Annotated in this window: 44 protein-coding genes, 1 pseudogene and 1 riboswitch (1 of these 46 running past the window's edge); of the genes and pseudogenes, 19 read left to right on the top strand and 26 right to left on the bottom strand. The window is 55.2% G+C overall.

The features are described from left to right. Positions 1-17 precede the first annotated feature (17 nt). Entirely contained in the window at positions 18-1109 is a 1092-nt protein-coding gene (locus tag RE6C_RS24425; RefSeq protein ID WP_008660928.1) for a serine/threonine-protein phosphatase CPPED1, read from the bottom strand. Positions 1110-1509: 400 nt separating this feature from the next. Between RE6C_RS24425 and RE6C_RS24430 the strand changes: the two genes are divergently transcribed. Further along, positions 1510-4254 (top strand): DEAD/DEAH box helicase, encoded by a 2745-nt coding sequence (locus RE6C_RS24430; protein WP_008660929.1) that lies wholly within the window; start codon positions 1510-1512, stop codon positions 4252-4254. Positions 4255-4486: 232 nt separating this feature from the next. Here the strand turns inward: RE6C_RS24430 and RE6C_RS24435 are convergent, their stop codons facing one another. Beyond that, the gene (locus RE6C_RS24435; RefSeq protein ID WP_008660931.1) at positions 4487-6019 is read right to left on the bottom strand and encodes a glycoside hydrolase family 5 protein; all 1533 of its coding nucleotides are present in this window, start codon (positions 6017-6019) and stop codon (positions 4487-4489) included. A gap of 234 nt (positions 6020-6253) precedes the next feature. On the opposite strand from RE6C_RS24435, the gene RE6C_RS24440 reads away from it, so the two are divergent. The 4 genes from RE6C_RS24440 to RE6C_RS24455 all read left to right on the top strand — a co-directional run bounded on the left by RE6C_RS24440 (position 6254) and on the right by RE6C_RS24455 (position 14018). Beyond that, entirely contained in the window at positions 6254-7630 is a 1377-nt protein-coding gene (locus tag RE6C_RS24440) for a DUF1501 domain-containing protein (protein ID WP_039963311.1), read from the top strand. Next, positions 7627-10131: a DUF1553 domain-containing protein gene (locus RE6C_RS24445; protein WP_039963314.1), complete on the top strand. Its 2505-nt coding sequence runs from the start codon at positions 7627-7629 to the stop codon at positions 10129-10131. The genes RE6C_RS24440 and RE6C_RS24445 overlap by 4 nt, the downstream gene beginning before the upstream one ends. 11 nt (positions 10132-10142) lie before the next feature. Continuing rightward, positions 10143-12920 carry a c-type cytochrome domain-containing protein gene (locus tag RE6C_RS24450; RefSeq protein ID WP_008660934.1) on the top strand — a complete coding sequence of 926 codons (2778 nt, stop codon included), beginning with the start codon at positions 10143-10145 and terminating at the stop codon, positions 12918-12920. A 111-nt stretch (positions 12921-13031) separates the two neighbouring features. Continuing rightward, positions 13032-14018 (top strand): PEP-CTERM sorting domain-containing protein, encoded by a 987-nt coding sequence (locus tag RE6C_RS24455; protein ID WP_008660941.1) that lies wholly within the window; start codon positions 13032-13034, stop codon positions 14016-14018. Here the strand turns inward: RE6C_RS24455 and trhA are convergent. The 4 genes and pseudogenes from trhA to RE6C_RS24470 form a co-directional block, all read right to left on the bottom strand. Continuing rightward, positions 13984-14550 (bottom strand): annotated as a pseudogene (gene trhA, locus RE6C_RS33090) (PAQR family membrane homeostasis protein TrhA); the annotation flags it as partial. The gene RE6C_RS24455 and the pseudogene trhA sit on opposite strands and share 35 nt — an antisense overlap. A 3-nt stretch (positions 14551-14553) precedes the next feature. Next, positions 14554-15495, bottom strand: coding sequence for an alpha/beta hydrolase (locus RE6C_RS24460; RefSeq protein ID WP_008660943.1), 942 nt, complete (start codon positions 15493-15495; stop codon positions 14554-14556). Positions 15496-15559: 64 nt separating this feature from the next. Continuing rightward, positions 15560-16090: a cell division protein FtsH gene (locus tag RE6C_RS24465; RefSeq protein WP_008660948.1), complete on the bottom strand. Its 531-nt coding sequence runs from the start codon at positions 16088-16090 to the stop codon at positions 15560-15562. A 347-nt stretch (positions 16091-16437) separates the two neighbouring features. Further along, complete coding sequence (locus RE6C_RS24470) at positions 16438-16992, bottom strand: hypothetical protein (protein ID WP_008660949.1); 555 nt, start codon at positions 16990-16992, stop codon at positions 16438-16440. Between the two features lie 324 nt (positions 16993-17316). Between RE6C_RS24470 and RE6C_RS32325 the strand changes: the two genes are divergently transcribed. Beyond that, positions 17317-17715, top strand: coding sequence for a hypothetical protein (locus RE6C_RS32325; RefSeq protein WP_081605747.1), 399 nt, complete (start codon positions 17317-17319; stop codon positions 17713-17715). A 108-nt stretch (positions 17716-17823) separates the two neighbouring features. After that, the gene (locus RE6C_RS24480) at positions 17824-18159 is read left to right on the top strand and encodes a DUF952 domain-containing protein (RefSeq protein WP_236618490.1); all 336 of its coding nucleotides are present in this window, start codon (positions 17824-17826) and stop codon (positions 18157-18159) included. Here RE6C_RS24480 and RE6C_RS24485 read toward each other — a convergent pair. The 5 genes from RE6C_RS24485 to RE6C_RS24505 form a co-directional block, all read right to left on the bottom strand. Then, on the bottom strand, positions 18105-19184 hold the full coding sequence (locus RE6C_RS24485; protein ID WP_039963316.1) for a hypothetical protein: 1080 nt from the start codon (positions 19182-19184) through the stop codon (positions 18105-18107). The two genes, RE6C_RS24480 and RE6C_RS24485, sit on opposite strands and share 55 nt — an antisense overlap. Next, positions 19181-19438, bottom strand: a complete 258-nt coding sequence (locus RE6C_RS33095; RefSeq protein WP_008660955.1) for a hypothetical protein — start codon at positions 19436-19438, stop codon at positions 19181-19183. Before RE6C_RS33095 ends, RE6C_RS24485 begins: the two co-directional genes overlap by 4 nt. 22 nt (positions 19439-19460) lie before the next feature. Further along, positions 19461-20171, bottom strand: coding sequence for a hypothetical protein (locus RE6C_RS31910; protein WP_008660956.1), 711 nt, complete (start codon positions 20169-20171; stop codon positions 19461-19463). Between the two features lie 47 nt (positions 20172-20218). Then, positions 20219-20815: a DNA-3-methyladenine glycosylase I gene (locus RE6C_RS24495; protein ID WP_008660957.1), complete on the bottom strand. Its 597-nt coding sequence runs from the start codon at positions 20813-20815 to the stop codon at positions 20219-20221. A 370-nt stretch (positions 20816-21185) separates the two neighbouring features. After that, on the bottom strand, positions 21186-22427 hold the full coding sequence (locus tag RE6C_RS24505; RefSeq protein ID WP_008660959.1) for a hypothetical protein: 1242 nt from the start codon (positions 22425-22427) through the stop codon (positions 21186-21188). Positions 22428-22859: 432 nt separating this feature from the next. Here RE6C_RS24505 and RE6C_RS24510 point away from each other — a divergent pair, with 432 nt between their 5' ends. The 3 genes from RE6C_RS24510 (at position 22860) to RE6C_RS24520 (ending at position 25542) form a co-directional block, all read left to right on the top strand. Then, a complete protein-coding gene (locus tag RE6C_RS24510; protein ID WP_008660961.1) occupies positions 22860-23276 on the top strand; it encodes a DUF6384 family protein in 417 nt (138 codons plus the stop codon). Positions 23277-23354: 78 nt separating this feature from the next. Further along, entirely contained in the window at positions 23355-24773 is a 1419-nt protein-coding gene (locus tag RE6C_RS24515) for a coiled-coil domain-containing protein (protein WP_008660963.1), read from the top strand. A gap of 82 nt (positions 24774-24855) precedes the next feature. Then, positions 24856-25542: a YqjF family protein gene (locus tag RE6C_RS24520; RefSeq protein ID WP_008660964.1), complete on the top strand. Its 687-nt coding sequence runs from the start codon at positions 24856-24858 to the stop codon at positions 25540-25542. A 5-nt stretch (positions 25543-25547) separates the two neighbouring features. On the opposite strand, the gene RE6C_RS24525 is transcribed toward RE6C_RS24520, so the two are convergent. From RE6C_RS24525 to RE6C_RS24535, 3 genes are read right to left on the bottom strand one after another with little or no spacing between them, the layout of a single operon-like run. Then, the gene (locus RE6C_RS24525; protein WP_039963318.1) at positions 25548-25745 is read right to left on the bottom strand and encodes a hypothetical protein; all 198 of its coding nucleotides are present in this window, start codon (positions 25743-25745) and stop codon (positions 25548-25550) included. Positions 25746-25760: 15 nt separating this feature from the next. Continuing rightward, positions 25761-26255: a DUF1801 domain-containing protein gene (locus tag RE6C_RS24530; RefSeq protein ID WP_236618491.1), complete on the bottom strand. Its 495-nt coding sequence runs from the start codon at positions 26253-26255 to the stop codon at positions 25761-25763. Then, positions 26203-27474 (bottom strand): hypothetical protein, encoded by a 1272-nt coding sequence (locus RE6C_RS24535; RefSeq protein ID WP_008660967.1) that lies wholly within the window; start codon positions 27472-27474, stop codon positions 26203-26205. Before RE6C_RS24535 ends, RE6C_RS24530 begins: the two co-directional genes overlap by 53 nt. 98 nt (positions 27475-27572) lie before the next feature. On the opposite strand from RE6C_RS24535, the gene RE6C_RS24540 reads away from it, so the two are divergent. Next, positions 27573-28583: a BPL-N domain-containing protein gene (locus tag RE6C_RS24540; RefSeq protein ID WP_236618492.1), complete on the top strand. Its 1011-nt coding sequence runs from the start codon at positions 27573-27575 to the stop codon at positions 28581-28583. Between the two features lie 159 nt (positions 28584-28742). Here the strand turns inward: RE6C_RS24540 and RE6C_RS24545 are convergent, their stop codons facing one another. Then, complete coding sequence (locus tag RE6C_RS24545) at positions 28743-30542, bottom strand: peptidylprolyl isomerase (RefSeq protein ID WP_008660969.1); 1800 nt, start codon at positions 30540-30542, stop codon at positions 28743-28745. A 188-nt stretch (positions 30543-30730) separates the two neighbouring features. Beyond that, positions 30731-33547, bottom strand: a complete 2817-nt coding sequence (locus tag RE6C_RS24550) for an HAD-IIB family hydrolase (RefSeq protein ID WP_008660971.1) — start codon at positions 33545-33547, stop codon at positions 30731-30733. A 78-nt stretch (positions 33548-33625) separates the two neighbouring features. Here RE6C_RS24550 and RE6C_RS24555 point away from each other — a divergent pair, with 78 nt between their 5' ends. Genes RE6C_RS24555 through RE6C_RS24565 form a run of 3 tightly spaced genes read left to right on the top strand, consistent with a single transcriptional unit; the run spans position 33626 to position 39019 of the window. Further along, entirely contained in the window at positions 33626-34654 is a 1029-nt protein-coding gene (locus tag RE6C_RS24555; protein ID WP_039963347.1) for a carbohydrate kinase family protein, read from the top strand. A 41-nt stretch (positions 34655-34695) separates the two neighbouring features. Beyond that, the gene (locus RE6C_RS24560) at positions 34696-37011 is read left to right on the top strand and encodes an HAD family hydrolase (RefSeq protein ID WP_008660974.1); all 2316 of its coding nucleotides are present in this window, start codon (positions 34696-34698) and stop codon (positions 37009-37011) included. Between the two features lie 25 nt (positions 37012-37036). Next, on the top strand, positions 37037-39019 hold the full coding sequence (locus RE6C_RS24565; protein WP_008660975.1) for an alpha-amylase family glycosyl hydrolase: 1983 nt from the start codon (positions 37037-37039) through the stop codon (positions 39017-39019). Between the two features lie 23 nt (positions 39020-39042). On the opposite strand, the gene RE6C_RS24570 is transcribed toward RE6C_RS24565, so the two are convergent. Further along, the gene (locus tag RE6C_RS24570) at positions 39043-40560 is read right to left on the bottom strand and encodes a sulfatase family protein (RefSeq protein WP_052035038.1); all 1518 of its coding nucleotides are present in this window, start codon (positions 40558-40560) and stop codon (positions 39043-39045) included. 106 nt (positions 40561-40666) lie between these two features. Beyond that, complete coding sequence (queA, locus tag RE6C_RS24575) at positions 40667-41776, bottom strand: tRNA preQ1(34) S-adenosylmethionine ribosyltransferase-isomerase QueA (RefSeq protein WP_039963320.1); 1110 nt, start codon at positions 41774-41776, stop codon at positions 40667-40669. Between the two features lie 455 nt (positions 41777-42231). Between queA and ychF the strand changes: the two genes are divergently transcribed. The 5 genes from ychF to proS all read left to right on the top strand — a co-directional run bounded on the left by ychF (position 42232) and on the right by proS (position 47319). Then, entirely contained in the window at positions 42232-43323 is a 1092-nt protein-coding gene (gene ychF / locus RE6C_RS24580) for a redox-regulated ATPase YchF (RefSeq protein WP_039963350.1), read from the top strand. A gap of 102 nt (positions 43324-43425) precedes the next feature. Further along, the gene (locus RE6C_RS24585; RefSeq protein WP_008660982.1) at positions 43426-44007 is read left to right on the top strand and encodes a hypothetical protein; all 582 of its coding nucleotides are present in this window, start codon (positions 43426-43428) and stop codon (positions 44005-44007) included. Between the two features lie 26 nt (positions 44008-44033). Continuing rightward, the gene (locus tag RE6C_RS24590) at positions 44034-44393 is read left to right on the top strand and encodes a hypothetical protein (RefSeq protein WP_008660984.1); all 360 of its coding nucleotides are present in this window, start codon (positions 44034-44036) and stop codon (positions 44391-44393) included. A 257-nt stretch (positions 44394-44650) separates the two neighbouring features. Further along, entirely contained in the window at positions 44651-45817 is a 1167-nt protein-coding gene (gene carA, locus RE6C_RS24595) for a glutamine-hydrolyzing carbamoyl-phosphate synthase small subunit (RefSeq protein WP_008660987.1), read from the top strand. After that, positions 45814-47319, top strand: a complete 1506-nt coding sequence (gene proS / locus RE6C_RS24600) for a proline--tRNA ligase (protein WP_008660989.1) — start codon at positions 45814-45816, stop codon at positions 47317-47319. The genes carA and proS overlap by 4 nt, the downstream gene beginning before the upstream one ends. 25 nt (positions 47320-47344) lie before the next feature. Here proS and lnt read toward each other — a convergent pair whose 3' ends face one another. The 8 genes from lnt to RE6C_RS24650 form a co-directional block, all read right to left on the bottom strand. After that, entirely contained in the window at positions 47345-49156 is a 1812-nt protein-coding gene (gene lnt, locus RE6C_RS24605; protein WP_008660990.1) for an apolipoprotein N-acyltransferase, read from the bottom strand. Positions 49157-49249: 93 nt separating this feature from the next. Further along, positions 49250-50479: an AAA family ATPase gene (locus RE6C_RS24610; RefSeq protein WP_039963322.1), complete on the bottom strand. Its 1230-nt coding sequence runs from the start codon at positions 50477-50479 to the stop codon at positions 49250-49252. A gap of 96 nt (positions 50480-50575) precedes the next feature. Next, complete coding sequence (locus RE6C_RS24615; RefSeq protein WP_236618495.1) at positions 50576-52336, bottom strand: type II and III secretion system protein family protein; 1761 nt, start codon at positions 52334-52336, stop codon at positions 50576-50578. Between the two features lie 168 nt (positions 52337-52504). After that, on the bottom strand, positions 52505-53629 hold the full coding sequence (cpaB, locus tag RE6C_RS24625) for a Flp pilus assembly protein CpaB (RefSeq protein WP_008660995.1): 1125 nt from the start codon (positions 53627-53629) through the stop codon (positions 52505-52507). 279 nt (positions 53630-53908) lie between these two features. Then, positions 53909-54466 (bottom strand): A24 family peptidase, encoded by a 558-nt coding sequence (locus RE6C_RS24630; RefSeq protein WP_008660996.1) that lies wholly within the window; start codon positions 54464-54466, stop codon positions 53909-53911. Positions 54467-54913: 447 nt separating this feature from the next. Next, a complete protein-coding gene (locus RE6C_RS24635) occupies positions 54914-55093 on the bottom strand; it encodes a Flp family type IVb pilin (protein ID WP_008660999.1) in 180 nt (59 codons plus the stop codon). Positions 55094-55272: 179 nt separating this feature from the next. Beyond that, positions 55273-55384: riboswitch (cyclic di-GMP riboswitch) on the bottom strand. A gap of 299 nt (positions 55385-55683) precedes the next feature. Beyond that, complete coding sequence (locus tag RE6C_RS24645; protein ID WP_008661002.1) at positions 55684-56859, bottom strand: DinB family protein; 1176 nt, start codon at positions 56857-56859, stop codon at positions 55684-55686. 69 nt (positions 56860-56928) lie between these two features. Next, positions 56929-57671 carry the 3' portion of a hypothetical protein gene (locus RE6C_RS24650; protein ID WP_008661004.1) on the bottom strand. The gene runs 574 nt beyond the window's last position, so the window shows 743 of its 1317 coding nt (coding positions 575-1317); the start codon falls outside the window, past its right edge; its stop codon occupies positions 56929-56931.

Consider the following 57671-nt stretch of genomic DNA (forward strand, 5'->3'; position numbering starts at 1 on the left):
CTGCACAACCTACCTGCTTAGGGGATGGCGACGGCATCAGGTACGGTTTCCAGCGAATGGTAGGCGTGTTGTATCTGAGTTTCTTGAACTCGAACGACACGTAGACCGGAAGGGTCTTTTCCGAGTGGTCGACCGACTGCGCCTGTGGTGATCATTTCCATCTCACCGGTTCGTCCGTAAGCGTTGCGGTGGTAGTGTCCGGCGAAGATGGCTCGCACCTTGGCTTGTTTCAGCAGGGCCAACAACGGCGTACGTCGTTCCAAGGGGATGTTGAAGTACTGGTCTGGCTCGTCTTCTCGTTCCAAGAACAACGGGTGATGCAGAAACACGAAGATGTGTTTGGCGTCTTTCACTCTCAGGTGTTGGAGTTGCTGCTTCAGCCAGCTCTGCTGTTGTTGCAGTCGCTCGAGAGCACCGCTGGGATCCTTTAGCAAACTTGAATTGAGCACGACGTTGAAAACACCACCGACCCAAAATGAAAAGTAGTCGTCGCCGAAATGTTCGTTGTAGCGAGCAATGGACTCCGCGGTGGGGCGATTTCCGATGTCATGGTTTCCGCACACGCAAACCAGTGGGATCTCGGGATCGATCTTTGAAAAGTCTTGCTGGTACTGGCTGACCTGAGCTTCGTAGCGGGCTTGGTCGGGGGTGGCATTGGTGAGGTCGCCGCAAACGATCACGAACTTTGGTTGTAGACGATTGATATGTTCGACCGCTTGTTCGACGAGAGCCTTTTCTTGGTCCAGCCCTTCGTTGCCGGTGAACATGCCGTATTGCGGGTCGGCAAGCTGCATGAAAAAGAACGGCTTGTCCCATGTTTGTTCTGTTTGCGGGGCAAACGCTTTGAAAGTCCGCTCGCTGGCCTGTTGAAACCGATTCGAATCGATTTCTGCAGGTTCATCTGCCGACAGAAACGGCGTTCCAAGCAAACACAAAATGCCCAGCAAGACGTTGGTGGATTGATTCATCAGACTTCCGATGGTGAAGGGAGTGCAGTTTTTAAGTGCTGTATTCGTGACGTCTTGCGAACCTCGCCCGTTGGCAACGGGCGAGTCAATTTTGCTGTCGGTTGGCCACTCTTGGCCGACATCCGCAACTTGGACGGGCAAGAGTGGCCATCCTACATGCGTTGAAACCTCGGTGACGACTCAATCGACAAGCCGCAGTGGGAGGCAAGCAGTATCGTTGCCCCCTACCGAGTTGAGAAGTCGTCCACTGAACCGTTGTCGGGGCGGAGACGCGTCTGGAGCATCTGAATCGCTCCGGATTGTTTGCCTCGGAAACGGAGCCTTCACATCGTGCCTCGTGGGGAAGCAGGTAGGAGTCTTCGGCACCGTACCGGTTTGGATCAGTGCCGCCGGCACCCCGGCGCACTCCCGGGTAAAGCCCAAACGGCTCGCATGTTGTCGTCCAATCATTTTTGCCTACCTGCTCAAGCATCCCGGATCCGCTCTAATGCGTGTCTGGATCGGTTCGAAATCGTGGCTTGGAAAGCAGGAGCGTTGACAGATGGCGACGGAAACCAAAACGGCTGGCAAACGAAAGACGAAGACGGAGCGTCGCCCGAATGTTTTTCACCAGCGATTGGGGACGTTGACGTATCACCAAGCGGTCAATCTGTTGGGAGAGGAAGGCTCGCAGTTGATTCGAGCTGGCGGGCAAAACTTTGAGATCCAATCCGACCGAGACGTTTACCTGGGTGGGGATTTGTTTCGAGTTCGGGTGGAGGATGCCGAGATCGAAGGTGGCTTTGCGATCGCGACGATCACGCTGAATTCGGACCGCAAGAAACAGCTCCAATTGAACTGCGATCAATGCGAGGTTCCTTGCGTACACCTGGGCGCCGCGCTGGATTATTTGCTCGATGCGAAATCGGTCTTGGGGTTGGCGATGCCGCCGGATGAATCCGTGCCGCTCGAAAATTTGACCGCCAAAGAACTTCGAGAGCGAGCGATCGCGGAGCGAACCAAGCGTGCAGATGAAGAACGCATGCGAGTTCGATCGATGAAGACAGAAACACCCTGGACGGATTATGTTGTCACCAGTGAACGTTCCGGACGCACTTACCGAGTTGCGATGCGTGGATTTGACGATGGCGAATCGTATTGCACTTGCCCCGACTTTCGCACGAATCGGCTGGGGACGTGCAAGCACATTTTGCACGTTCAGAAGAAACTCAAAACTCGTTTTTCCGATGCAAAGCTTCGTCAGCCCTACCAACGCAAACAGATCTCTCTGGCCGTCCATTATGGATCGTTCGACGGCGGCACCCCAAAAGGGTTGATGTTTCATCTGCCGGCCAAGTTGGACGAATCCGTCGTCGAAATTATCGGCGACGGGGCGACGAAACCGATGCTCGCGGCTGACGAGGTGATGAACCGCTTGAACGCGATCGAAACGGTTGGGCATGACGTGAAAATCTACCCCGATGCGGAAGCGTTTCTGCAACGCGAATTGATGCAGAAACACATTCGGCATGAATGCGATCAGATTCGGGCATCCATCAGTGATCACCCGCTGCGAACGAAGTTGCTGAACGCTGAGTTGTTGCCGTATCAGCTTGATGGGATCGCTTTCGCCGCTGGAGCGGGACGCGCGATTCTTGCCGATGACATGGGATTGGGCAAAACGATCCAGGGCATTGGCGTCGCGGAATTGCTCGCCAACCTTTCCGATATTTCTCGCGTGTTGGTCGTCTGCCCCGCTTCGCTGAAAAGCCAATGGAGAGACGAAATCAATCGGTTCAGCGGCCGTTCTTCGCAGATCATTCTTGGGAAGGGCGACGAACGAATCGAGCAATACCAGGGAGATGCGTTCTTCACGATCTGCAACTACGAACAGGTCCTGCGAGATCTGACCGCGGTCGAAAACGTGCCCTGGGATTTGATCATTCTGGATGAAGGCCAACGGATCAAGAATTGGGAATCCAAAACGAGCAACGTGATTAGGCAGTTGGAGAGTCCGTTTCGGTTGGTTCTGTCCGGCACGCCACTTGAGAATCGTCTGGGGGAGTTGTTCACGGTCACGCGTTTCATCGACGATGATTTGCTGGGGCCCGCGTATCAATTTTTCAACCAGCATCACGTGGTGGATGATCGAGGCAAAACGCTTGGTTATCGACAACTCGATGTGCTGCGTGAAACGATGCGACCCGTGTTGCTTCGCCGAACGCGTGCGGAGGTTGCCAAGCAACTTCCCGATCGCACCGACGAGATCATTCGTTGTGAAGCGACCGCGGAACAGAAGGAAGCTCACGATGCGAACATGAAAATCGTTGCTCAAATTGCTGCGAAGAAATTCATGACCGAAATGGATCGGTTGCGAATTCAGAAGTGCTTGCTGATGGCACGGATGGCTTGCGACAGCACTTACTTGCTGGATCAAGAGGCGGATGAATACAGCAGCAAACTGGATCGATTGGCCGAATTGCTAGAGGGGTTGATTGCTGACCCGACTCGCAAGATCGTGTTGTTCAGCGAATGGCGACGAATGCTCAGCCGCATCGAGAACCGCCTCGACGAGATCGGATGCGACTACGTTCGGCTGGACGGCCAAGTGCCTCAAAAGAAGCGAGCTGCACTGGTTGCACGATTCCAGAATGATCCGGAATGCCGGGTGATCAACATGACCAACGCTGGTTCCACGGGGCTGAACCTGCAGGCCGCCAACACGGTGATCAACGTGGACTTGCCATGGAATCCTGCGGTCTTGGAACAACGCATTGCTCGCGCCTATCGGATGGGGCAGGAAAACCCGGTTCACGTTTACAAGTTGGTCACGACCAGTGAGCCAACACCGACAATCGAAGAAGGTTTGCTCACAACACTGGCGTCCAAGCAAGATCTCGCGGATGCGTCGCTCAACTTTGACAGTGACGCGTCCGAAGTCTCCATGCAAAGCGGGATGGAGGATCTCAAACGGCGGTTGGAAGTCATTTTGCCTCAGCCGATCGCGGCACCGGTCGACGAAAGTCAGCAGCGACGAGTCGAGGCCGAAGCGGAGAAGCTCGCAGCCGAGCGAACCGAAAAGGTTTCTGCTGCGAGCGGGCAGTTGGTGACCGCCGCGCTTTCATTGGCAGGCGAGTTGATGGGAAATGGTTCGTCACCGTCCAGCGAAACCGTCGACAAGTTGACCGAGCGATTGACACAGTGCGTGGATCGTGACGAATCCGGCCGGCCTCAGTTGCGGATCAGCTTGGAGAACGACGAGTCATTGCGTTCCTTGGCGACAACACTCGCCAAACTGCTCGGGTGAGCCCGGGACGAGATGGACGCTCGATCCGTCGGGACGCCCAGTTGGTTTGGGGGCGATGATTTTGGGAATCCGAAGCGTCAGCGAGGCCCGCGCGGCATACCCAACGCCGGCCCTATCCGGGGCGAAGATCGTCGCCGAACGTTCCGCCGATTCGTGCCCCCGTACGATGGCCTTCCAAGGCGTCGACATGAAAACCCATCACACTTCGGTTTCCAAAAGCGAACGCTTGGAACTACTTCCCGAGAATCGCGTCGCGGAGGGTTGGTCGCCACTTGTCTTTCTGGGGATCGTAGATTCCGAACCCTGAGTAGAACTCCCAGTACGCGATTCCGATTCGTCGCTCGATGGCTTCGTCGGCGACAAATCGAGTCCAGTGGTTTCGCGAATCGATGTCGGCTTCTTGGTAGGCACCGAACTCGCCGAGATAGATTGGGATTTTGTTTTCAACGCTCCATCGCAAGGCTCGATCGAGGTCGTTGCGAACTGCCCTTTGTTGTTCGGGCGTTCCGGTCCAGGTCATGCCTTTCCATTGCTTGGATTCATCACCCAACCATCCGGCGCCTTGATGAGTGAATTGAAACGGCGAGTAGTAGTGGAAGGTCGCAACCAAGTTGGAACGATTTTGGGGAAGCTTTAGAAATTGCAACGCATCAATGGAATTGAAATTCGCAGGTCCAACCACGATCGTTCGCTCAGGATGCTTTTCGCGAATGATTGGAAGAGCGTCTGCCAGTAAGCGATTCCATTTTCCTGCGTCCAAGTTGTCGTGAGGTTCGTTGAGAACTTCGAATACCAACTCCGACGGAGCACCCCCGAATTCATCCGCGATTTGTCGCCACAATGCCAGGAAACGATCGAAGTGTTGTTTAGGATTGGCGTACAAACCTTCGTAGTGATGAATGTTGATCATCACTTTCAGATCCCGGCGAAGTGCTTCGTCGACGACCCAGCGAACGCGTTGCATGAAAGTCGGATCGATCGTGTAGGGAGGCTTCGTTTGAGCGTGCGTTGACCAGCGGACTGGCACACGAATGGAGTCGAAGCCGGCTTGCTGGATCAAGTCCAAGTGTTTGGCTTCCAAGAGTGGTCCCCAATCGCCTTCGCGAGGAGCTTCCAAGGTGTTGCCGATGTTGACGCCGCGTCCGAAGAATGGGGTTTGCTTTTGAAAGAAGGCGGTTGTCTTCAGTCGTTCGAGCAACTGAGTTTCGCTCACGGCACGAATTTTTCGGATCACAAGCGAGCTTGCCTCCGACGGTTTCTCGAGCATCACAGTGATCGAGCGAATCTTGCTCGTGTCGAAGGGGATGTCGGTTTGTCCGTGCCAACTACCGAAGGCGACCCGGATCACACCCGATGCGTTTGCTGGCACGGTCGCCGCCGCAGCACTGCTTCCGTCACGTCCTCGCGATCCTGGATTGCGAGTCGACAGAATAACCTTGAGCGGTTTGTCGCCAGGGTTGAACACGTCGGCTTCCAACGTATCAAAGGCGTCCAGACGAAGCGGCGTGCCCATGAATTCGAATTGAACATGCGGGTACCCGTCGCTTGGTGGAGCAGTGAACTTCAGTTCGCCGCTGGACGGATGTTGGATCCGAACGCCTTGGGGTGTGATCTTGTTGCTCGAGGAAACGTTTGGTCCGAACAAGACCTGTTCGCTATCGGAAGACTGGGCCGACGCGGTGGAACAGTTCACGCTCAACACACACGTCGCAGCGAGAATGAGAACGGGAGACCAAGCTGGCAAACGGAAGTCGCGATCGAACATTTCAGACTTGAGGGCAATCGTGGGGGCAAGTGTTGAGATTCAGCAACCTCTGCCGGCAATCATATCCCATCCGATAGCAAAACGAAGATGCACCAAACGCAGCCCAAATGCCGCGTCGTGTTCAGCTACAATGGCTGAGTTCGTCGAAGGACGACTCCCGCCCCACCTGATCCGCCCACTGATCGTCCCCACCATCGGTCATCGGCTCTCGATCCAGCCCCTGGAACCGCAGCCATGTTGAATTTGACTTCGCGTGCCAAGACGCATACTTGCAACGGGACCACCCGGCGCGATTTTCTGCAGGTTGGAACCCTCGGAATGCTTGGTTTTGGCTTGCCACAATTGCTGGCCGCGGAAGCAGCCGGTGCGGCTGGGAAGAACACCGATCGAAAATCGTGCATCATGATTTTCAATTTGGGTGCTCCCAGTCAAATGGACACGTTTGACCCGAAACCGAATGCACCGGCGGAGGTTCGCGGCCCATTCCAAACCATTGCGACTCGCGGCGATTTCGAGTTGACCGAGATCCTGCCCAAGCATGCGGAAATCGCGGACAAGTTTTCGATCGTTCGATCGTGCTATCACACGGCCGCCGCCGTTCACGATGCCGGATGGCAGATGCTGCAGACCGGTCGTAAATTCACTGGTGGAGTGAACTACCCGCATGCCGGTGCCGTCGTCGAATATTTGCACGGACGCCGCACGGACTTGCCCGCTCATGTGGTGTTGCCGCAAACGATGGGACGTGGCGGTGGGAATTTGCCCAATGGACAAGCCGGTGGTTTTCTTGGCAAAGCCTATGACCCATTTGCGTTGATGGCCGACCCGAGCAAGCCAAACTTCAAGGTTCCCGATTTGTTGCCACCAGCATCGCTTCCAGACGTGCGAATCGATCGACGAAGACGAATGCGTGATTCCATCGAAAGCCACATGGCTCGGTTCGAAGCGACCGAATCGGCGAAGCTGTTTGATGCCAACTTCGAGGCCGCTTATCGGATGATGAACAGCCCCGAGGCGCGGATGGCGTTTGACCTTTCCAAAGAACCGACCTCCGTTCGCGAACGCTATGGGATGAATCGCTTCGGCCAGTGTTGTTTGCTGGCCCGTCGGCTGATCGAAGCCGGGGTGCGGTTCGTCACCATCAACACGTTTTTGACGGTCTTCAATGAAGTCACTTGGGACATCCACGGCAGCAAACCGTTCACGACCATCGAAGGCATGAAGAACATCGTGGCTCCCATGTACGACCAAGCGTACTCGGCATTGATCACGGATTTGCATGATCGCGGTTTGCTCGATGACACGATGGTTTGTGGACTGGCTGAATTCGGTCGCACACCCAAAGTCAATCCGGCGGGAGGACGAGATCACTGGCCGCAGTGTTTCTCGTGCACGTTCGCTGGTGGTGGCGTGGTCGGAGGAAGAGCCGTCGGGAAATCGGACCCGGTCGGAGGCGTTCCCGCGGATCGCCCGACCAACCCCGGCGAGATCATTGCAACGATTTTCAAGGCAATGGATTTGGATCTGCACGCGGAATTGCCTGGTCCCGGCGGACGCCCGTTTCCGTTGGTCGACTTCGGTGTTCGCGAAATCAAGGAGCTGTTCGCGTGAGAAGTTCATTCATCCAAACAGGCTTTTGCATGTTGGTGATGTTTGCCGCGTCTCTCGGCACAAAGCCAATCGCGAATGCGGACTCGCCTGAGTCAGTCGTGTTGTTGCCGCAGCAAGTTGAGTTGTCACATGCTGGCGACCTGCAGCGTCTATCGGTTGCAACGTGGCAAGACGGAATCGCTGGATCGACGATCGATGATGTGACGATCGAGACGTCTGACCCGAGCATCGTCAAAGTGGTGGGGCAAACCCTGCACGCGGTTTCTGATGGCGTCGCGACAGTGACGGCCACCACGACCGACGGGCGGACCACCGCGACGGAAGTGACGGTCGGCGGTACGAAGGAGCCTCACCAGTGGAGCTTTCGAAACGATGTGCAAAGCGTGCTGGCAAAACAGGGCTGCAACATGGGTGCGTGCCATGGGGCTTTGGCCGGCAAGGGCGGATTTGTGCTGTCGTTGCGTGGGTACGACAGCAACGCAGATTTTCATTCCATCACTCGGCAAGCACGCGGGCGCCGAATCGAAATGGCCGATCCTGGACGCAGTCTGTTGCTCGCGAAACCAACGGGAGCTTTGCCACACAAAGGCGGCCTGCGTCTGGACACAAATTCGCGAGACTATGAGATTTTGGCCCAGTGGATCGCCAACGGTGCCGCGGTTCCTTCCAAAGACGACGCGTTGATCGAGAAGATCACGGTGACGCCGGAGAACGCCAAGCTGCATCCCGGTGATTATTCCCAAGTACTCGTGACCGCTCACTACGACGATGGCACCTCGCGGGACGTGACTCATTGGTCGCATTTCACCGCCACCGATGAAGCGGTCGCGGGGGTGGATGAAACCGGGCGAGTTCAGATCAATGGAAGTGGCGAAGCAGCGGTGTTGGTTTGGTATGCCAGCAAGGTCGCTCTTGCAAGAATGACGGTGCCCAATCCGAATCACGTTGCGGCGGAGGTTTACGCGTCAGCACCTCGTCGCAATTTTATCGACGACCTGAATCTGCAGCAGCTTCAAACACTTCAGTTGCCACCGTCTGCTCCATGCGATGATGAAACGTTTCTTCGTCGCGCGACGTTGGACACCATCGGGCGGCTACCGACCAAGTCTGAACGCGAGGAGTATTTCTCCGCACCGAAACATCAGCGTCGTGATGCGTTGATCGACCAATTGCTGGCGGCGGAATCGTTCACGGATTATTGGTCTTACAAGTGGTCCGATGTGTTGGTCATCAACGGGAACAAACTTCGTCCGGTCGCGGTCAAGTCCTACTACGATTGGCTGCACGACAGCGTCCGCACGAACAAGCCATGGGACGTTCTGGTTCGCGAGATTCTGACATCCACTGGCAGCAGTGCGACCAACGGTGCCACCAACTTTTTCGCGGTCAACCAAACGCCGGAAGAAATGACCGAAAGTGCGTGTCAATCGTTCTTGGGATTGTCGATCGGATGTGCGAAGTGCCACAACCATCCGCTTGAGAAATGGACAAACGACCAGTACTACGCCATGGCGAACCTGTTTTCACGAGTCCGGGCAAAAGGCTGGGGCGGTGATTCGCGAAACGGTGATGGTGTGCGGCAACTGTATGTTTCGACGTCTGGCGAGTTGGTGCAACCCAATCTCGGAAAAGCACAGCCGCCCGCTCCGCTCGATTCCGAACCGATGGCGTTTGACGATCCCCGAGATCGCCGGGAAGTCTTGGCTGAATGGTTGACCGACCCAGCCAATCCGTACTTTGCACGCTCGATCACCAATCGCATTTGGGCAAACTTCTTTGGTCGAGGGTTGGTTGAACAGGTCGATGATCTTCGGCTGAGCAATCCCGCCAGCAACGAGGACCTGCTCAACGCGGCAGCCCAGCACCTGAGCGATTCCGGTTTCGATCTCAAGACGTTGATGCGAACGATCTTGCAAAGTGAGACCTATCAGCGGAGCAGTTTGACGGTCGAGGGAAACCGCGAAGATCCGAAGTATCTGAGTCACTACGCACCTCGACGTTTGATGGCGGAAGTATTGCTCGATTCGATGGATCAGGTTTTGGGGACATCAACGTCGTTCACCGAGATTGCTTTTGCGGGAGCCGACAAGCAGAAGACGGATTTCTACAGCGCCGGCACACGAGCGATTGAACTCTACGATTCCGCTGTCGATTCATATTTCCTGAAAACCTTTGGCCGCAATCCTCGCGAAATTGTTTGTGAGTGCGAGCGTGATGCCGAGCCGTCGATGGTTCAGGTCCTTCACTTGTCCAATGGTGAAACGTTGAACCCAAAGTTGAACGATACGGCGAGTTTGCCCAGTCTTGCGGCAGCCGAAAAGTGGGATCGTGACGAGTACCTCGACGTCTTGTTTCAAAGGGCGTTGTCTCGAGTCCCGACGGCGGCGGAGCGTCAATCACTTGTTTCGGTGATGGACGAATACGGAGAGGACCAAACCACCGCGATGCGAGACGTCGCTTGGAGCGTTTTGACCAGCGTCGAGTTCACCTACAACCATTGAAGCGATCCCCGATGAGAACTCACTGCATCTTTTTGTTGTTGGCTGTTTGCTATTCTTCGATGAACGCTTTCGCGGTCGACTTTGTCGAAGACGTGGCACCGATTCTGCAAACGTATTGCGTCGGTTGTCATGCCGAGGATGATGCGCAAGGCGGATTGGCGATGGACACGCACGCTGCTTTGATCAGCGGTGGTGACTCGGGGTTGGCACTCACCCCGGGTGTTGTATCGGCCAGCCGAATGTTTCTGATGGCATCGGGCAAGCTCGAACCGGTGATGCCACCCGATGACATGGAAGGCCCAAGCGAAGAAGAACTTGCGATCTTGGCTGATTGGATCGAAGAAGGTGCGGAGGGCCCGGACGGAGACATGCCGATTCGTCGCGAACTGAAAACACCGAAAATTGCGACTTCCTCCGATGCGAATTTGCCAGTCACCGCGATTGCTCGCTCCAGCGATGGTGCATGGCATGCGACTGCGAAGTTTGGGGCGATCACTTTGGTCAACCTCGCCAGCGGCGAGTCGATGGAAGTTGCGAATCCCTGGGGCAAAGTCAATTCACTTCAATTCAATGGTGATGGCACGCAGCTGCTGGCCGCATCGGGGCTGACCGGTGGTTACGGACAAGCGACCTTGTTCAATGTGGCCGATGGTAGCGTGCGTCAAGAGTTGGTTGGTCACAGTGACGTTTTGTACGCGGCTGAGTTTTCGCCTGACGGAAAGCGAATCGCAACGGCGGGCTACGACCGGAAAATTCTAATTTGGGACACGGGCAACGGTAAGGTCGTTCAGGAATTGCTTGGCCACAACGGCGCGATCTTTGATCTCGCGTTTTCTCCGGATGGCGCGTTGCTCATCTCGGCTTGTGCGGACGAAACGGTCAAGGTTTGGGATGTAGCGACCGGACAGCGCTTGGACACTCTCAGCCAACCCGAAGGCGAAGTGAATAGCGTTCTTTTCTCAAAGGACGGACGGTGGATGTTGGCAGGCAGTGCCGACAATCGTCTTCGAGTTTGGAAGTTGGTCTCAAAGTCAGAGCCCGCGATCAACCCGATTGTGCAGACCCGGTTTGTTGATGAGTCACCAATATCGGGGATGACGCTGACTCCCGATGGCCGCGGTTTGGTGATCGTCAGTGAAGCGGGCAATGCCAAGTTGCTCCGAACCGACGATTGGTCTGTGGTTGGAGCGATGGAGCCCTTGGGCCAAACACCCAGTGATCTGTTTGTGTCCGCGGATGGGACCAATGCCACCATCGCGTTGATGGATGGCCGCGTTGTGGACCGAGTCCTGCCTGAGATCATGCGGCGAGGCTCCGGACCGAAACGCACAACATTGGAGCCGGTTTACTTGGATCTCGGGCCGCTGGTTTCTTTGGAGGAGTCGAAGCTCAATTTTATCGATGGTGTCGCCGACGTCGGGCGTGGTTGTGAGGTCACCGGATCGCTGACAACGATGGGCGAAGAAGACTGCTATCGATTTTCCGCCGGCCGTGGTGAAGCGTGGATGATCGAAGCGGATGCGACTTCGGGGGATCTGGATCCAAAAATCGTTTTGTTGGATGAAGCTGGTCATCCGCTGTTGCGAACCAGGTTGCAAGCGATTCGAGACACCTACTTCACTTTTCGAGGCAAGAACAGCGGCCAGGTCAATGACTTTCGATTGTTTGGTTGGCAAGAGATTGGTTTGAATCAATATCTTTATTCCAGTGGTGAAGTTACGAAGACATGGCGACATCCGCGTGGTCCGGACTCCGGGTTTGACGTGTATCCCGGGGCGGGAAATCGGCACACCTATTTTGGCACCACTCACACGACTCATGCGTTGGGGGAACCCGCCTATGTCGTTCGCGAATTGCGACTGGGCGAGGAACCGGAGGCGAATGGATTGCCCGTGTTCGATGTGATCTATGAAAACGATGACGATCCGAGTCGTATGGCGGGTGAGTCCAGCCGGTTGGATTTCGTCGCTCCACGCGATGGGGATTTCACCGTATGTGTTGGCGATACTCGCGGGCATTCCGGCGATGATTTCCGGTATCGACTGCGAATTCGACCGGCGGCACCATCGTATTCGGCGTCGATTGGCAAAATGAACGCCAGCATTCCGGCCGGGGCAGGCCGCAAGATCGACTTGAATGTTCAACGCATCGATGGATTCGACGGACCCGTCACGTTTGAGATTGGGGATTTGCCGTCGGGTTGGCACTCCAATTTTCCCGTGGTTGTCGAAGCCAACCAGCGTTCTGCCGAAGGCGCGATCTTCATTCCAATTGGAACGCAAACTCCTGCGGAGAAGGTCGATTTGCGAGTCACGGCCAAGGCGGAGATTTTGGATCGCCGCGTTGAGCGGCGTGCGGGAACGATCACGGGGCTGACCGTTGGAACGCCACCCAGCGTGATTCCGATGATTCAGCCCGTCGATCGAGACGTTCCGGAAAACAAAGATTGGACGCTCGTGATTCCTCGCGGCACAACCGTATCAGCGCGGATTGTGCTTCGGCGCGGCAAGGATACGAAAGGTAAGGTGAACAACGGCGAGATTCGATTCGGGAAGGAGGGCAGCGGACACAATGCCGCCCATGGTGTCTACGTCGACAACATTGGGCTGAGCGGTTTGCTGGTCTTGCCCAATGAGAACGAACGAGAATTATTTATCACGGCCGATCCGGTTGCGGCCTTGGGAAAACGATCGTTCTTCCTGATCGCAGAGACTGACGGTGGTGTGGCTAGTTTTCCCATCACGATTGATGTTCAAGATGCAGCCGCGCTCAGTGCTTCCGCCGAATGAACTTTTTGGTGTCCAACGTCATCCAACCATTCGGGGAATTGATTCTCAGTCCTTCCCGAAATAGACAGGGTTGTTGTCGTCACTGGAAAGCTGCATTTGGATAAGCAAAGAATGTCTGTTCGCCGTTGGACCGAAATCTGTCTCGTTTCCACTTTGCTGTGGTTCGTGATGGCGGAATTGGCAAGTGCGGCGACTTTTGCGAGTTTCTCCGCTTCCCGCCACAATCGTTTTTTAGGCGACGATTCTCTGAATCCCGATTTCTGGTTGGATCACTCTTTGCTGACCGGCGTGGCAGTCCGGCGTGCCGTGCTGATCACGCCGCTGCACTACGTCACCGCAACTCATACGGGGATGATCAATCCGACGTTTGTGGCCGCTGATGGGACGCGGCACACTTACACGGCGGAGTCATCCACTGTGTTGCAAACAACATTGCAAAATGATTTGGTGCTGTCGGGTGGCACAACACTCATGGCCGGAACGGTTCATAACAGCGATTTGTTGCTGGTGACATTGGATGCACCTGTGCCGGCGAGCGACGGGATCACGCCAATGCCCGTTTTGGGAGGTGGGTACTTTGACATGCTGGGCCGGAGCATGATCGTCCAAGGCCAAAACTCACAGTTCGGTTCCGACACGATCGACTTCACTCAAACGGTGAGGCTCAACACAGGTGCAATCACCGAGTCGGTCATCTATCGGTGGGATCATCCTCTAGGCGGAGGCGGCACGGATGAACTCACCTTGGTTGGTGGTGACTCGGGTGAAGGCTCGTTCGTTGAACATGGTGGCGAGTATCTTTTCACGGGGACGAACATGGGCATCTACACCGATCCCGATACGTCGGAAAAGTTCAGTTTCAACAACTTCGTTTCGCCCTACGTGGATTTGATTGCCTCCGAAGTCGCCGCGGATGGTTTTTCGATCAGGGTCATTGCCGTTCCCGAACCTTCGATGGCGTTGGCGATGCTTACAACGATGGGTTTTGTATGGGGGCGACGACGTACCAAGCGATCCCAACCGCATGGACGAGTGAGGCGAGCAAAACCATCAGATGCCAAACCGCGTGCAAGTAGGGAGCTCGTCGATCGTTCATGAGAAAGACGGTTCCTAAGCTGTAGAGGACACCGCCAATGAACATCGCGTATGCGAGTTCGACCGGAACGTTGCGGATCAACGGAATGGCAGGCAGCCATCCAAGCAGCAAGTAAGACACGACGCTGATGGAATGCAGCCGGTGCATCCTCACAGCTTTGTTGAAAAAGCCTGCCAACGCGGCCACCCACATCGCCGTCAGCAACGGGATTCGCCAGCCGTCGGGTGAGTAGGCATAGGCGATCGGAGTGTAGGTTCCGATGATCATCAAATAGATCGCCGCTTGGTCACACGCACGAAAGCGATCGAGCCAAGGTTGTTCCAAGTACACATGCGATAAGGTCGAGCAAACAAAGGTGGTCACGACCGACGCGGCATAGACACCGCAAGCGATCGCCAATCCAGGTTCGCCCGCCGATGATCGGACCAACGCAGCTCCGACGATACACCATAGCGCCGCCGACAAACCGTGCGTCCATGCATTGGCCCATTCCTGTTCGGGCTGAATCGGTGGTGCATCAAAGGTGTGATCCAACGTCTATTTTCCCTTCAGGAGGTTTTCGTCACGCAGCCAACGCAAACACAGTTCAGGCCAAAGGTCGTCCGCTCGACCGTCCATGCGACCGCCAAAACCATGGCCGCTCCCCGTGAACACATGCAATGCCGATGGCACGCCGGCTTCGTGCAATTTGGTAAACGTCGTCACGCAGTTCATCACCGTCAATCGGTCGTCTTCTGCGTGGGCCAAGAACATGGGTGGTGAATCTTCAGTGATCTCAATTCCATTCAGTTCATCGGGTGAGTCTTCTTTGACTAGCCATGCGGGATAAATGAGACAGGCGAAATCGGGCAAGCGAATCTGTTCATCAGCATCATCGATCGCATCGTACTGACGTTCCGTGATCGTTGCGGTACGACACGCCGCCTGGCCGCCAGCGGAGAAACCCATCACGCCAACTTTGTCTGGAGTTTCGCCGGTGACTTTGCCAGCTCGGATCAGGGCGATCGCCCGCTGGATGTCTTGGACAGGTGGTTTCCATTTCGGTTCCATTGTCCGAGTCGGCACGCGATACTTTAGAACAACGCTGGTCACGCCGCCCGCGACCAACTGCTCGGCGATCTCGGTGCCTTCCAAGTCCCAAGCCAAGATCGAAAACCCACCACCCGGGCAGACGACAATGACGGTCTTGGACGGATTGCCGTCTGCATCTTTGGCGGGAAAAACATGCATTTCTGGCGTGGACACATTGCCCAAACGCATCAAGCGTTTTCCACCAATTTTGTTGTCTGTCGGTTTGGTGAGGTCGGCTTCCGGTTCAGTTGGTGCGTCCCACTTCGGTGGATCTGATGGCCAGACGGGAAGTACGTCGCTTGGGTCGGCTCCATAACAGTCGGTGCAGACACCAGTGGCGGACGCCATCATCGCGATCAGAGCGAAGCTCCAAAGCCAATTTCGTTTGGCCAAGCCAGTCTTTTTCATTGCGAGCAAATCTGTGAGGGGGATTCATTTGGAAGACAGGCCGACATCGTAACCCATGCGTCGATCACGCGCGGCTCCACCAGAATCGGACCAGGTCGGCGACCTGCTCGCCTTCGATTTCGTCGCCGAGCATCAACTCGTCCGCGAGTGCTGCGATCGCCGACCAGCACGGATCTGACGCGACGATTTTCCGTAGACGGACGATGGCTTCTCGCATCAATCGGATTTGTTGAGCCGCTTGAGGTTTGAGGGCCGCCGCGCACAACTGGGCTTGCTGCCAATCGCTCTGCCAAGCCCGTACGTCCAACAACTCCTCGTCACCGCTTTGATACACAAACTCGGCAACGGGTCCCGCTAGGATCGTCAGCAATTCACGTTGGCGTTGCCAGTTGTCACTTGGGTCGACGCGTCCCCAATTGACGATGCAGTCGCCAAATCGACGTGGCAAGTCACCGTCTTCATCATCGAACATGGACGCTTGGGAAAGCGTGACTCGGTCGATTTGGGCTCCCAACGCGCAACCAACGATCGCGTGACCGGCCTCGTGATAGGCAGTCACCAATTCATCGTCATCGTCTGGCCAAGTCCAATCCAAGACAGCTACCCGTACTCGCGGTTCGTATCGCGAGACATCCTAGTGCATCGTCCCGCGATCGTCTCCGGGGGCGGCAGGCGTTCGAGGCGATTGGCGGCTAGGCAGGGCGGCTGATTCGGTAGTTCTTTGTGCGGACAACGGATGTGTGATCGCGCATGAAAAAACCGCCGCAAGTGATCAACACTTGGGCGGTTCAGTTTTGGCTTTTAGTGAAGCTCAGGGCCTGAGCTTCCGACAATTGCTTCTTGGACAGAAACTCGGGGCCCGAGTTTCCGACATGTCTGTCTGGTCAGGAAGCTCGAGGCCCAAGCTTGTAGAAAACTCGGGCCCCGAGTTTTAAAAATCCACTAGTTCAGCATTTGTTTGACTTCGGACATCACAGCAGCGACATCGATCTTGTCAGCATCGAACTCGTGACGTGCGACGACTTGCGAGTCGTTGGCGATCACGACAGTGATTTGTGCGTCGTCGGACAGTTTGTAGTTTGCAGGACCATTCTTATCCTTGGCAACGACGACCGGCACATTCTTGGCGGCCATCTTTTTGCCTTCGCTTTTCATGCTGTCAGCTTTTTCGCCGAACAGAGTGACAAAGCTTTTCAGTTGTGCGTCACTGTTTGAAGCGACGGCGGAGTCAAGTTCCTTGACCAGCTTCGCGACGGGTTCGCTGGTTTGGCGAGCGAAGACCATGACCATCGGACGCGAGCCGTATTTGCAGCGGTAGCACAATGCTTCGCCGGCTTCGACACCATCATCTTCTGCACCAGCGACCTTGGTCACGTAGAACGCGCCGATTGGATCACCTTGGCACAGTCCTTTGTCAGCAGTGGCAGGGTCTGCGGCGAACGCAGCAGGGATTGCCATTGCACAGGCCAGGGCAGCAGTCAAAAACAAACGCGACATCAAGCTTCTCCGTTTGAAGCGGGGATACTTCGCGAGATCAGACGATGTTGTCCGATGCCTCGCAGGAAATAGGTCTATTGCTGAACAATGACGATCAGAACGATTTGTCCGCCATTGCACGCCCAAAAGTCGCCAAGATTCGACGGCTTCGGCGGTTGCTGTTCATTATTCCACCGCCGAATCGCTTCGGCTAGTGACGATCGCGTCAATTGTACCGCGACGACTACCGCGATTGGGTTCAAACTGATGGCAACGTTTACCCCAAACGCACAATTGCGTTGAAGGTTACAGAGTGTATCAACTCTTACCCGAAAGGAATTTCCAATGAATTTCGCTCGTACCATTGCCGCTGTTGCGGTTGCCGTTTGTATCTCGTCCGCTTCGTCCGCCAGTGCTTGTGGCCTTCTCGGCTGTGGCAACGACTGCTGCGACGCGGCTCCTGTTTGCTGCGAAGCTCCAGCACCTGTCTGCTGCGAACCAGCTCCCGTTTGCTGCCCACCAGCACCCGTGAAGGTTTCCTGGTGCGTCAAGAACCCTTTGACTTGCTGTCCCGTTGAAGTCAGCGCCTGCGTTCCTGCTTGCTGCGAAAACGTGATCCCCGAATTGGTTTGCTGCAAAAAAGGTTTCTTGGGTCGCAAAGTCATGACCTTCAGCTTTCCTTGCTGTGACACTTGCGTGGACGTCGTCTTCACGCCATTGGGCCGCGTCATCGTTCGCGACTGAATTTGAGTTTGGTGGCGAGATCACACATCGGCCACAATTGAACCACGTCTCTCAGACGACTACAAAGCCGGTTGATATAATCAGCCGGCTTTTTCTATGCGCAGTGCCATGTCTAACGAACCAGTGTCCAGCGACTCACCATCCACCGTTTGCAAAATCGCGACCCAGCAGCAATGGGAGCAGATGCAAGCCACCGGAAAGCTTCCCCCAGCACCGATCGATGTCGCGGACGGCTTCATTCACTTGTCCCGCGAGGAGCAAGTCCCCGGAACATTGGCGGCTCACTTCGCCGGCCAAAGCGGTTTGGTCGTGCTGCACATTCGAGTGACTGAAATCGACGACAACCTACGCTGGGAAAAATCTCGCGGAGGCGAACTGTTCCCGCACCTCTATGCCGATTTGTCGGTCTCAGCGGTGGAGCGAGCCGAATCGGTCTCTGCATAAGCCACGACGCTTGGCTCGACGCTGGAACCGGCCTCGCCACGAGCAGTGGTTTGGCGTGACGATTGAATGGTCCAGCCGCACCTTCGGATCCAAAACAGCCCGACGCTGACAGATGCCAGCATGAGGGCTGCGTTGAAAACAGATGCCGCTGCCAAGGCAGCCATCTCAACGACTTGGTTCCATCTCAAAGGCCAAAGCACAAATCGAACCTCTATCCAAAGCGCCCACGCGAACGTAGTTGCTGCTGCAACCGTCCCGGCCGCAAGCAAATGCAAGGCGATCCGAAAATTTCGACCCGACCTTGTTGCGGGCTTTCGATTGCCGTCAATCGGAATGGCGTTAAAAGGGATGATGGTTTTGACCATCGTCGAAATGATCACCGCGGTGGCGATTCCGAATCCGATGGCAATGTAGAAATCGGCTCCAACCGAGACCTCGCGAAAGGCAAATCGTGCTATGCCGAAGATCAATGCAGTCGCGAACATCAAACCCATTAGATCTCGAATTGAAACGTGCCGGGGTGCCGACGCGACCTTCATTTGCGGACGCAAGGACTTTGAGGTAATCCACTGCGACGCCGTCGCAAAAACGCTGAGGGTGACGCAGAAACCGAAAAGCAGCGGAGTGATGTCCTTGATGAATCTGGAGCTAGGCACCGCATCGAAAAGACTCAGTGCGATCGCCATCAACAATAGGTTGACAATGACGGTGCCCGCAACGAAAACCGCAGTGAATGCAAGACGCTGAAACAAAAGCAAAGGAACGAATACGGCAAGGCCAAAAGCAGCGATCATCGGAGTGCACATGACGCCGACGATTGCGATGAGTAACGCGTGAGAGGACGGTTGCGGAACGGAATTGCTACTCAGAAAACCGAGAACTGCGGCACCCCAGACGACACAAACGCCCAGCCAAGCCACCATCCCCAGCAAGCCAAACGCCAAGCTTCGCCAGTCCAGGAGGCGAACCCCGAGAAGTGAATCAGGAGCGTGAGGCTTTGGGGTGGCATCTGAGTTATCTGTCATGACAACAGTCCGTTGACCGGGGGTGTCTCCGATGGCGAAATCTTCAGGTCTTTGGAATGAGGCCGCTCAAGCGTCCAGCCACAGCGTCGCAGCCAGTCTAGACCAATGCCGAGCATTGCGATTGCTATCGTTGCGTTGAACATAGACGCCAAAATCCAGGCCAGGAATCCACCGATCGACCATGTCGCAAAGTCGGCTGTCGATGCCATCAGGACCAGGTGGCCGATCGCAGCAGTTGCCCAGGTGATGATCACGGGGCGATGTTTGATTGCCGGATCAATACAAGGAAAACCAACTTGAACGTGATAGCTGGTTGGGATGACGGCGTAGGTCATCGCGGCGGCTGCGAGTCCAGAAATGAAGCCTGCTGCCGATAGGATAATGATCAAGGGGGATGATTTCGTAGGTACTAAAAAAGAGCTTCCAGGCAACACAGTCCAACGCAACGGTGAGAACAAGTTCCAGCGAGGTTCCGATGGATATCGGTCTCGTTCGCTTCACAAACAGCATGTTTGGTCGGAGTGTTTGAGATCTGATCCATTGCAGCGCCGTGGGAATCGAGCTGACCGAGACGCAGAACACGAAGACTGACGGCGCGATGGCAGTCCATGTCTCAGAGCGTCCGAGGGGAGCATTTCCCAATAGCCTCAACGAAAATAGCAGCAATTCGAGATTCAACCCGATTGCGACCGCGACAAAGAGCGATTTTGTGAGGAAGCGTTGTGGCAGTAAGAATGGGAGGAATGCTAACAGCGAGATGGAAGCAAGCACCGGCAAAACAATGATCCCAAAGATCGCGAACTGCAACGCGAATGGTGGCTTAGGAACATCGAAGTAATCGAGCAAAGCCAAGGTAATTGAGAAACAGACAATGCAAATTGCAGGAAAGAGGGATATGCCGGCCATCCCTTGGATAAAACTTTTTGTGTCAAGGCATTCAAAGTCCTCTGTCCATCGAGAAATGACTCTGTTGGCAAAAGATGTCACGAGCTCCGATTCGCTGTCCGAGATATTAGAAACCAATGGAAATGTCCTCAGCGAAGAGCCTTGACCGCGCCATGTCGGAAACAACCGTCCAAATGATCGTTGACCATGCCGGTTGCCTGCATCAGAGCATAACAGGTCGTGGGGCCGACGAATTTCCAACCGGCCTTCTTGAGCACGCGACTCATCTTGGTTGACTCTTCGGTGATTGCCGGGACCTGATCGAGCCTTCGATAAAGCCGACGCTTCTTTGGTGCGAATTGCCACAGCAACTCGGCAAGCGACTCGTCCCTGTCCAACATGACGGTCATCGTCCGAGCGTTCTGAATTGTAGCTTCGATCTTGGCTCGGTTTCGGATGATCCGAGAATCGGTCATCAGTCGCTCGACATCGGATGGCGTGAACTTCGAGAGCCGACGCGGATCAAAGTCGACAAAGCATTCCCGGAACGCTGCTCGGCGTTTCAAGATCGTGATCCAAGACAGGCCGCACTGAAAACCTTCCAAGCAGATCTTTTCAAACAGACCCAGATCGTCCCGGACGGGCACACCCCACTCTAAGTCGTGGTAGCGAACGTAGTCGGCATCGGTACCGCACCATCCGCACCGTGAGATGTCCTGATCGTCGGTGAGGAGATCCTGTGGCAATATTCACCTGTCAATCGTTTTGCGAACAGTATTCGCACAGCGTGCTCTTCGCTCACGCGTTTTAAAGTTGCGTTTTTTCCTCGAATGGCCAACGGCCTCGTTCAACATAGCCAGCGGCATCACCCCTGACGCAGAAAAACACGCCCCTACTTTGGCCAACGGCCAAATTCAATTCAAAACGTTTGGGTTGAAGTTGGCCGTTGGCCAACCAGTTTCCCTTCGTTCTCGATCCCTGGGGCGATGCCCCAGGCTACGATGACGAAGGCCGTTGGCCAACAAAACCGAATGCAAAAGCGCAACTCTAAACTTATGCCGCGAGCTAATTAATCGACGCGTCACGCTCACGTCCAATACCGTCGGCAAAACCGCTTTACAGCAGCGATTCGCCGCGAGCGTAGCGTCCGAGGGTTTGCTGGTATTTCTTCTTGCCCTCTTCGACGCTTTGGCGAATTGCTTTCGTGCTTTCTTCGCTCTCTTTGCGAAGTTCAGCGATCATTTGCAGCGATTCGATTTGGAACCCGCTGATCGCATCGACCAGTTTCTGCACCGATTCGGGATCGATCGTGCTTCCGTAGCCGGCCTTCAATGCAGCACGTTCCAATTCGCGACCCAGACCAGCGATGTCTTCCAGTCCTTTGTTGACGCCGTCCTTCATGGCCTCCGTGGCCTGGGTGACTTCGTGCAAACCATGTTGGCTGGTGTAAACCGTTCCCAGAATCGTGAAGACGTGTTCGTTGGTCGTGAAAAACGTCACGGCGCGGCGGAACACACGTTCTTTGACGTCGTGGGTTTGCTTCAGTTTTGTGATCAGCGTTTCTCCGACGTCGTAGCCGATCTCGAGGTTTTCGGCGATGTCTTTGAGCAACTGATACGTCTTGTCTTCTTCTTCGAATTTATGGCGAGCTTCGTCACGTTGAAGTTCCAATTGGCTCTTGCCGGCTTGATCTTCACCGGTGTAGTTGTCGAGAGCTTCTTGTGCGGTCGCCAGCCCATCTTTGGCGGCTTCCAAGATCGGAGCGTGGGTGTCCAGCAATTCGCGAGCGAGCACCTCGGCTTCTTTCAATGCGAATCGGAAGTCGATGTACGCGTCCATGATTTGTTCTTCGACCTGCAAAGCGTCTTTGGTGTCCTTGGCGACTTCGCCGTAGACTTCCGCGATTTTCTCGAAACGATCGCTCGGCGTACCGCGGCGGATTTTCATCCACCAGTTCGACACTTTTTCGGTGCCGCTGATCTTTCCGTCGTCAAGTTGCGAGATGAGACGTTTGCTGTCCTCGCGTACTGAATCGAACATCTGCGTGATGTCCATGTAGCGGTTGCCGATTTGGACTGATTCGATGTTGTCTCGGACGAGTGCGTTGAACGCGCTCATGTGCTTGATCACGTCTGCGATCGCGAGCACCTTGGCTTCGTCGAGGTGCCGGACACCTTCGAGCAAACTGATCAATTCTTGCGGAGCAGTGTTCTCGGACGTCCCAAATTTCTTCAGCGTTTCGAGAGCACTGTCCAGATATTGCCGCATGGACTGAGTGTCACGCTGCGTCGCCGGAGCGACCGGCGTGGTTTGTTGGGCGGACTCTGCCGGAGCGGAGGCTTTGGCTTGCTGGCTCATGACCAAGAACTCGTGCGTAAAATTAGTAACGTGAAAAGGAAACTCTGCCGCGGACGAACGATCCGTTTCAGGAGCGTCCGCCGAACGATTGTACCACTGCCGTGATTGGCGAATTTTGCCACCAATCGGGGCGCATCAAACTGATCTCAACGTTGAAACGTGATATCGAAATAAAATGGCCCTCGATCTCGAAAGTCGTCGGCCGGCGAAGTTGTTTCATGGGCATCGGTTCTTAGATTACGTTGCGGTGCAACCAGGGGCAATCATACGAAAGCTGAACAGACCACTCCCGCGATGACGCAGCCGGGCGATACAATCCAATCATTGTCGAAAGTCGCGTCCTCGGTTCGGCATCCGGAATTAGCGCCCCGAAGTTGGCAACGAAAAGCCTTCTTCATTCAACGCCAACCACTCTTCACAGTTCTTTTCGTCATGGCCAACGCTCAAGCACAAGCGACCGCACCGTCGACCATGGAACAGCTGCGCGAACGCCGCGCCGCGACCAAATTACCTGGCGAAGACCTGACGATTGCGGAAACACTGCGGGTTATGGATGTCGCTCGTGAATTGCGAGATCGCCGCACCACCGCGGAGGAGATGTTTCGTTCCGACGACGTCCGTATTCAATTGCGTGAAAAGTTGATGCGAACCGCAGCGATGTCGGGAGATCACGTCAGCGAAGCGGAGATCGATGCCGCGATCGATCAATACCTTTCGAATCTTCACACTTACGAAGAACCCAAGCCTGGACTGAAAAAGTTTGTCGCCTATTGCTGGATCTGGCGGACACGGATTGCCATGGCAGCCACCGCGGCCGCCGCTGCGGGAGCTTGGTATTTTTTTACGTAAACGTTCCACGCGGTCGGTTCCGATCCGATCGTCGCGCCACAACATTTGCAAACGTTCCTTTCGCCCCCTCGTCTCGCCATGCCGCTGACCGGACCCACCGTCCATCAACAATTGCTGGCGGCTTACAACCAAGCCGCAGTGAAACTGGAGCAGCTTCGTTCTCAATTGGGGCAATTCCAGTCGGAGCAGGACTCGCTGCAGAACCAGCGTGACGAGACGTTGCGCAGTTTGGCTCAGCACTACTTGCCCGAATTGACTCCCGAAGCGATTCAGGAAACGTGGTCCGAGGTGCGGGCATCGATGTCCGAGATCTTGCTTCGCAAACAAGATCACGAGCGGCGATTGCACGAGGATCTCGAGGCCGACACACATGGGCGCGAAATGCAGGAAGCCGCACTTTCGCAATTGAATGAATCCATCGCAGCGGCGGAGACCAAGCAGGAAGAATTGATCGCGGCGGTAGAGCAAACGCTTCGAGACAACCCAAACTTTGTCGCTCTATCGGACCGGGCCGCGATGGCCGAGGCTGCGCTCGAACGAGCGGAAGCGAACTTGGACGAGATCAGCCAGGACGCCGCTCGCAAGTTGCCGGCCTACGAAGAGTGCAACCTGTTCTGCTATCTGAGGGATCGGAAGTTTGGGACGCCGGAGTATGCCCACCGCGGATTCACTCGGCGGATGGATCGCTGGATCGCAAAGCTCAACAACTATCACGAATCCAAACGCAACTACGATTACCTCACGACGACCCCTGAAACGATGCGGACGATCATCGCGGAAGACCGTGAGGCTCTCGAAACCGTGATGGAGGAATTGGAGCGGCATCGTGATGAAGCGGCCGCGGAGCACGGTCTGGATCAACATCTTCGTGAGGTGCGTGCTCTGAATCGACAGCGTGATGCAACGCTGAAGGAACTTGACGAGTGGACGCAGCGTTGCGAGCAAACGGAAGCCAAATTGACCGAGCTTGAGACACCGCAGTGTTCTTACTACCAAGAAGCAATCGAGTTGTTTCGTGAAATGCTCGATCGGACTGACACGCACGAATTGCGGCAGCAAGCCCGGCGGACTCCTGAGATCACCGACGATCAAATTGTGGCGTCGTTGCGTGGGATCGAGACCCGGATGGACCAGACGGAATTGTCGAGCAATCGTCATCAAGAGGAGATGATGGAGCAGCAACAAATCCATCAAGCGATTGGTCGGTTGATCCAGCGATTTCGTGCATCGGGTTACGAGCAGGCTCGTTGCCAATTCTCCGACATGCTCGACGTGTTGACTCCCCTGGATCGAGCCCGTTCAGCACACGATGTGGATGATCTTTGGAATTCGATCCGCCGGATGCAAAGCTGGGGGCCGACCGCGATGGATCGGGTTACGAATGTCGCGACGCATCCGATGACGCAAGTTCTGGTCAATGCGATGGCTCACGCCGCGGCTGGTGCGATGAGCGAACACGCTCGCCGGGCTGGTCGTCGCACCCGTCGGCGTCGATAGCCGGCAGGAACCAATTGGGACGGAACGGTTGCCTCGTCCGTGACGTTTTGATCCATTCGTCGCTTTCTTTCAGGTCAACGTCATGAAATTTTTGTCGGCGGTTTGGTGTGACCTGTTGCTAGCGAACTACGAGGTCGATCCCCGTGTGCTTCAGCCGTTTGTGCCCGCTCGCACTTCGCTGGACGATTTTGAAGGGCGGCACTATGTCAGTCTCGTTGCATTCCGGTTTGAGAAGACATCCGTCGTTGGGGTTCCAGCTCTTTTTCACCGGCGGTTCGAAGAAGTCAATCTTCGGTTCTACGTCAAACCAGACCGAGATCCGTCGCTTCGGGCGGTGACGTTTATCAAAGAGATTGTCCCGAGCCGAATCATTCCGTTGGTAGCCAACAACCTCTTCGACGAGAACTACGTTCGGCTTCCGATGAGCCACGGTGTGGATGAACAGTCCTGTTGGTATGCATGGGGAGACCAGCAGTCACAGCGATTTTCGGCGACCATTGGCAGTGAACGCAGTTTGCCAGCTCCCGGTTCATTTTCTGAATTCATCACGGAACACTACTGGGGCTATGCGAAAGGTACAAAGCGAACGCTTGAGTACGAAGTCACTCATCCACAGTGGCCGTGCAGCGAAGTCTTGGACCACCGCATCGAAATTGACTTTGGCCGAGCATACGGCGAGGAATTCGCTTTCCTCGATCATGCGACCCCCGCCAACGTTCTTTACACGCCCGGTTCCGAGGTCACTGTTTCGTTCCCGCGTCGAGTTTGATTGTTTCACTCTTGGTCGTCGGTGATGTCTCGATTCAGAAAACGTTTGGTTCGTTTCGCTGCCGTATCGAGCAGCGCATCTGTTTTGTCTGTCGCGGTCTTGGATAGCTTCTCGGCATCCATTTGCTTGACAGTTTCGATCGCTTTGTCGGCGGTTGCTCCGAGCACGGGCCGGACTTCATCTGAAATTGAGCCCTGTTGCATTCTTTCGAGAGTCCTCTATTTCTTGATCGCCTGCTTGTATGATTCGACGTACGCGTCGACCGTGATGTCTCGGAGGTGATCGGCGATCAGGTCCAGCGCCAAATCGTTCAGCTTTTTGAATCGTATGCAAGACTTTCCCATGTTCAGCTTTTTGCCGGTGGCTTTCCAAGCCGTTTGAAAAGCCGCCAGAGACTCGGCGTCACCGTAAAGAGACATGGCATAGAGCGAACAGTAATTTTTCTGCGATGCGAGTGACAGAAATGGAAGCGGTTCGGATGGCTTGCAGTGATACCCGTCTGGAAAAATACTGTGCGGCACGTAGTAGCCGATCATGCCGTACTGCATTCCTTCCTCAAATCCGTCATTGATGTTGTTGAGGATCATCTCTCGAACCGCCTCGAGCATGACACGGCGATCCGCGGGTAGTTCGGCGAGGTATTGCTTGACGGTTTTCGCGTCACTTTGCATCGGTTTGTCCTTCCGTGCGATTGCCGAGTTGATGGTGGGCATCGGATGTTCCGTCGCCGTCTTCATCCTTCACGCCCGAGTACGGATGCTCCGTGACGGCTTGCCAAGCGATCTTGCGAAACATCTGATCCAGCTCAGGACTTGGGAACGACGCATCTCCACCGAAAGCGATTGGGTTCTTGATCTGTTCGGGAGACTCGCCGTAGAGCGTGGCATAGAACACGTAACCTTCCAATCGTTCGAAACCGGGACCGAGGTGCCCGAGTTGATCCTTCCAAAGTGACCGTTGCTTTCCGCCGATCACTCGGTGGACGCCTTCGATTCCCGGCAGGTCGCCGCGTAGGTAGGCTTGGGCGGCAAGCACCATCGCGTCGGAGGTCGGAAGCACGAAGACTTTGTCCGGGTATTTCCTTCGAAGGACGTCGACGACTTCGTTTGACATCGTTCGGCGTTCCGTCCCCAGTCGTTCAAAGACTTCTTCGGTGAAGAATGATTCCGACGTTGGGTTTTCACCCAGCTGATAAAGCTGAGGCCAAGCATCCGAGAGATAGAACTTCATGTCAGGATTGAATTTCAAACAGAAGTCGATCCAGCATGAATAGTATTCTGGTTTGTCATTGAAGTAGGGTCCGAACATCATCGCATCCCAATCACCGTTGGAGATCGATGCGAGCAACTTTGGAACCGGAGATCCCTCAAACTGAAAAATCCCATTCTCTTGTTCCCACTTGTACCGCGCACTTCCGGTGATGCCTCCACCGGTGTGTGTGTAAAGCATCGGTTGAATCCCCGCTGCTTTGCAAATTTTGGGAAGCGTGTTGAATCCCGGCGCCATGAAGCTGTGACCGGTGGCGACGATCCGTCGCTCACGACCGGTTGGTTCAGGGAATGAAACCACTGTGTTTTGATTGGCTGGTTTGACGTCTTCGTAGATCGCTTTGATCTCCGCCGGTGTTTTGTAGCACACCGCTTCGTCGGGGAATCGAGGTTGGTCCCATCCTGCATCTACTTTGAATTGTCTCGGTGCACCTTGTGTCGCACGATTGGTATTTGATTGTTTACCGCGTCTTCCGAGCAACTTCTTTCGGTAAGCGGTTGCTTCCTCGGGCGACAACGTTCCATCGCGGTTGGTGTCCGCTGCGGGGAACTGTTTGTGCCATTTCTCAAGTTGCTGTTTCGTCGGTGCGGACTGGCTCCAGCCATGAGTGGTGAACAGGCAGCTGGCTACCAAGGCAACCAGAGTGATCGTTGCTGGCTTCATGAAAACGCTCGAGGTGGAATGATGGATGCTTTTTAGATACCGAATGACACTTGTGGGTGAGAACAATCTAGCATTCTATTTGGGTAGGATTAAATGTGATGAGTGTCTACTGCGATTGCATGCGCCGTGTTGGCGATCGCCACATGTCCTTCCCTGAAACCGGGACAAACTCGCAGGCGGCCAATTCAAACCGACGCTGTCGAGGTAAACTGCCGGTCGAACTGACTGATCGGCTCAATGAAGTCGATGCCGCGACGAACTATCCAAGACGGGAACCAAACGCGATGAAACATGTACAGCTGGTCGATCGTAGGCAGTCCATTGGGCGAGCGATGCGATACTTCGGAGGCATGTTGTGCCTGTTGCTCGTGTCCGGTTCCGCGTTTGGCGAGCAGTGCGTTCGCGTGGCCGTTTTTGAAGGAAGTGGCGTTGGACCGAGTTCGGAGAAGTTGATCAAGGCGTTGAAAGAGGACTCCGGTGATCGATATGAAATTGATCGCATCACGGTGGATGACATCGCCGAAGGAAAGCTGGCGGAGTTTGACGTGTTGGTTCATCCCGGCGGAAGCGGCGGCAAGCAAGGACGTGCACTCGGTGAAGAGGGGCGTTCGACGGTTCGTGATTTCGTTCGCGAAGGTGGTGGTTTCCTGGGCGTTTGTGCGGGTGCTTATTTGGCGACCAATGATTACTCGTGGTCGCTGGGGTTGATCGATGCGAAGGTGGTCGATCGCAAGCATTGGGCACGCGGAAACGGTGCGGTAGATCTCGAACTCTCAAAACCAGGCGTCGCGTTCTTTGCCTTGGACGAGCCCGCTGCAGAGATTCACTATGCCCAAGGACCTTTGTTGGGTCGTCGGGAATGGGATGATCCAGAAGTGCCGGACTATGAAAGTTTGGCCATCTACGCATCCGAGATTGCTAAGAAGGGAGCACCCGAAGGCGTGATGAAAGGAACCTCCGCGGCAGTTCGTTGTGCCTACGGCGACGGTCGTGTGTTCTGCTTTGGCCCGCACCCGGAACTGACCGATGGCTTGGAACACTGGATCCCGATCGTCGTTGAGTGGTTGGCGGATGAACGGCACGCAACAAATACCACGGCGACGAGATAGTCCAACCTGGACCGACGCCATTGGTGACGAGTTGGATGTGCTGGCATTGATTGCAGTCGTTGCGAAACCCTTTGAGCCAAAAAAAGCCACGCTCGGATGATGGGCATCCAGGCGTGGCTTTCGATTTTCAATTGAGAGTTCGTCAAGCGAACGTGTCGATCAGCGAGTTCCGCTGGCGACCCGTGGGATCTCTTTGGAGGCGACGAAGAAGTTGTCGATCTCAGCGGTTTGTTTGAGTTCGTCGTACTTCAAGCTCATTGCAACGTTCATCTTCTTTTCGATCAAAACGCTACTGAGTTCCTCTTGCACGGCTTCGAAGTCGGAAACGATGGGCTCGGTGAATCCTTGGCAACGCAGGATGATGTATTTGTCACCTGTTGCGATGATCCCGCTGAGGTCACCCGGTTTCATTTGGAAGACTTCCTTCTCTACGGAAGGCTGACCACCGTGTTGTTTAATCGGCGGGACCTTGCCGAAGTTGCTGGAGGAAACCGGTTCGATGCTGTACTGGTTTGCCAACTGGCCGAAGAATTGATCGGTTGGGTTGTCGCGAGCCATCTCCCAAACCTTTTGGGCACTGCGTTGGTCGGACAGGACGCAAGCCAAGACTTCCGCACGAGGTCCGTAGTGGGACTCGAAACCAATTTGCAAGTCTTCTTGCGTGAGGGTTGTTTCGTCTTCCACCAACTTCTTCAGTGCAACGCTCGGCCACACAACGTCTTCGATGTAGACTTCGCGAGTTCCTGGGCCACCTTCGAGAACGGCATCGAACCAACCTTGAACGTCAGCGGATCCGTTGTCGGTCATGTAGCCAAAGCTGATGGCAGCTCGTTCGATTTCAGCTTTCAAATCTTCGTTGGTGACTTTCTTTCCAGCTTTGGCAAGAGCTTGCGTGAGCAGCTTGCGATTGATCTCGCCTTCCAAAACGCTCTCGCCGTGACGCTTGATGCATTCGGCTGCAACGCTGGAGATCGAAACCTGTTGACCGTTGATGATTGCGGCAACGCCGGGGTGTTTGGCGGATGCTTGTGGATCCCCCAAAATCTTCACGACTTGAGCTTGTTCTTGAAGTTGTGCGAAGAGCTGGCTAGCGGCAGTCTTCATTTTTTCGTCGCGGATTCGATCGTTGATTTGTTCTTTGATCGCTGGCATGGCTTGTGGCGACGGCTGGCTGGCTGGCATCCGGCGAACGGCTTGCAAGAACATCCAGTGGTCGCCGACTGGCAGCAACTCGGAGACTTCATCCACCTTCAAACCGAACGCGGCTTCTTCGATTGTTTCGTCACCCATGTATCGGCGAATGGGTGGAATCAATCCGCCGACGCTGGCGCTGGTGGGGTCTTCGCTGAACTCTTTTGCGAGGCGAGCAAAGCTGCTCGGTTCAGCAACTGCTTGAGCACGCAGTTGGGTTGCTTGTGATTTGTCTTGCACCATCACCATGCGGCACTTGATGGCCTCGCCGTATTGCGACACGAACGCACGATTGAATTCGTCTTGTGAAACGACAACTTCGTCGGCGACCAATTTTCGCAATGCGAGCATGGGCCAAATGATTTCACGACTGTATTGGTCAGGCGTGATGTCGCGTTCTTCGTTCAGGAGTTGCAGATAGCTCTCAACGTTCAGGCCGAACTTCTTTGCAACTCGGTTGATCTCGGTGCGAACTTCTTCGGTCGTGACACCCAAGCCGCGACGTTTGCATTCCTGCATGATCAAGTGTCGGTTGATCAAGTTGTCCAGCACGTCCGTTCCGTAACGCTGAACGCTGGCGGTGGCCAACGAATCTCGCGAAATTGGATCGGCGTTGACCACGGCGACGACCGAGTTTTCGGCCGCTTCGACTCGCATGGTCGAGAAACCACTCAGGATCGCCACGAAGGCTGCGGCGAGCAAGAGGTGCCGGCGAGTGAGGTTCTGCAGGGGCGATTGTCGCAACGCCATGCGTGATTGATTCGTCATCTTCGGACATTCCTTTATCCGGGTGATTTTCGGTCCTGAAGCCGCGACTTTAGGAAAATCGCATTTTTGGCTCAAGTTCAATCAAATGACGGATTTGATAAACCAGCATCAAATTGAAGACGTCGGTTTGGCAGAATAGGTGGTCCGCGTGGTTCAGCGAGACCTGGCGTCGCGTTCTTGGCCGTTCCTCAGGCGGTTGCGTTGTCTTGCTGGAAGTAACAGATGCGAGCGTGATTCGGCAGCAGTCCGCCTGTCAGGCGTTCGCCAAATGCTTCCATTGAATCGGCAAGCAATCGCCACGATTCGGGCAAAACACCTTCGGGGCCGGAGGGCAATGGATCGATCGCGGTAGGTTCGTCGACCGAGTCGTCCTCTTTGAGCGGTGACAAACGAACCATTACCTGCAATGCCTCATCTTGAGTTTGATAGCTGAGTGAATACAGGTTGGCTTCGCAATTGACGTCGACGCTGAAATTCTCAGGAGACAGCAATCCGGAACCGACGAACTGCTTTCGGATCGAGATCAATGTCTTGTACCAATTCCGCATCGTCTCGCTGCCCGATTCAACGCTGCCGATCACCGAAGACCGCATTGCCTCTTCATCCGTCGGTAGCACACCATCGCTCCAGTCGTGTTGTGGGTATTCGCGTTTGCGACCTCGGACGACGGCACGTTGCAATCGAGGATCGCCAAAGTCGACGAAGAAACGAAACGGATTGGGCGATGCAAATTCTTCGCCCATGAACAGCATCGGAATCGATGGCAGCAACATCGCCAATGTCACGGCGGCGGCCTGCGTTTCCTGTGAAGTCAATTGATGCAGACGCATCCCCGTCGGATGGTTGCCGATGAAATCATGGTTTTGGATGCACACGATGGACGATCGTGTGTCGATGCGTTGCAGCATTCCATCGGTATCAAGCGTCGGCTCACTCTCACGGCCTCGGTCGCCACGAACGTCACCTGCGAAGACGAAGCCTCGACGAAGTGTTTGTTCCAGATCACTTCCGGGCGAGTAGATTCGTTGGGTCAATTGTTCACCGGGTCGGACGGTGGCGAACATGCTGTGGACAAAGTCATCGCTCCACTGAGCGTCGAATCCGGTGCCGCCTTCGTTCAATGGTTTGACCATCGCGGCATCGTAGACGTTGGTTTCCGCAATCAGCCAAACGCGACGACCGGCTTGGTCTGACCATCGCCGAATCTCTTCGCTCATCTGAGTTGTGATGTGTTTGGCCGAGTCATCCTTCATGCAGTGGATCGCGTCAACGCGAAGTCCATCCAGGTTGTATTCATTGAGCCACATGATCGCGTTGTCGATCACAAATCGGCGAACCAGATCACCGCGTTTGGGATCATCAAAGTTCGGTGCCGCTCCCCAGACCGTGTTGTGTTTGCGGGATGTGTACGGACCAAACTCGGACCAATAGTTGCCCTCCGGGCCAAAGTGGTTGTAGACGACGTCGACCATCACCAGCAGTCCGCGAGCGTGTGCTGCATCGACGAATTGTCGGAACTCATCGGGGCTTCCGAATGCGGTCATGGGGGCAAACCAGTGCGTCCCGTCATACCCCCAATTCCAGCGACCGGCACACGCGGCGATCGGCATCAACTCGATTGCCGTGATTCCCAGATCGACCAATTCATCCAATCGTTCGATCGCTGACAGATAGGTTCCTTGTTCGGTAAAGGTCCCCAAATGCATCTCGTAAATGATCAGTTCGTCCAGCTCGTCGACGGCTGATTCAGCTGTCGCTTGAAAAGGAAATTGAGTGTCAACGATGGAGGACGGACCATGGACGCCTTCGGGTTGATACCGAGATGCCGGATCCGGCAAAGCGTGCAATAGCATGTCAACATTCAGTTCGATATTCGGATCAGCGAATGCGGCGACATGCTCATCGCGAACAAATCGATACTGGTAGCGGGAGCCGTCGACCACGCCGTCGACAACGCAGCGATGAAAGCCTCTGTCTTCACGCTGCATGCGAACCAGTCGGTCCGGCATCAGTTCCAGGACCACCTGTTTTTGCTTAGGAGCCCACAAGGTGAACTCGGCACGATTCGCACCGATCAGTCGTGCTCCCCACGGAATCGATTCGGGCAGGCTGGTTCCTTTGCCGATTGCCGTTTCGTTTTCAGCCGGTGTTTCAAACAAGCCAAACCAGCGAGCGCCTTCGAGGACGCCGGATGTGCTGGTGCCGCGAGCGAGTTTCAACCGATCGATCCAACCCGCAGTGTGATGCGCTTCGGCAACGTTGCGAGCAATCTTGCGATCCGCGTTGCCAACGACCACCGATCGATATCCCGCGATCAATGCAGCGGTGTCGTTGCCGGAGTCGCCGCAGAACACAATTTGCTCTGGCTGCAGTTCATGTTGGTCGCACCACCAATGCAGTGCGAACGCTTTCGATGCTCCGTGCGGAAGGACGTCGACCAAACCATCGTTGTTGAATGGGTCGATGCTGCTGACGATGCTGCAGGGAAGGTCGTGAAGTTTGAGATAGGACTCGACCGCTCTGTGACAATCTTCCAATTGTTCGGCGGGAACATAGTAACTCCACTTGTGTCGGCTTTGTTTGAACGACTCTTGCAAAGTGAAGTCTTCAAGTTCACCAATAGCGAGACGATGTTTCTCAATATCGATATCGCCGAGCACATCGTCGAGGATTTGCTCATAGGCGGATTCGCGAATGTAGCCACCTTCACCGTCGGCTTTGTAGATGCTGACACCGACATCGCACAGGATCCACTGCGGCTTTGGTAAATCAAATTCGCCAATCGCATCGCGGACCGAATCGAAGTGGCGACCGGTGACGAAGACCAGTGGCACATCGATTGCTTCGAGTTGCTCACGAATTTGTTGCATTGACGCTACGGCGGCATCATCCCCGTCGAGCGGCAAGAACGTTCCGTCCAAATCCGTTGCCAAGACTTTTGGTGGCAAGGACGTGATGGAAACAATGCGCGAGGACGTTGGGTTGGATGCGATCGTGGAATTCATCGTGTAAGATCAGCGTTGTCGCGTGAGGATGATGTTTGGATTTTCAATCAGTTTGCTGCTCAAGGATTACAACGCACGATGACCGATTCGTCGATTGCCCGCAGTCAAGTTCCTCAGGCAGGCGTCGCGATCATTGTGGGAGAAGTGTTGTGGGATTGTTTCCCCGACCGTCAAGTCCTCGGCGGTGCCCCGCTCAACGTCGCCTGGAATTTGGCAGGTTTCGGGTTGCAGCCATTGTTCGTCAGTGCTGTCGGCGATGACGATCTCGGCAACGAAATTCTTCGACGAATGCGCGAATGGGGACTGTCCACTGACGCGGTCGCGGTGTTGCCGGGCGTCGCGACGGGGACGGTTGCGGTGACTCTGGTCGACGGCGAACCAAAATACGAAATCGTTCGTGGTGTCGCGTACGATCAGATTCCGGTGCCGAGTGATTCTGTCCTGGAATCCATCCAAGATCGAATTCGCGAAGCCACCGCCGCAGGGTTCCCCTCGTTGCTTTATCACGGAACGCTAGCGTACCGAAGCCAACGCAATCGCGAGACCATTCACGCTCTTCGCGATCGATTTCTGGGTGACGAAGAGACTGACCTCGATGTGTTCTTCGATATCAACGTCCGCAAACCGCATTACGATGTGGCTTGGTTGGACGATTTGATGCCAGGTGCTGGACTGGTGAAGCTGAACGAAGACGAAATGAGCGATTTGGCTAGTCGCGAATTGTCCAGTCCGGACGATCGTCGAGCGGCGGCACGTGAATTGCTTCGTAGCTACAGCAGCCTCAAATGCCTGCTTGTGACGCTCGGCGCGGATGGTGCTGAGTGTCATTTGAGCGAATCCAGTCAAGCTAACGTCGGCGGTGGTCTAGAACCGATCACCGTGGCCGCTCCGGAACCAGATCCATTGATCGATCCCGTCGGAGCCGGGGACGCGTTTGCGTCGGTGATGATCGCCGGGCATTTGAGAAAGCTGTCGGTGGCAGAAACCCTGAAGACCGCGACTCGTTTCGCGTCTCAGGTGTGCGGCCTGCCGGGAGCCACCAGCGACCAAAAAGAGTTTTATCGGATTGATTTCACCGAAGATCCGCATTGCGTTCCAGATGACTGAACGCGTTGTGCGGACTCGGACCTTCTATCGACAGGATTACCATGAGCATGCCCGCCAGCGGGACACTTCGCGTCACTTTGCTTAGCTTGCACGGATTGATTCGTGCTCGAGATTGCGAACTTGGACGAGACGCGGATACGGGAGGACAGGTCAAATACGTTCTCGAACTAGCGGAAGAACTTTCGCGACGCGAAGAAGTTGAATCCGTCGAATTGGTCACGCGGCAAATCTTTGACGAACGAGTCGGGCCGGACTACGCCCAAGTAGAAGAAGTCATCAATCCAAAAGCGAAAATCGTTCGCGTGCCATTTGGGCCAAAACGATATCTCCGCAAAGAAGGCTTGTGGCCTTACCTGGAGACCTTCATCGATCAAATGCTGGGGCACTACCGAAGAGTCGGTTTGCCAGATCTGATCCACGGTCACTACGCCGACGCCGGCTACGCGGGCGCTCAATTGGCTCGGTTGCTTCACGTGCCCTATGTCTTCACCGGCCACTCGCTCGGACGCGTCAAACGTCAGCGGCTGATCGCGGCATCGCAAGATTCCAAGGCCCCGAAGCCGCCTCGCGAGTTGGACAAGAAGTTCAAGTTCACGGTCCGCGAAGAAGCGGAAGAGTTTGCACTCGAAACCGCATCGATGGTGATCACCAGCACTGGGCAAGAAGTCGAAGAACAATACGCCGTTTACGATCACTATCAGCCCGATCGCATGGAAGTGATTCCTCCGGGTGTCGATTTGGATCAGTTTTATCCAGTCGACGAATCGGAGCCTCTTCCGCGAATTCACGATCTGCTGACGCCGTTTCTGAAAGATTCGGAGAAGCCAATGGTCGTAGCGATGGCTCGGCCGGATGAACGAAAAAACATTGAGATGCTCGTTCGCGTCTTTGGCGAAAATCCAAAGTTCCGCGAAATGGCGAACTTGGTTCTCGTTCTTGGTTCGCGAGACGATCTTCGCGAAATGCCAGCCGGGCAACGCCGCGTTTTAACGAACATCTTGCACCTGATCGACGTGTACGATTTATATGGTCACGTCGCGTATCCAAAAGCACACCGCCCCAGTGACGTGCCCGAGCTGTATCGTCTGACCGCGCGGCGAAAGGGGGTCTTCGTTAATCCAGCGCTGACTGAACCATTTGGTTTGACACTTTTGGAAGCCGCGGCCAGCGGCGTGCCGATCGTTGCGACCAATGATGGCGGACCACGCGACATCATCGCGAATTGTCAGAATGGTTTGCTGATCGATCCGCTATCGGCGGAGGACATTGACCACGCGTTGATGCGCTGTCTGACTGAGCCCGAACAATGGCAAACTTGGTCTGAAAACGGGATCGAAGGGTCTCGGACGCATTACAGTTGGGCCAACCACGTCGATCGCTATCTGCGTGATGTCACTGAGATCATTGAGCAGTCCGCGACTCCTGCTTTGGCGCAATCGATGGGACGAACGACGCGGCGATTGCCGGAGTTCGATCGCATCATCATGACGGATCTCGACAACACATTGACGGGCGACGATGAAGCACTCGCTGATTTCGTTGACCTGTTGAATACGGCTGGACGTGATGTCGGCTTTGGTATCGATACCGGGCGTTCGCTCGATGAAGCGATGTCGCTGATCACGAAACTCAATTTGCCACGACCCGATGTTTTGTCGGCGGCGGTTGGAACCGAACTGTACTACGGCGAAGGACTCACCCCTGACCTATCGTGGCGGAAACAGATCAAACATCACTGGCAGCCAAAGCTAGTGCACGAAGTGCTCGATTCTGTTCCTGGTTTGTTCTTGCAGACCGAGAAGGATCAAACGGAATTCAAAATCAGCTACCGAATCGACCCTGAAGATTCACCTTCGGTTGCTCAAATTCGCAAAATGCTCCGCGCTGCGGGTCTCCGCGTCAAAGTCGTGTTGTCGTTGGGATCATTTTTAGACATCATCCCGCTGCGTGGCGGCAGTGAATTGTCGCTGCGGCACCTGGCTTATCGTTGGGGGTTTGAACCCGAGCGATTGTTGGTCGCGGGCGACTGCGGCAACGACGAAGGCATGCTGAAGGGTGGCACGTTGGGCGTCGTGGTGGGCAACTACAGCCCCGAGCTTGAAAAGCTGCGGCGTCTGCCACGGATTTACTTTGCCGAGGGCAACCACGCTCGAGGGATCATGGAGGGAATCGAATACTACGATTTCCTGAATCATATCCGGATTCCGAACGATAAGATCGAACACGAGCCCGGGAAGCATCGAACAAGCGAAAAGGCGGGTGAGGAATCGAACGAACAACAAGACGACCAACCCGCAGGCGAAACGAATGACGACCGCAACCAAAGTCAATCTTCCGAAGCCGCCGCTGCATCCTGAACAAGAATCCGCACCAGCAGAAACCATGAACGCAATGCTCACCAACACGCTGATGCACGCGGTTCGCAACGGCGTGAAGGATTCGCGGGCACAGAGTGCGCTGAGTCGTTTGCTGCCGAAGTTGGAATCGTTTTGGGAAGTGGAGAATGTTTCCCAGCAGGAGGCCGATGAAATCCAATTGCGGATCGTCCAGCACTGGGACGATCTGTTCGGTTACCTGCTGCACTTGTACGGCGACCAATGGGATTTCTTTTACCACCTCGAACAGATCTTGTTGACGATCATTCGTGGGTGGCGGATGCGCCCGGATCAGTTGAAGGAAGACGACGAGCATCGCATCAACAACCCCGAGTGGTACCAGTCTGAAAAACTGGTCGGCGGTGCTCTCTATGTCGACTTGTTCAGCGAGAACCTCGGCGAGTTGCGGAAGCAGATTCCGTACTTTCAAGATCTCGGGTTGAGCTATCTGCACCTGATGCCGCTGTTCGCCGTCCGCCCCGGCAACAATGACGGTGGATACGCAATCAGCAACTATCGCAGCGTCGATCCTCGCGTGGGTACCATCGACGACTTGCGTTTGCTGGCCGACGATCTTCGCGAAGCCGGCATCTTGTTGGTGCTGGATTTCGTCTTCAATCACACCGCGGACGATCACTACTGGGCGCAACAGGCCCAATCAGGAAACGAGGAGTACCAAAAGTACTACTTCATCTTTCCGGATCGCACCGTGCCGGACCAATACGAGCGGACGCTGCGTGAAATATTCCCGACCGTTCGACGTGGGAACTTCACGTGGCACGATGGAATGCAGCAGTGGGTTTGGACGACGTTCAATAGCTTTCAGTGGGATTTGAATTATCGAAACCCTGAAGTCTTCCGAGCGATGCTGTCCGAAATGCTGTTCATCGCCAACACGGGAGTCGACTTGTTGAGACTCGACGCGGTGGCGTTCATTTGGAAGCAAATGGGAACGAACTGTGAGAATCTTCCCGAGGCACACACGCTGATTCGTGCTTTCAATTCCTGTGTTCGAATCGCAGCACCAGGGTTGGTGTTCAAAAGTGAGGCGATTGTTCACCCGGACGATGTCGTTCGGTATATCAGCCATAAAGAATGCCAGACCTCGTACAATCCGACGTTGATGGCATTGATGTGGGAGTCGCTGGCGACGCGAGATACTAAGCTACTTCGACGTTCGCTCGCTCGACGCCATAAGTTGCCTGAGCGGACCACGTGGGTGAACTACCTGCGTTGTCACGACGACATTGGATGGACGTTCGATGATGCGGACGCGGCAGCGGTTGGCATTGATGCGTTTGGGCATCGCCAATTTTTGAACGCGTTTTATACCGGCCAGTTTGAAGGGTCGTTCGCTCGTGGTGTGCCGTTTCAGCACAACCCTGACAACGGTGACATGCGAATCAGCGGAACGTTGGCTTCGCTCGCGGGACTGGAGCAGGCGATCGAGTCCGACCGGGATGATTGGAAGGAACTCGCCATTCGCCGAATTCTCTTGCTCAATGCAATGATGCTCAGCGTCGGAGGGATTCCGCTGGTTTATCTGGGTGAAGAATGGGGCGCGCTGAATGACTACGACTTCGTCAAAGACCCCGCAAAGGCCGGTGACACTCGTTGGGTGCACCGTCCCAAGATGCAGTGGGAATTTCTGGAAGAACTCGGTGACGACGGTTCCATCCGTGGACGCATCTATCGGTCCATTCGCAAGCTGATCGCAATTCGTAAGATGACGCCGGCATTTGGTGGTTTGGACATGGAGTTGTTGGTGCTCGAGTCACCCAACTTGCTCGGCTATGTCCGCCAACACGAAGGCAACCGAGTGATCGTCGTCGCGAACTTCTGCGAGCATGCTCAGCAAATCGATAGCAATCGATTGAGAACGGCTGGGATGGGGCGGTTCTTCGAAGACTTGTACTCCGGTCAGACCATCACGACATCGCATCCACTGACACTCGGCCCGTACGAATTCATGTGGCTGCACCGCGTCTGATTAAAACGCTCGGGCTAACCGGCTCAGTAGTCCTGGCCGGTGAGGCTTTCTAGCACCGATTGTTGCCAGGTCTGCAATTGATCGGTCAGGCTTTTCGCAATCTCAGATTGGTCGGCGAGCACATTCTCGGTCTCGTTCGGATCGGTCTGCATCTCGTAGAGTTGTTTGGAACCATCCGCGGAAACAACCAGCTTGTAGCGATCGTCCATGATCACGCGTTTGCCACCGAAGTCTCCGGGCTCAATTTTCGGGTGATGGAAATTGACAAAATTTCGCGTCGCAGTGCCCCGCATTAATTTCACCAGCGGCGTGGTGCCCTGTTGGGCTTCCTCGGCCAGGTAAGGATCTTGCTGGGAGTCGCGGCGGTGGTCGAAGCTCCAGAAACAAATCGGTTGATTGCGTTGCTTCATATTGCCATTCAGTAGTGGAACCAGACTCACGCCGTCGAGTGGCCTTTGCGGCACTGCGACGTCCGCGAGTTCACAAAGCGTTGGCAGGATGTCCGTTGTGACGGAGGGAACCTGCGAAGTGGTCGGCTGGCTGATTTTCGCGGGCCATTCAATCAATCCCGGGACCCGGATTCCGCCGTCATACAGGTCCGACTTTTGACCACGCAGTGGTGAGGTGACGATCCCATCACCGGATGTGCCGTTGTCGCCGCAGTACCACAGCAAGGTGTTGTCGCGAAGTTCATTCGCGGTCAGCCACTGACGTAGCGTTCCAATCGAACGGTCCATCGCAGTGATTTCCGCATAACGTTCGCGGAGCACCTCGCCGAGCGGTCGCCGCACTGGTAGCCCGGTTTCGTTGGAGGTCAAACGTGTCGTCTGGTTGGCATATTGGCTGGGAAGGTCGTCGTACAACGCCAGGTCTTCTGGCAAGCCGCTGTAGGGTTCATGCGGCGATCCATACCAGATCACGAGAAAGAACGGTTCGTCACTTGGGACCGTTTGAAGGTATTTGATCGCTTGATCGACCAACAATTCTGAGCTCTCGCCTTGGAACTGCTCTGGTGGGCCTCCCTTGTGTGACAGCCACGGGTTGAGTTCGAAAAAGTTGTCATGTGACAACCACTCGTCGAAGCCGAACGCTCCAGGGTTGGTTGGTGAAGATGCTTTGACCGGGCCAAGGTGCCATTTGCCGAAGTGGGCAGTGTGGTAGTTCGCTTGTTTCAACAAGCTGGCAATACCGATCTCTTCGGGGCGAATCGAATAGTTTGGCGTGAACGTTCCATATCGGTTTGGATGCCGTCCCGTGATGACGCTGCCCCTCGTCGGCGAGCATGTCGGATGTGCGGCGTAAAAGCGATCCAGTCGCAGTCCGGTCGCTGCCATTTGGTCCAGGATCGGTGTCTTTAAGTGTGGGTGGCCGTTGTATCCGGTTTCGTCCCAACCATGATCGTCTCCCATCAACAGGATGACATTGGGACGATCTGCTGCGGAAACGTTTCCACTCCAGACGCCGAGCAGCATCGCGCTCACGGTGGCAACAAGCAGTGAGAAGTGGACGGCTTTTATTCGGCAGATCGAGAGGGAGGGCATTGAGGAGGGACTCCAGGGTGAGACAAACGAAGGAGAGGTTACGAATGTAACCGTTTCCTCGAGCGTATGCCCGCGTTCCCCTGACAAGCATGTCAGCCTCCTGTGATCACACGATCAGCATCGCGTCGCCGTAGCTGAAGAAGCGGTATTCGTTTGCGATTGCTTCTTTGTAGGCACGACGAATCAAATCGTGGCCGGCGAAGGCACTGACCAGTACGAGCAGCGAGCTCTTGGGCAAATGAAAGTTCGTCATCAATGCATCGACCACGCCAAAGCGATATGGCGGCTTGATGAAGATGTCCGTTGCGCCGGTCCAGGTTGCTGCAACGCCTCGGCCATTGGTTTCGTTTCGATTGGTAACACAGCTTTCTAGCACGCGAACACTGGTCGTTCCGACTGCGACGCATCGACCGCCACCGCTGCGACGATCATTGATTGTTTCTACCGCGTCTTCTTCGATGCGGCCCCATTCTTCGTGCATTTGGTGTTGGTCGATGTCGTCGACTTCGATTGGCCGGAACGTGCCAATGCCGACGTGCAAAGTGACTTCGGCGGATGCTGTTTGACCCTTCGCGATTTCATCGAGCAGTTGTTTGGTGAAGTGCAAACCTGCGGTGGGGGCGGCAACACTGCCGGCGTCTTCTGGGTTAATGCTGGCGAAAACCGTTTGGTAGTTCGTCACATCCGCGTCGACCATGTGTCCGTCGCGAATGTACGGTGGGATTGGAACGCGGCCATACTTGTCCAACCATTTGCCGGGCTCAATGGCTTGTGGTGGTCCGTCGAAAAATTCATTGGGCACGGGCTGGACGAGCAAGTGTCCTTGGTCGTCTCGCCCGATGACCATTAATTCGCCGCCCGCGCGAGCGTCGCGGTCGTCCAGTGTGATCGTTTCACCGGTTTGAAGGGTACCGCGAGTCTTGGTCAGCAATTCCCAAACGCCCGTCGCCCGATCAGACCGCAAAAACAAACCCTGCCAGCGTCCACCAGTTTTTGTTCGTCTGCCAAACAACCGTGCCGGAACGACTCGTGAGTTGTTTTTGACCATCACGTCTTCGGCCCGAAGCAACTGAGGCAGATCGCGAACGTGGTGATGTTCGATCTCGCCGGATGCTCGGTCGATCACCATCAGCCTCGCGTCAACGCGGTTCTGCAGAGGCTCCTGTGCGATCAATTCGCGAGGCAGTTCGTAGTCGTAGAGATCCAGGGATGGCATGCGGAAAGACGCGTACGGACGGAGGAAATGGGTCGGAAACAATCGATCGACCAGCATAGGGACGATCGGCGATTGTCGCGAGCACAGCTTCCGGGATCACAGCATCGCTTCGCGGTTTCAACCCAGGTGAGATGGAGGATTCACCCGGGATCGGGGGCCAGGCAATGCGGCGCCATTGCAGGCGACATCCGCGACGGACGCGACAGTGGAAGCTGATTTGCCAAATGAAAAGTGAATGGAGCGTCCCGTTTTGTCCGCTGTGCACCGGTCAGCTCGCCATGGCGGGCGACGAAAGTGGTTGGCAAAGCGATCCGCAGTCGTCGAGAGTCTTTGCATCCTTCCGCGTCGTCTCGACGAATCGGCTTGGAATCGCCATAACAGTGGCCGTTGCGAAAACCGCTGGATCACGGCGGCCCGTCTACCACTTTCTTTCCCCCATTCTTTCAGGCAACTCGATGGAAGCCGGAATCGTCGGCTTGCCCAATGTCGGCAAAAGTACCCTGTTCAACGCTCTGACGTCCAGCGTCGCGGCTCAAAGTGCCAACTATCCGTTCTGCACGATCGAGCCCAACGAAGGGATCGTCAGTGTGCCTGATGCGCGTTTGCATCGGATCACCGATTTCATCAAGCCTCAAAAGGTCATTCCTTCCGCGTTGAAGCTGGTTGATATCGCTGGCATCGTGAAAGGTGCGGCCGAAGGCGAAGGTTTGGGCAACAAGTTTCTCAGTCACATCCGACAAGTCGACGCGATCATGCAGGTCGTGCGTTGCTTTGAAGATCCCGACGTGATTCACGTTAGCGGCCAAGTCAATCCGATCGCGGACATCGACACGATCGAAACCGAGCTGGTTTTGGCTGACATGCAGACCCTGGAAAACGCATTGGGCAAGGCCCAGCGGACCGCTCGCAGTGGCGACAAGGAAGCCAAACTTCGCGTCGCGGCGATCGAAAAATGCAACGCTCACTTGGAAAGCGAGCAGCCGTTGCGGACGCTGGAATTGCCCGAGGCCGAACAGGTCGCGATCAGCAGCTATGGATTGATGACCGCGAAACCGATTCTGTACATCGCCAACGTCGACGAAAACGACCTCAACGGCGAACATGAATTGGTCGGCAAGGTTCGTGAGCATGCGGCAAAGACCGGAGCCTCGGTGGCCTGCGTTTGTGCAAAGCTCGAGTCCGAGATCGCTGAACTGGACGAAGAAGATCGTGCAGAAATGTTGGCGGACGTGGGTCTGGAAGAACCATCGCTGAACATCATCGCTCGCGAAGCCTACCGAACACTTGGTTTGCAAAGCTTCTTCACTGCCGGCGAAACCGAGGTCCGTGCGTGGCCGGTTCGGATCGGAGCCACTGCTCCCCAAGCCGCGGGGGTGATTCACAGCGATTTCGAGCGTGGATTCATTCGCGCCGAAATCTACCAGTTGCCAGAGCTGGAAGAATACAAAACAGAGAAAGACATTCGACAAGCCGGTAAACTTCGAGTGGAAGGAAAATCGTACGTGATGCAGGACGGTGACATTTGCCACTTCTTGTTCAACGTTTGATCGTCATTCCGGCACGCATTTGATACATGGGCACGGATTGGTTTCGGTGCCCAGTCGCTGATAGCCCATGCTCCCACCGCCATCCCTCCTACTGACGGTTCTATGAACAAAATGTTGATTCCAATTCTCTTCGCTATCGGCACAGCGTTGTTTTGGGGCTGCTATGGCCCGACCATCGGCAACGCTCAGGCACCCCGTGTCAACGGTGCCCCACTGTGGTCGCCGTTCAAACCTTACGTCTTCATTGGGATTGCTTACCTGGTGATCGCGATTCTAGGTGGTTTGGCCATGATGGGCGTCAAAGGAGACTCTTTCAGTTTTTCGGGCGAGCACTTCGCGACCGTTAAATGGGGTTTCTTGGCTGGTTGTTTGGGGGCCTTTGGGGCGCTCTGTCTGACAACCGCGATGATGACCAGCAAAGGCAACGCGTTGTTGGTCATGCCGATTGTCTTTGGCGGTGCGGTGTCGGTGACGGCCCTGGTTTCAGTCATCCGGCTAGGGGGGCACGTTCAAGTCAGCCCGGTGCTTTGGGTCGGCATGGCATTGACTGTCGTTGGCGTTGTAATCGTCGCGATGAATACGCCTCATGGACACGCACCGACCAAGCCCGCGACCGATGCTACTGAAACAGCCGAACCGCATGCCGCGGTACCGGTTGAAGGCGAAGAAACGCAAGCGTCCTGATAGATAGAACGAAAAAACAGAGCGAAATGACTTCCCCCAGAGATCCACTCGCGGTTGTTCGAGCCATTGATGCGGAGCTGACTCATGTCTGGATGGTCCGCACGTTTCTCAAACATGCCGATGAATCGGAAGAGGATGAGGATCTGCGGGAAGTTGTTCGAGACCTGTACGATTTCATTTTGGCCGTCGGGCCAGTGACGGATGAGACCGACACGGCTGTCTACATAAAAATGGCCAAGAAGAAACTGCGTCGCCTCCGCGGTGCCACGGAACTGTACGAGGCGATCCAGCCCGAGGTCAGCGGGCACACCAATTTCGCGATGGCGGCGAAGTCGTTGCGTCTTGCGGTCGATCGGATTATTGCTTTGATACAAACGCCGCAATAGTTCGCCCGTCTTTCCCAAAGTCATGGGCAGGGGAACCGGTCAGGTCGTCCTTCCGCACTTCCCATCATCATCCCGCCAAAAATTCGACGCTGCCGAAGACTGGTCAGATCCGTCAGAGCCGCGAAGAAACCCCGGCAAATCGGCGGGAAAGGAGGCGGACGCACACTCGGGGGACTGGAAGAAAATGGATTCGACAGCGATAACAGGGCACCACGTCGAAGGTCTCCCATTTTTTCCGCGACTCCCATTGTGCATTGATGAGCTCACCTGCCAAAACTGCCAAACTCGCTCTCGAAGACGGCACCGTCTACACCGGAACCAGCCTCGGTGCAGAAGGCGAAACGACCGGCGAAGTCGTCTTCAACACCTCGATGACTGGGTACCAGGAAATCCTGACTGACCCTAGCTACCGCGGTCAGTTGGTGACGATGACGTATCCCGAAATGGGCAATTACGGGATCAACTCAGTTGACCTGGAAAATCGCGGCACGTCGCTGGCTGGATTCATCATCCGCAACGAGAGTCGTATGCACAGCAACTACCGATCGGAAGGTTCGCTGAGCGACTACCTCAAATCACAAGGTGTTGTCGGAATCGCCGGAATCGACACGCGTGCCCTCGTGCGACGAATCCGCAGCGAAGGTGCGATGCGAGGCGTCTTGTCGACGACCGATTTGGACGACGTATCTTTGGTCGCCAAAGCCAAAGCTTCACCCGGTTTGGTCGGGCGGGATTTGGTTCAAGAAGTCATGCCGACTCAATTGGAAAAATGGACCAACGAACTGGATGATTGGACCATCCGCGAAATCCGCGAAGCAGCCAAGGATTCATCGATCGGTGATGACAGCCGTCCGCATGTTGTTTGCATGGACTTCGGCATGAAGTGGAACATCCCACGGCACCTGCGTTCGCGCGGCAATCGAGTCACGATCGTACCGGGCAACACGTCCGCCGATGACATCATGAGGATGGATCCTGACGGTGTGTTCTTGTCCAATGGGCCCGGCGACCCCGAACCTTTGACATACGCTCACAAAACAATTGGCGAATTGCTGGGCCAAGTGCCTGTGTTCGGAATTTGCCTTGGCCACCAATTGCTGTCGGTTGCCTGCGGTGCCAAGACATTCAAACTGAAATTTGGTCACCGTGGTGCCAATCAACCCGTTCTCGATTTGGAAACGGGCAAGGTTGAAATCACCAGCCAGAATCACGGCTTCGCGGTTGATGATCAAGGCTTACCGGATTGCTTGGAGGTTACCCACCGCAATTTGAACGACGACACGATCGCAGGCGTTCGCCACAAAGCCACCGGTGCGTTTGCCGTTCAGTATCACCCCGAAGCGGCGGCCGGTCCTCACGATAGCCACTATTTATTCTCGCGATTCCAGGAACAGCTGAACGAGAAATGCGGGGTGACCGCATGAGCAAAGCCCCCAGGACAGCCATCAGCCCAACTCGCGAAGAGAATTATCCCGAGTGGTATCAACAAGTCATTCGGGCAGCCGACCTCGCTGAGAATTCGCCAGTTCGCGGTTGCATGGTGATCAAACCGTGGGGCTACCAACTTTGGGAAAACGTCCAGCGTGCTTTGGATGACATGTTCAAAGCAACCGGCCACCAAAACGCTTACTTCCCATTGTTCATTCCGATGAGCTACCTGGAAAAGGAAGCGGAACACGTCGATGGATTCGCGAAAGAGTGCGCGGTTGTCACTCACCACCGTCTCGAACCCGATCCCGACGGCGGGCTGCGTCCTGCGGGCAAGCTCGAAGAACCATTGATCGTTCGTCCGACCAGCGAAACGATTATCGGTGCGACCTACGCGAAGTGGGTTCAGAGTTACCGTGATTTGCCAATTCTGATCAACCAATGGGCCAACGTTGTCCGTTGGGAAATGCGGACGCGAATGTTTTTGCGCACCGCGGAATTTCTTTGGCAGGAAGGCCACACCGTCCACGCGACTTCGGAAGAAGCGGTCGAAGAAACCGAGAAGATGGTCGAGGTTTACCGCGACTTTGCTGAGAACTGGATGGCAATGCCGGTCATCGTCGGCAGCAAGACTCCGCTGGAGCGTTTCCCAGGCGCGGTCGAGACGCTGTCGATCGAAGCCATGATGCAAGATCGCAAGGCCTTGCAGGCGGGAACGAGCCACTTCCTGGGGCAGAATTTTTCGAAGGCTCAGGAAATCAAATTCCAAAGCGAATCCGGCGACATTGAGTTTGCTTGGACGACCTCTTGGGGCGTCAGCACTCGATTGATCGGTGCCTTGATCATGACGCACAGCGACGATGACGGGTTGGTTCTGCCACCTCGTTTGGCACCAACGCATGTCGTCATTCAACCAATCTACAAAGACGATTCGCGTGCGGAGGTGATGGAGTACGTTCAATCGCTTCGCGACGAATTAGCCGCTCAAACCTACGCAAATGCTCCTGTTCGCGTGACGATCGACGATCGCGATATTCGTGGCGGAGAAAAGAAGTGGTATCACGTCAAACGTGGCGTTCCCATTCGATTGGAAGTCGGGCCGAAGGACATGGCCGCGGGCACCGTCTTCTGCGGCATCCGTAATCAACCTAAAAGTGTCGGTATCGACCGAGCGGAGTTGGTGGCAACGATCGGCGAAAAGCTGGCGACGTTGCAGCAAGAGTTGTTCGACGCCGCGTTGAAGATGCGGGAAGACAACACGGTCGAACTCAAATCAGAAGCTGAGTTCCGTGACTTCTTCGCTGACAAAGGTGACACCGCAATCACTGGCGGATTCGCTTGGTGTCACTACAGCGATGAAGACTCTTTGCAGCCACTGCTGAAGGAGTTGAAGGTGACGATTCGTTGCGTTCCGCGAACGGACAACGCGACCGAAGGCACCTGTTTCTTGACCGGCAAACCCGCTGCTCAACGAGCCATTTTCGCGAAAGCGTATTGATGCTTTCGCGGTGACGTGTTGATCATCAATTTGGTTGAGTGGCTTCGGCGCTTGCGTTTCGTTTCCGCCGACGCGTCAACCATTCAAACGTCATCCATGCCAGTCCGCAAAGTGTGGCCGCGCCCATCAGGCCGGCCGGCCAAGACCCCATGCGTACATACAGGCTGATTCGCGAATCTCGCCTTGGTTGGGCATAGATGACATCGCTTTGTCCCTTCTCCAATCGCTCGACGACTCGACCGGCCGAATCAATCCAAACGGTCGGGCCCCCGTTGGCTGCGGACAAAACCGGACGCCGGCATCCGACAGCAACCAGTTGTGCGCATCGCAAATGGTGATCCACGACCGCTGTGTCGTGGAACCAAACGTCATTGGTCAACGTCACGATGGCGTCCGGCAACTTTGGGTTGGCTCGCGAATTCAGTTGGTGCATGTGGTTGACAGGAATCCGCTCCACCGCAGTCTCGATGCACAAGTTCGGCATCAGCGAAATCCCGTCCAAGTCAAAGCGTTCAGGCTCCGTCCCGCGATCCAATCCTAGTCCTGGAGGGACGATGTCGCTGATCCATGGCAAGCTGTGCACCAACGGAATGGTTTCTCCGAACAGGACGAGGTGATTCTTCGAGTACGTGCCGGACATCTTTCCGGTCGCATCTACCCAAATGACGCCGCTGTATTGACTGGGACGATCCGCGTACTGGACCAATCCACACCCGCCAATGATCGCCGGAGTTGCGTCGATCGGAACGGTGGAACTGGCCCTCATCGCTCGCTGAATGCTGGTCGCGCGATTCAGGAAATCGATTTGGTTGTTTTCGACGGCGAATCGAAGTTGTTCAGGCTGCAGCGGCGCTGCAGCTGGGTTCTGCATGAAGTCAGGAACAACCAGATCGGCGCCGGTGGTCATCCAAGGTAATCCGCCTGAGAACATCGACTCGGGCCAAACGACTGCATCGACCGGCGTCTTCGATTTGGCAACCGCATCGATTGCCATCTGACCGTACGCGGCAAAGATCTCTTGTTCTCGCACGATGTCTTGTTCGTAGACCGTCAGCTCATTGCCACCCAGAAGCGCGATCGTTTTGCCGGTTGGTTCCGTCGCAACGTTCATCGTCATCGACCCGTAGACCAGCGTGGCGATCAGCAAACCGCCAGCAATCACGATCGACTTCGTTGGAGAGTCAAACGCACTTGATGTTCGTGGAACGGCCCATCGATTGTGTGCATCGAACATCGCTACGTTGACGCAGACGATCACGAAGCTAACCGTATAGGTTCCACCCAGTTCGGCGATTTGAATGAGCATCGGCATGTCGGCGAGCGCGTGGCCGAGCATCAACACCGAGATTCCGGTGAAGAAGTAGTTGCGGATCCATTCCAAGCCAACCCAAAGGACCGCGGCAACAAGGCAAACGGGAACGCGATGACGCCATGATTGCGTGTTCCCATCGTTATCAGGTAATCGCCAGCGTCGAAGCAATGCGACGAAGAGAAGCGGATAGATTGCCAAGTAGCTTGACAGTGCCATCCAAGGCAGAAACATCAGTGGGTGGGCGTAGCGAAGCCCTTGAAGGCTGATCAACCAATACGCGAGCGATGCAGCGTACAGCGGACGTTTCCAGGAAGAACCCGGAGCCACTTCCGCGATTGCCAGCAGCGGAACCAGTGCGATGAACACCAAGGGACCGATCGCAAACGGAGGTCCTGAGAGCCAAAGCACCATCGCGAATGCGGACGAAGCCGCGAAAAGCCATCCGATGGAGGCTGATTCGGGCGCTGGTGGCTTGGTAGCGACTTCCGACGCGGGAGTGTCGGAGGCAGATATGTTTTCGCTCAACGGATGGGCTCGCGTTCGCGGGAGGGTTGATATCCCCGTGAAATACCAGCCCAACCGCGGGCGGGCAACCCGTTTCGCGTATGCCCGAGCGTGCTATGCCTTCGCGGCACCCGGCCAAAATCGTTTCCAGCGGCTCTCATTGCTGCTGTGGTCGTCCGCTGAGGAACTTTCCTCCGCAGCTGCCCCCGCTTCTCGGTGTGTCAATCGATACGCAACGTCCCGGAAAGCCTGGGTCAAGGCTGCCTTCGGGGCCTGTGTGATCAACGGCACACCGTTATTGCGGACTTCGACCATCGTGCGATAGTCGTTAGGCAGTAGAGCAAAAATCTCTCGTCCGAGTGTTTCCTTCGCCTTCTTCAGGCTGATTTGACCAGCATCCAAACCAGCACGGTTGACGATGATTTCAACGCGTTCGGCAAGGCCTTCGGTTTCATCGAAGCTCATCATCAGGCGAACCACGTTGCGAAGACACGGCAGGTCCAACTGAGTAACCAGCAATACCCTCGATGCGGATTCGATCGCGATCATGTCCAGCGCGTTGTAGGTCTTCGACAGGTCGACGATCAAGTGGGTGAAGGAGGCCTTCAACAAACCGACGACCTTGCGAAGGCTTTCGGTATCGATGGCTTCGAGATCATGCAGTTCCACTGGTCGCGGCAGCAGGTACAGACCGCTGGAGTGTTTCGTCAGCGACTTCTTCAGCAGTTGAATGTCCAATCTTCCAATGTTTTGAACGACGTCGGCGAGCGTGTAGTCCGGGATGGCATCCAAGAAAACATCGGCGTCACCGAGAGCCAAATCGAGGTCCAACAACGCGACGCTGTTGCGGCTTTCTTCGGCCAGCACGCAGCCTAAGTTGACAGCGGTGCTGGTCGTACCCACACCACCGGTTGCTCCAGCAATCGCGATGACTTCGCAAGAGCGATTGCGCGCATCGCCACCACCGAATTTGGTTTGACTGATCCGGCCAAGGGCCGAAGACAGTTCTTCTTCCACCAGTGGTAACGTTAGGAATTCTCGCGCCCCCGCGCGAATCGCCTGAAGGATCAACTGCCCATCACTAACGGCACTGGTCGCAAGCAACGCCGTGTCGGGCGTTTCGCGAGTGATCCGCTCAATCAGTTTGATCGCGGCGGTGGAATCAGTGTCCAACGAAATGACTCCGACATCGGGAGTCGTTTGGTCGACGATGTCTGGAAAGAATTCATAGCGTGAGCAGTCCGCTTCCAGCCAAACGGTGTCCATCCCCAAAAGCATCGCTTTCAGTGTTTCGCGGGACGAGTCGTTTGGATCGACCAAGGCCAATCGGAGGACGTTACTCATAGCAGACAACTTCGATAGACGGAGAAAGGTTTCATGGGAGACAGCCCGCTTGTCAGGCGGGCGACATGGTGGGGCGTTTTGATTTCGCTCATGCGATCATCTGTAGTCCGGTTGGCTGACAATCACACCCTCAGCGACCTTCGTTGGTTGTGGACCAGGAATGATTGCATTCGGTGGAAGCAGCTCGCCCGCACCGAAGCGATTGTTCGCTGGTGAAGCGGTGTTTCGTGCAGTCTGTTGCGGGTAGTAGCCAGATGGGTTTGGCATTCCACGTGGCGGCATGTTCCGCGAGGCCTGAGGAGTCGAAATGGTTGGATCGACTATCTCGCCTTGCGGATAGATTTGCTCTGGAACACCGTTCAGCGAATCTTGGTAGATCGGTGCCTGATGCATCATCGGACCGGATTCGATTTGTCCGCCACGGAAGCCACCGCTAATTCCAGGTTGCAGGTTTTCGTTGTCGCAATCATTGGCTTTCAAGTTCGGCACTTCGATGTGACCGTACAGGTAGAATTCCTTGTCGTCAGGCGAATGTGAATTCATGCCCGGGCCACCGCGTGGTACTTCGTGTGGATCCATGGCTTCCACTAATTCCGGAGTGACCAGAATTAGAAGCTCGATCTCGTTGCGGCGTTCTTGCATCTTTCGGAATAGTGTCCCGACATAGGGCAAGCTTCCGAAGAATGGTGTGCGAGATGTGGTCGATTCGGTTCGGCTTTGCAACAAACCGGCCAGGGCGAACGTTTGGCCCGCTTGCATCTCAACCGCTGTTTCGACATACCGAGTCGTGAAAGCGGTCACGTTGGTACCGTTGACAGTAACGGCTCGTGACGGGTCAGGTTCGCTGACCTCCGGTCGCACTTCCAATCGAATGCGGCCTGGGCCGACGACAAAAGGCAGGAAGTCGATGCTTGTACCGTAGTCTTCGTAGGTGATTTGGACTTGCCCGTTTTGTCCCGGGACAATCGTTGGGATTCGACCACCAACGGTGAATCGTGCTGGACGACCGTGGGTCGCAACGACGGTGGGTTCCGCCAACAGCTTGGTCAAGCGTTGTTCGTGCAATGCATTGATGAGGGTCTCGAAATTTCCGTTGACGTTGAATCGCAGATTCGTGTCACCAAGCGGAATAGGGCCGAAGCCAGCGTCACCTTCGACGATACCGGCACCGACATCGAGGACTCCACTGGGGCCGTTTAGCAAGGTGAAGTTGTCGTCAAGGATCGCCAGGTCGACGCCAAGTTCACGGAGCTTCGTACGACTGACTTCCATGATCTTGGTGTGCAACAAGACTTGCTGGATACCGACCACTTGAATGTTGTTGATGACCGTCGTGTAGAACTGTTCGGTGATCGCAACCGCTTTGTCCACATCGTCGACGCTGGTGACATACCCTGAGATAATGGCCGACTCCCCGATGGGTGTGACTCGAAGCGACGCCAGCGGCAACTGCGAGTTCAGAATGCCCTCGACTTCTCGAGCGTCCGCGACGACGGTAACGTCAATCGTGTAGAGTTTATCTTCGGTGTCCCAAAGGTTGATTTGGGTGGTACCAGGAATCTTGCCAAAGACCTGAATTTGATTTTCAGAAACCGGGGTCGCACCCAGGACTTCTTCGTTGTGAACTTGGAACCGCGGAATGCGTTCGCCGAGTGAGAGGATGCGACTGCTCTTCACGATCAAATCCATCCGCTCAACGGTTTGGTTGATCTGGTGGTCGCCCGCTGCAGAAGCTAGCGTCGTCGCGGACTGCGCCATCATCGGTTCAGAAACCGAGAGCATCGCCAACCCAAAAACGGTGGCGAGCAGACAGCGGACCGATAGGTCGCGACGGATAAGAAAAGTGCACACTCGCATCTGAGGCATCCTTGCCGGGGCGGGTCGAGTTATTCATTCATCTCCGCGAGAATTCATCCATGAACTCTCGGCGATCAGTCCGTCGGTTGAACGGCGGGCTGGGCGGCGACTCGCTGGGAGGCGAAGTTGCCTTGGCATCAGTGGTGAATCTTGTTTTCGTCCGCGCCGTTAGCGGCTGGTCGGACCAAACTCTTCGGACCCTGAACTGTCCGCTTGGGAACGGTTCGTTGGTCCGCTGTTGTAAAACGGACTTTGTGATCCGTTCAGGTAGCTGTAATCGGTCGGTGCGCTGGGTTCATCCAGTTCGTTCTCGCTAGGGAGGGGATAATCTGCCCCCGGGCGAGTTCGCAGGTCGTTGCTCGAGTCTTCCAGTTCTTCACGACCTGATTCTGCCAGTACCTTAGGCACGCTGGATCCTTCTTCGATCCAGTATTCAGTCAGCACGCCACCGGACATTTTCAACATCTTGAAGCCCCGCTTCTTCTCTTTCTTGGGTGCTTGGATGGATGGCTTCACGACAGGAGTTTCGACGCGATTATTATCTTCTTCGCGTTGAGCTTGAGCGATCTGATAATCGGAGAGCCATCGCAAGAATTCTTGCCCGGCACCGCCGTCGGTCTCGCCGTCTTTTGTTTCGTTGATGTCACTTGGGTTACCGAGCGTCAGGCGAATCTTTCCGAGTTCGCTAGCGTAGGTCCAAGCGGGAGTGTCTTTTTTATGAATCAGCAGCGAGATTGAACGAGCCGGTTTGGCTTCGGCTTCCGAATCGACTTCGCGTTCGGTGCGGCCATCAACGGCGAAGACTCGCACGCCCGTCAAAACGGTTTTCGCGGTCGTTTCGGGAATCAATTCGCTTTTGACGAAGTAAGCCATCACGTCCACTCGATCGCCGGGGCGGACCAGGGTCGCAACGCTACTTTCGGGGTCAGCTCGCATCGACACGACGCTGAAACCGACTGGAATGGTTTGGGATGAACCGTTCGCATCAGCCATCAGTTTGATCGGCATCACGGGTTCGCCTTCGTAGAAACGCTGGCGCGCAAATTTGCCTTCGACGTCTTCGAGTTTGCCACTCGCACCGGTCGGAACACGATCGGCGGGCCATTGTTCGAGACGGATTTTGTCAGCGGTGATTTCTTCGGCAATGTCAATGGTTTTCGCGGTGACGAAGATCTCGACGGTTGCCACCGAACTCTGACCCGTCGATTGAGCTTGCATCCATTGGCTAACGCCAATTGCGGCGATCGTGCCGCAAACGCAGGCCAAGATGAGGAAGACTGATTTGTTTCGCATGGCAATCGAGTGGGTAACCAGAGGTGACAGACTGCTCGCGTTGAATTCGATCGATGACCGACCGCCCGCAATGGAAGCGTCACTCTCGGTATCGGGTGTGAGTCTTCAAGAGCTAAACACACTTGGGGCAACCGAGTCCCTTTGCGCAATCGCTACAGATTGCCAATTGGATGTTTCGCTTCGAATTTCCAACGCATTATGGAAAAGGCCCCGCAATCGGGGCACAAATGATGCTGGGCCGCATGGGGGTGCCATGCGGCCCTCGATCTTCAATTTGAATCAGACCAATTGGCCCGTGGCGGCGAAGTAGATGATTGTGCCGATGGCCATTGGAATTCCGTATGGCAATAGGTACATGGTCGGTTTCCGCTCCCGAGCGATTGCGGCGAGTTGCTCAGGTTTACGAATTGTTCGCCACTCTTCCATGATTTTTAAGAATTGAGCGTAGTGTTTCATCCATGCACCGCTTTTCCAGATCATGAAAACTGCCATGATTCCGCCGACGATGGCCGTCGCGGCAAAAGCCTTCAAAGTGATCGTGGTTCCGCACCAGGCTCCGATGCCAGCGAGCAGTTTCACGTCGCCTGCACCCATGCCGCCAACGTTGCGAAGTGGCAACAGCAACATCATGCCGACGAATGTGCCGAGCAAGCTGTATCCCAGTTCGGGAAAGCCGCCCTGGATGAAGCAGTGTGCCCAGCCGCAGATGATGAACGGGAAAGTCAACCAGTTTGGGACTTTCAGAATCATGCCGTCGATGACAGCAGCAACGATAAGGACAACCGTCACGAACCAAATGGTCCAGTTTTCGGTGATGCCGTGAAGGAGAGTGTCCATGATGATTTCCCCGTGTTTTTTCGGTCGATTCGTCCGTGAAACGAGTCGTCCGTTAATGGTTTCAAATTGGAAGGTGTGTGAGTTGGCGGTGAACGTTTTGTTCTTTTCCGATCGAAACGGATGATTCAGCGAGGACCGATCATCCAGCTCAACATTGCGAACAGCAAAGTCACGCCACAGCAGGCCAATTGCCAGACATGGGCGGCAGCGTCAGCGGGAATTAGTGGGTAGTTCATTCGCTCGATGCCCGGGGGCAAACCTAAAAGGTGTGAAATGAGTGGTCGCTAAGACTTCCTTTGAACATTCAATGGCGGATCGTTTCATTTCGATCCAATAAGTCGTCGCGTCAGGGCTCCCCCCACAGGCGATGCCGAAAGGCGGCGAGACACGTCTCACCGCCATTCGGTATGTCGCCAAATTGACGGGACAGACCCGCCGGATCAGCACTTAGTTGGCTGCAATTGCATCGCCAGCTTCGCCGAACTTCGCGTTGGCGTTGTTACCGATTGTGGTAACAGCACCGATGCAAACGACGATGATCAGGGCCAACAAAACGGCGTATTCAACAGCAGTTGGTCCGTCTTCTTCTTTCAGGAAAGCAACTACGTTTTCAGCAAACTTCTTCATATCTAACTCCAGACAAAAACGGGGGCCACGATGATGTCTCGTTAACCCGGCGACAAAGTGTCAGTCGATTCGATGTGAACCGACCCAGGTGACAACAGCCTTCGTCAATGGAAATTAAACTGACAAGCCTCGGTTCAAACTCGATCGTGTTTCCGATTGAAACGACGACGAGTTTTTTCCACGGCAACTCGGCTTTCCTGAAGTCAAGCCGAACGCAAACAATGCGATCGACCGACTCACGGACCCGTGGTTTTGCGTGCCGTCCTCTCGAACGGTTTGCCTTTGTCAGGGAACTTCGGCTGACCCAGTCGAGCAGTCCAAGGCAACACACCTTCGAATGTTCGACGTGGCAGCGAACCGCCGCATTTGGGCAATTCACTTTCTCACTACCGAACACTACGCCAGAAAACGAAGGTGTCAAAAAAGATCGGTTGGCCGAACCTTAACGGCGAGGCAAGTTGCCGGATTGCTCCGGTCGTATCGATTGAGTGGCCGGACGTGATTGAAAAAATGACAATTGGACGCACTTATCTATATGAAAACCGTTTGCCATCTGTATGTGATCTGGAAAACGCAATTTGGCACTGTTGCTATTGTGGCCAGTCCGGCAGCGAGAACTTCTTTTGCGTATTGATTGTATGTTCGCTGTAATGCCGATCCATTTGCTTCAACAAGGCCCCTAAAGTCGGCCAACGACTACCCGGCACCTTGCTGTCGACAGAATATTCATCGAGTAGATAAGCAAACCGGCGTGAGAATTTGCTGACACGCTGCATTTGACGAGCTTCTTCGGCTCCACTCCATTCCGCGTTGGCGAATTTATAGTCGGGCGGCATTTGGGCGGGATTCAGATCCATCACAGGAATCGACGCGTCAGCCTCGTGATACATCTGAGAGAAGAACAGCAACTGACGCCCCATCATGTGCTCCACATTCCAGCGAGGCGTGTGAGTTCCATTGGCGGGTTTGAAGTTCATTTGAGCCGTTGTTAGCTCCGCAAAGACCGCCTGAGACTCGGCACAAGACTTTTCCATCGCGGCGAAGAGTTTTTCCATCTCCTCGGGCATTTGCCACGGTTTCGTCGAGACGTTCCACCAAACAACAGCCGGTTCCGTTTCGGAATCAGCCGATTTGGATGAGATGGCAACCGTGTTGTGATCCTGCGTTTTGACCTGGACCGATTCGGGCGATGCCGATGACACTGAGATCCAGTTCCGAACGCTCGAGGGCTTTGGTTGACCTTCGACAACAAAACGTTGAAGGTCCGATCCGATGACCGCATCAATGTTCTGTATTGATGCCAGCGATTCGGAAGTGCAACCGGGGCCTGCAACAACGAGGTCAACACCGTCCAGCTGAACATGAACGGCTGTTCCGCCCAGATGGCTCACTTGGATGTCGTTTGGTGTCTTGCTGGCTGAATCTGCTTCCGATTCATGCTGGGGTACTGGTTGCCAAGTGACTTCGGCTTCGTTGGCTGGTCGACTGAGCATGTAAGTGCCGGACTCACCCACCGTCACCGTCGCGTCAGTCTTTGGAACCGCGGCCGCATCGCCTTGCGATAAATCTCCGGTGTTCTTCGGTTCAGCTTCGATCGCAACACTCAAACCCCAGTGCGATTCAATCGTTACAGTTCCTCCAGGCCAAACGTGAACTGCAACAGGATCACCCTCGGCGGCTTGGGCAGGAGCACTGATCAATGACATCAAGAGTGCTGCACTAAAGAGTGACGCGGCAACTCCCTTGCAGTGAGAGATCGAATTCATCGCGATGGCCTATCGGTTTGCCACGCACCGTGAGGCGGCGTGGTCGAATCGTGGAATGGTCGTGAGAGGCTACTCTAACACGATCCCTTGCACACGTTTCCACTCTGTGATCGCCAAGGAAACATCCAGTTGCCGCGCGAGTTGATCGCCACGCAACTTCGCGAGTTCCAAGCGAATCAGGTCATCCGAGCCAACGGGTTGTTGGTCCAGTTCGATTGCGGCCGTCGTTTCAGCCAACCGTTCCTCGGCCCATTGCAATTGTCGATCGATCAGTCCAAGACGAGCGTTCGCCAGGCGAACGTCGAGGACCGATTGCAATGTTTCGTTGCGGATCACATCCGACAACGATTCGCGAAGAAGCGAACATTGTTGACGGCGGCAATTTAGATCGCTTGTGTTCGAATCTGGTGAGAAACACGAAAACAGCTTTTTTCCGGTGGCCGATGCGATGGCCAACCCGGCGCCCGGGCTGAGTGCACCCATCAGTTGCCGTGCCGAGGACAAGTTGCAGGTTCGCATTCCTGCACACAGTTGCTTGACTGCTTTCAAGTCATTTCGATTTTCCAGGGCGATTGCAACGCTGCTGCCCGCGTCGACGGATTCGGTGGATTGCAATGAATCGATCGTCACCGCGATTGCAACTTCGGATTCGGGGCGGCCGGTGCGTCGGGCCAGTTCTTGTCTCAGCTTTTGCGCTGCGAACGTTTGTTGGACTTCCATGTCCTGCCAAACCAGTTTTGCTTGTTGTAGTTGCAGGACGTTTCCATCGGGCACGCCCAATCGATCGGCTTCGTTTGCCAAGTCGATCAATC

Origin of the sequence: Rhodopirellula europaea 6C (genome assembly GCF_000338295.1) — a bacterium.
Taxonomy (GTDB): Bacteria; Planctomycetota; Planctomycetia; order Pirellulales; family Pirellulaceae; genus Rhodopirellula; species Rhodopirellula europaea.

What these genes read in the sequence shown, in the direction of transcription:
- RE6C_RS24430 (WP_008660929.1), top strand. Translation starts at nt 1,510, where the DNA reads ATGGCGACGGAAACCAAAACGGCTGGCAAACGAAAGACGAAGACGGAG.
- RE6C_RS24435 (WP_008660931.1), bottom strand. Translation starts at nt 6,019, where the DNA reads ATGTTCGATCGCGACTTCCGTTTGCCAGCTTGGTCTCCCGTTCTCATT.
- RE6C_RS24440 (WP_039963311.1), top strand. Translation starts at nt 6,254, where the DNA reads ATGTTGAATTTGACTTCGCGTGCCAAGACGCATACTTGCAACGGGACC.
- RE6C_RS24450 (WP_008660934.1), top strand. Translation starts at nt 10,143, where the DNA reads ATGAGAACTCACTGCATCTTTTTGTTGTTGGCTGTTTGCTATTCTTCG.
- RE6C_RS24455 (WP_008660941.1), top strand. Translation starts at nt 13,032, where the DNA reads ATGTCTGTTCGCCGTTGGACCGAAATCTGTCTCGTTTCCACTTTGCTG.
- RE6C_RS24460 (WP_008660943.1), bottom strand. Translation starts at nt 15,495, where the DNA reads ATGAAAAAGACTGGCTTGGCCAAACGAAATTGGCTTTGGAGCTTCGCT.
- RE6C_RS24470 (WP_008660949.1), bottom strand. Translation starts at nt 16,992, where the DNA reads ATGTCGCGTTTGTTTTTGACTGCTGCCCTGGCCTGTGCAATGGCAATC.
- RE6C_RS32325 (WP_081605747.1), top strand. Translation starts at nt 17,317, where the DNA reads ATGAATTTCGCTCGTACCATTGCCGCTGTTGCGGTTGCCGTTTGTATC.
- RE6C_RS24480 (WP_236618490.1), top strand. Translation starts at nt 17,824, where the DNA reads ATGTCTAACGAACCAGTGTCCAGCGACTCACCATCCACCGTTTGCAAA.
- RE6C_RS24485 (WP_039963316.1), bottom strand. Translation starts at nt 19,184, where the DNA reads ATGACAGATAACTCAGATGCCACCCCAAAGCCTCACGCTCCTGATTCA.
- RE6C_RS24505 (WP_008660959.1), bottom strand. Translation starts at nt 22,427, where the DNA reads ATGAGCCAGCAAGCCAAAGCCTCCGCTCCGGCAGAGTCCGCCCAACAA.
- RE6C_RS24510 (WP_008660961.1), top strand. Translation starts at nt 22,860, where the DNA reads ATGGCCAACGCTCAAGCACAAGCGACCGCACCGTCGACCATGGAACAG.
- RE6C_RS24515 (WP_008660963.1), top strand. Translation starts at nt 23,355, where the DNA reads ATGCCGCTGACCGGACCCACCGTCCATCAACAATTGCTGGCGGCTTAC.
- RE6C_RS24520 (WP_008660964.1), top strand. Translation starts at nt 24,856, where the DNA reads ATGAAATTTTTGTCGGCGGTTTGGTGTGACCTGTTGCTAGCGAACTAC.
- RE6C_RS24525 (WP_039963318.1), bottom strand. Translation starts at nt 25,745, where the DNA reads ATGCAACAGGGCTCAATTTCAGATGAAGTCCGGCCCGTGCTCGGAGCA.
- RE6C_RS24530 (WP_236618491.1), bottom strand. Translation starts at nt 26,255, where the DNA reads ATGCCCACCATCAACTCGGCAATCGCACGGAAGGACAAACCGATGCAA.
- RE6C_RS24535 (WP_008660967.1), bottom strand. Translation starts at nt 27,474, where the DNA reads ATGAAGCCAGCAACGATCACTCTGGTTGCCTTGGTAGCCAGCTGCCTG.
- RE6C_RS24540 (WP_236618492.1), top strand. Translation starts at nt 27,573, where the DNA reads ATGAGTGTCTACTGCGATTGCATGCGCCGTGTTGGCGATCGCCACATG.
- RE6C_RS24545 (WP_008660969.1), bottom strand. Translation starts at nt 30,542, where the DNA reads ATGACGAATCAATCACGCATGGCGTTGCGACAATCGCCCCTGCAGAAC.
- RE6C_RS24550 (WP_008660971.1), bottom strand. Translation starts at nt 33,547, where the DNA reads ATGAATTCCACGATCGCATCCAACCCAACGTCCTCGCGCATTGTTTCC.
- RE6C_RS24555 (WP_039963347.1), top strand. Translation starts at nt 33,626, where the DNA reads ATGACCGATTCGTCGATTGCCCGCAGTCAAGTTCCTCAGGCAGGCGTC.
- RE6C_RS24560 (WP_008660974.1), top strand. Translation starts at nt 34,696, where the DNA reads ATGAGCATGCCCGCCAGCGGGACACTTCGCGTCACTTTGCTTAGCTTG.
- RE6C_RS24565 (WP_008660975.1), top strand. Translation starts at nt 37,037, where the DNA reads ATGAACGCAATGCTCACCAACACGCTGATGCACGCGGTTCGCAACGGC.
- RE6C_RS24570 (WP_052035038.1), bottom strand. Translation starts at nt 40,560, where the DNA reads ATGCCCTCCCTCTCGATCTGCCGAATAAAAGCCGTCCACTTCTCACTG.
- queA (WP_039963320.1), bottom strand. Translation starts at nt 41,776, where the DNA reads ATGCCATCCCTGGATCTCTACGACTACGAACTGCCTCGCGAATTGATC.
- ychF (WP_039963350.1), top strand. Translation starts at nt 42,232, where the DNA reads ATGGAAGCCGGAATCGTCGGCTTGCCCAATGTCGGCAAAAGTACCCTG.
- RE6C_RS24585 (WP_008660982.1), top strand. Translation starts at nt 43,426, where the DNA reads ATGAACAAAATGTTGATTCCAATTCTCTTCGCTATCGGCACAGCGTTG.
- RE6C_RS24590 (WP_008660984.1), top strand. Translation starts at nt 44,034, where the DNA reads ATGACTTCCCCCAGAGATCCACTCGCGGTTGTTCGAGCCATTGATGCG.
- carA (WP_008660987.1), top strand. Translation starts at nt 44,651, where the DNA reads ATGAGCTCACCTGCCAAAACTGCCAAACTCGCTCTCGAAGACGGCACC.
- proS (WP_008660989.1), top strand. Translation starts at nt 45,814, where the DNA reads ATGAGCAAAGCCCCCAGGACAGCCATCAGCCCAACTCGCGAAGAGAAT.
- RE6C_RS24610 (WP_039963322.1), bottom strand. Translation starts at nt 50,479, where the DNA reads ATGAGTAACGTCCTCCGATTGGCCTTGGTCGATCCAAACGACTCGTCC.
- RE6C_RS24615 (WP_236618495.1), bottom strand. Translation starts at nt 52,336, where the DNA reads ATGCGAGTGTGCACTTTTCTTATCCGTCGCGACCTATCGGTCCGCTGT.
- cpaB (WP_008660995.1), bottom strand. Translation starts at nt 53,629, where the DNA reads ATGCGAAACAAATCAGTCTTCCTCATCTTGGCCTGCGTTTGCGGCACG.
- RE6C_RS24630 (WP_008660996.1), bottom strand. Translation starts at nt 54,466, where the DNA reads ATGGACACTCTCCTTCACGGCATCACCGAAAACTGGACCATTTGGTTC.
- RE6C_RS24635 (WP_008660999.1), bottom strand. Translation starts at nt 55,093, where the DNA reads ATGAAGAAGTTTGCTGAAAACGTAGTTGCTTTCCTGAAAGAAGAAGAC.
- RE6C_RS24645 (WP_008661002.1), bottom strand. Translation starts at nt 56,859, where the DNA reads ATGAATTCGATCTCTCACTGCAAGGGAGTTGCCGCGTCACTCTTTAGT.